The sequence below is a fragment of the Rheinheimera sp. 4Y26 genome (assembly GCF_025245835.1).
GTDB lineage: Bacteria > Pseudomonadota > Gammaproteobacteria > Enterobacterales > Alteromonadaceae > Pararheinheimera.
Window position 1 is genome coordinate 115,344 of sequence record NZ_JAOBWS010000001.1, and the last position, 55,230, is coordinate 170,573.

The following is a 55,230-nucleotide window of genomic DNA, read 5'->3' on the forward strand; positions in this document are numbered from 1 at the left end:
AAATATTTTCTGAATCTGTTTCTGAAGAAGAATGAATCTTTAATATTCGAAAGTTCATTGTATGAAAAAGGTATTATAACCTGGGTCTCCGGTTCGTTTTTTATTAAGTCGCTGATGGAGTTCTCAATGTTCTCATCGGCGCTAACTAAAACGTTACATATTTTTTCAATTCTCAAGGAGGAATGTTTTTTTGCTACATATTCGAATACATCTAGTGTTCGTGCTTGAATTGTTTCATATGGGCTGAAAACAACTATTATCTCTCTATCTAAGTTAAACATGTCTCCATATATTTCTGTGGGACTTATTATTATATACTTATACTCGCTGTTGTATCCTAGCTTTATTTTTTCGCCACCATTGGTTACATAAAACTCCTTGGATAGGCTTTCTATAGCTATTTTCTCTGATTCAGTAAAGTGAGCGTCTTTAAATAATATGTGTTTTCCAGGGTATACTTTTCCGTTAGTTGTCATGGAGTGATCCTTTAGTTTTTTTGAAAAAATGGAAGTGCCTTTCCTTTTCATAGATCAATTTGGAATTGAAAAAAGAGGAATATGTCACTTTGTATAATTTACTCAACAAATTACCGAATGTATTTAAAGCGTCATCTCCACAATTTTTTTATCAAAGTACTGCACTTTGGTGTCATGCAGCTGCAGTGCCTGTGCTTTGATAAGCCTTTGTAACACAGCTTCGGCATGGGCTTTGTGCTCACCAAGTTTACTTTTGATGCTATTAATCAGCGTTGTATCTTTGCTTGGTCTGTTGTTTTTGTAGGTGACGAGGTGCGCGCAATAGAGCTTAACCAGCGGCGCGACCATATCTTTTACCTGGTGAGGTACGGCGCTTTCAGTACTCGGCAGAGCGACGGGTTTATGCTCACAGCGCATACCCAAACGTTCCGCACTGCGTTGTTGGCTTTTTAATAAATTCACCACATGATCCAGGTCTTGATCGTCCGACATAATGACAAAATGCGCTTGTTCGGGCAGTTGTGACATCAACATACCGGCGTAAAAGCTGATGCCAAAATCGGCGGCGTTTTTGCCGTTATTGGTCATGCGGAAAATTTTCAACTGCGCTTTATTAATGGTGTCGTTCAGTGGCATCAGCCAATCAATAGGAATGCGGGCGTTGGACTGGGCGTAACAAATCACCACCAAATGGTATTCGTTGAGAATCTTTGGTAATTCATTGATTTGTTTTGGATAGTTTTCCAAATCAACCAGCAGTACTTTTGCATTGTTCTGCGGTAATGTTGCCAGGTTAAGTTCCATCTTTTCCTCTGTTACAGTTCAGGCTGTAGACTGCATATGCTTCCGGTAAAACAGTTAAATCAGGCATACCAGCCTGTAGTTACAGAGAAATAAAGAAGATATTAAGCGGGACAATTAATGGCGGTAGCGCCAAAAACCTAAACTGCCAAACTTCCTTTTCCGGCAACTTCGTTACAGTGGTAACTTGTGAATAAGCAACTTAAAACAGTGGTCTCTAAACGGCAAGCACTTTTTCGGGACTAACTCTAAAAGGAACAGCCAATTTAAGCCCAGGCGCTGTTAGCTCGTCGTTCTAAAAAACCTTTATGTTTGAGTGGCCTGTCTTTTTGTCATTGCCGTGACAACTTTTTTCTATTACGTAATGGTTGATTTTTTATTATTATCTGGTTAATTTGTGCCGGTTATTTTCCGCAAACAGCAACATTCGCTCGTTCAGTTACAGGTTTTTATGTCGTCGTTATTTATTTTGCTTTTTATTATCGCAGCTATTGTTTCGGCTCCTCTGCTTATTGTGATGCTTGTAGTTAAATTGACGGAATCGGAGAATAAAAAGAGAGCGTTAGAGAAAAAAGCAGAAGAAGCAAAACTAGCGGCAGTAAAAGTGGTTGAATCTGTTCAGTTAGCTGGTTCGGTAGCATATGACGATTTGTCTAATCGAAACAGTGAATTGTCTGATGCTGATGTCATGCCAAAGGATCAGCAACCAACAACCAGCAACGGTTACACTCCCAACCATATCCCGACCAAAGTTCGAATCGAAAGTATCGTTTTATCATTGTTTCTTATTGGTTATGGTGCCGTAAGCTGGTACCTGGATGAAATGTTTTTACCCGCCAAAAGTGGTGGTGGCATTGTTATCCATGGATTAGCTTTAAAATTAATGTTTTGCGCTATGATTTGCGCTGCATTGAATCTTGCCGCTGTTGTACTAGACCATTATGATCAAAGAAACAACGAAAGACATTATATTATTTTTTCGAAAGTAACTCGTTTTCTCGGTTGGACACTATTATTCTTGGCATTAGCAGCCGATCTTTTTAACGTTGGCAACTGAAATAATCCGTCACATATCCCGCAGGGTCATACTTTGTTTAACCCCCAGATACATCAGAAGTTAAAAAGAAAACAGAAGATATTAAGCGGGATAATTAATGGCCAGAACACCAAAAACCTAAACTGCCAAACTTCCTTTCCCGGCAACTGTGTTGCTGCTGCAACTTGTTTATCAGCAAACTAAAACACGGCCAGCAAAACGGCCAGCAAAACGGCAAGCTCTTTTTCGGGACACTGTGGTTTTATTCTTTGCTACTGCAACATCACAGAACAGCCGTCTTTTAGCCGGGTTGCGGTTTGTGTGGTTAAATCAGCTGAGTTGGTGTTTTTTCAATATCACTATTTGGCTATCTTTCATGGTGTGCGGTAGCTCTGGCGTATGTTATTGAGCAGTAGTAAACAGGCGAATAATACTGCGACTGAAATGATAAATGCAGTGTGTAAAGTGTATATGTCATTCTCGACATTGATGATGACTGCCGGCGCGGTAGTGGCCGGTTGTGGCGGTATGCGGGTCAGGAGGCACAGCGCTGCATTGGCCCGGATACTCCATGTTTGGTTCATTGCAGGTTCTGCGCGCAATGTACATTGTGCTGCTGGCGACATAGGGACCCATTGACTCAGCTGGTAGCCACAAAACTGCTGCCCGGTTGTCGACAAGCATTCTGGCTGTAAATCCAGTTGGTAGACAAAGGCCGGTGCAATAGGAAGTCCGCCGTAAATAAGAACATCGGTGTCTGCTGGGTAATGTTTTGGGTAGATTGAACTGACGATCAGCATCTGCAATAACGCGATGATTAACAAGCTCGTGTATGACCAGACCGCCAATTTAAACAAGCGCCGGTAATATAAAAACGCGACGATCGGAAGATATAACCAGGGTAATAATATTGTCCCAAAAAACATCGACAAAAGCAGAAACAGTAAGGCTGCAAATAGAGTTTTTACAACAAAGATGTTGAAATGAGGGAAAAGTCGCAAGTGTTTGGCTCCATGCCTGAATGCATTTTTATCTTGTGCAGAAGATGCATCATCAATGTAAAAAGTCAGGGGCAAGTAAAATCTGCTGTTTTAACAGCAAACACCAGCCCCTCAAATAAAATACCCGGGATCACAATCTGTCGGCAACAGCTTGTTAAGCAAGGGTTTTTTAAGCTAAAGCCTGATGAATTTGTGCCGACTCAATAATATGAGTGCCAGGCTTGGCACTGAGGCCGGCGCTGAGCATTGTATGCGCCACTTTCGTCACTGAGATAGCGCGCCATTTCAGTGGGATAAGCCTGCCGAGGCAGCGGTTTAGCCACAGGCCGAATTCTTCGCCTGTGCGGGAATCAGCTCTGATGGCGCCATCTAATAACGAAGGGCGCACTATGGTCAGAGCGTCAAAGCCCAGAGCCATCACATCCCGCTCTGTCGCCCCTTTTGTTTTGAGATAGAGACCAGGGCCATCTACATCTGCGCCAAGGGTCGAGTTTAATACAAAGGTTTTAGTGCCGGCGGCATGGCTAAGTTCGGCAAGCCGTAAAATATAGTCGTGATCCACCCGATAAAATGCGCTGGCTGAGCCCGCTTGCTTCAGTGTTGTGCCCAGAGCGCAAAAGGCGATATCTGCTTTCCACCAGCTGGCATCAACCGGCAGTGCTGCAAAATCAATCATTGGATTTGTTAACTTTGGATGTGCTGGTAATGGCCGTCTGGTGGGGGCTACCACCCTGGCCACATCCTTGTGTTGCAGTGCCTGCGCCAGTAACTGGCTGCCAACAGCACCTGTGGCGCCGAAGATCAGTAAGGTTTTCATGGTTTTGCCTTGTTGATACCAATTTAAATCAGTGTAACGAAAATCAGCATCTGAAGCTGCAGTTTGTGGCAGCACTGATTGTTTTGGGTGGTTGGCGCTGTTTTTATCTCTGCCTTTATTTTCCTTTGTGGTTGCTCAGTGGCTCAGTTCAGGTTTGGAGTTGGCGGCAAATTGTTCCGAACTGTGGTGGCCGCTGTTATGGCTGCGCTGCACAGAATGTCATATTTAGTAACAGTTAATCCCCGGCTTGTGCTTGCCAAAACCTTTGCCCGGCCATAAATAAAGCGCTGGAAAATCTTCATTGTTAAGGACTATCAGATGCTGAAACAACTGCTCGCTTCCGCCGGTATTGGCGCTTGTAAAATTGATACCCAACTGCACAGCAATCAGTGTGTGCCGGGCGGTAGCCTCAAAGGCCAAATCCTTATTCAGGGTGGCGCTGTGGCGCAAAAGATTGATGGTTTTGATTTGGCGCTGATGACGCGGGTGAAAGTCAAAACCGATAACGGCGAGTTTTATCAGAATTTTTGTTTGCAGCGTTTTCATCTGGCTGATGCCTTACAGCTGGAGCCTGGAGCACGCCGTGAGCTGCCGTTTGAGCTGCGTTTAACAGCAGAGCTGCCGGTGACCCATTTGCCAAAACACAATGTAGGCAAAGTCTGGCTGTCGACAGCGGCCGACATTGCCATGGCGATGGACCCAACAGACACAGATTTACTAAGGATTGATGCGACACCGCTGATGCTCAATTGTATCGACGCTATGCTGGCGCTCGGTTATCAGCTGCAAAAAGTCGATGTGGAAAAGGGTTATTTGCAGGTGCCGGGCAAACGCAGCACTGTGGGTTGTTATCAGGAATTTGAATTCAGGCCGCGGCAGTGGTTGTCGGGTATTAAAGAAGTGGAGTTGTCGTTTTTACCCGACGGTGCTTCGATGCTGCTGGTGGTGGAAGTGGACCGCAGTTTCCGCGGTGACAGTTACCGCACTGTGCGGTTGTCGCCACAAAGCTCAAGCGCTGAAGTGCAGCAGGCACTGCGTGCTGTGCTGGGTTAGTTCTGTCGCAAAGTCGGGGTTAAAACAGATCCTGCAAAATCACAAAGCCAGCAAAAAATGCTGGCTTTGTTTTTATGCCCGGCGGCTTTATCAAACCGCTGTGGGCTCAAAAAACTCTGTCGTAAGAAAGGCTGAGTGTGTTGGCGTCACCATAGGTTTGTTTAAACCAGCTGCCACTGAAGTCCTGCCAGTGGTCGAATTGTAACTTCACGGCGGCCGAGGCCGATACATCGTATTTCAGCACCACAGAGCTATTACGGTGTTTTTCGCGATCGTCTTCACCCACTTCAGCCGGATTATTGGCATACAGCTTTTGTTGGTACATGCCGTGGGTCAGATACACCAGCAGGGCGTCAAAACGGCGGCCAACACTGAGGGTATAAGCTAAGTCACGGCCATAAGATTCGGTGCGGTCGGAGAAAAACAGTTCGGCGCTCAGCAGATAATCCTGATAATCCACCAGCGCTGATGCGCCATAAATCTGTTGTTTGGCTTTTGCTGACCAGTCTTCGCCTTCTGACACCAGTCGCCCCTGGGTATCAGACTGCATCAGCATCAGCCGGCCTTCAAACCAGTTTTTGCTCATCACCAGCTCGGCACCCACTATGCCCGACCAGCGGGTGTCTGATTCGCTGTTCAGGCCACTGTAAATCTTGGAATATTCACCGTCTTTGCGGGTTTCACTGCCGGCAAAGGTGTTAATAATGCCGCTCCAGTCGCCAAGCTGCAGACTGTGTGCCCAGTTCACCCCGTTATAATTCACCACTTCCCAGCCATAGGTCTGGCCGGGCAAATGCACCCAGGGGTAGGTAAAACCCACATCCTGTTGTTCGGAATAATAAAATAGCGGCAGCCTTTTACGGCCCAGCTGCAGGGTGTTGTTGTCGTTGAGCTGATAACTCAGGTACACCCATTCCAGATTGACAGCAAAGTCGCGCGAGCCACGGGATACAATTTGCCCGGTCAGGCTCAGGTTGTCGTTAAACATGACCGAGCCCTGCAACCCCAGTTTCGAATCTGGCTTCAGGCTCCAGCTGTCTTCGTAAACACCGGCCTGGGAAAAATCAGCAATCATACAGGGGCAATCAAAACCAATTTCGTTTGGCCCTTGCACAGAGCCACTCAGGCTTTTACCAAGCCCAAGGGTCAGAAAACCAGACCAGCTAAAATCTACCGCCAGAGTGGCAGGGGAAGTCAGCAAAAAACCAGCGAGGCAAGCAGATGCGATAGGATGTAACTTTGTCATGGCAGAGCCCTCAGAATGATGCGGATTGTTCACCGTTGCGGTGACTGATGTTTTCAACATAAGCAACTGAATTTTTATTTTTGTTAATAAAATCAATTGCTTTTGTCTGCGCATTCCTTGCTGTTGGCAAAAAGGTTTGGCGATTAACCAGAACTGTTCCTGATGGTTTGTGTTTGACGACCGCTTTGTGGCCCAGCAACAGCAGCAAGCTGGCTTTATCGCGGCATCCAACCCAGTGTAGTTCAGAAAATATGCATTCAAAGCGCTGATTTTATTTTAAGTGCTTGGCTTACAATGGCAAAAAGCCGGTTCGCTGGTTAAACCAGGCAGAAAATTACTTTTTTTGTTCAGGCTGGGTAAAAAACTCCGGCTATTAAATGAGGCTACTTTATTGTGTTCTCCCACCACTTTTATCCTGAAAGGACTTTGTTATGAAAAGTACAATAAGCAAATTTGTGTTGTTGCTGCCGGTGTTGTTATTGGTTGCCTGCACCACCAAAGAGTCGTCCCGCACTATTGAAGCACCCAAAGTAAATGCCAGTTACCAGCCTTATCAGGGGCCAAAAAGTAAATTGGTGGTGGGTAAATTTCAAAACCGTTCGAACTTTCAAAACGGCATTTTTAACGCTGAAGTGGATCAGTTGGGCTCGCAGGCCAAAACCATTTTGCTGACGCACTTACAACAAACCAATCGTTTTATTGTGATGGACCGCGCCAATATGGCCGAACTGCAACAGGAAGCCCAGTTTGCCGGCGCCAAACAAAATGTGATTGGCGCTAAATATGTGGTAACCGGTGATGTCACTGAGTTTGGCCGTAAACAAACCGGCGACAAACAATTGTTTGGGTTGCTCGGCAAAGGCAAAGAGCAAGTGGCTTATGCCAAGGTAGCGTTAAATGTGGTGGATGTAGAAACCTCGGCTGTGGTGTTTTCGGTGATGGGCGCCGGTGAATTTAGCCTGGAAAACCGCGAAGTGCTGGGTTTTGGTGGCACTGCCAGCTACGACGCCACTTTAAACGGTAAAGTATTGGATTTAGCCATGCGCGAAGCGGTGAATAACCTGGTTGCCGGCATACAGAATAACCTGTGGCAACCGCAGTGAGGCAACGGCTGATGCAACTGAAACTCCTGGTTATGCTGCTGACTCTGGCAGCGCTTGCCGGCTGTCAGAGCACCCGACCTTTATATGATTACGGCCCTTATCAGGAAAGCCTCTACAGCCATTTTAAAAATGAAGATTCATCGCTGCAGCCTGACATTGACGCGCTGGAAAAAACGCTGGCAAAAAGTGCCGCCAAAAATATACCGGCAGGTCCGGGTCTGCACGCCCATTTAGGTTATTTGTATATTCAAAGTGGTCAGCGGGATACCGGCCTGGCTTATTTACAAAAAGAAAAAGCGCTGTATCCGGAATCGGCGCGCTTTATCGACTTTTTGCTGAAAAACGCTAAAGCAGGTCAATGATGAAACAGTTTCAGATTGTTGCAGCTTGTGTGCTGAGCCTTATTCTGGCCGGTTGCGCCGGTGGCCATAGTGCAATGGATTACAGCGCTTTTAAACAAAGCAAACCCAAATCCATTCTGGTATTGCCACCTGTCAACCACACCACAGAGGTGTTAGCGCCTTATGGCGTGCTGGCCAATGTGACAGTGCCGCTGGCGGAAGCCGGTTATTATGTATTTCCGGTGGCGCTGGTTGATGAAACCTTTAAAAACAACGGTTTAACTGTTGCTGAAGATATTCATGCAGTTTCATTAAAAAAGCTGAACGATATTTTTGGCGCTGACGCAGTGATGTATCTCGAAGTGCAGCAATATGGCACTTCTTATGTGGTGCTCGCCAGCGACACTGTGGTTGAAGTGCAGGCAAGGCTGGTCGACAGCCACAGCAACGCTGTTTTATGGCAAGGCAAAGCCCGCGCCGCCAGCAGTGAACAAAATGGCGGCAACAGGGGCGGTGTGATTGGCATGCTGGTTGAAGCTGCTGTGACGCAAATTCTGGAAACTGCGCTGGATGCCAGCTTTGAAGTGGCCTCTACTGCTTCAGTGCGGTTGTTTTCACCGGAATCACCCACCGGCTTGTTATACGGCCCACGTTCGCCTCACTATGGCAAAGACAAACCGCCAAAATAACAACTTGTGGTTCATGTTGAAGGTGACAAAACAACAGGCCGGAATTTTGCATCCGGCCTGTTTTTTTGGCTGCTTAAAAAGGCTCAAAACTAAAAATCTGTTCCACCGGTACCTGAAAATAACGCGCCAGTTGCAGGGCAATCACCACTGAAGGGGTAAAGCGGCTGGTTTCTACAGTGCTGATGGTTTTGCGTGACACCCCGATGGCATCGGCCAGTTGTTGCTGCGACAGCCCTTTGGCGGCGCGCAGCCCGGCAATTCTGTTATATAAAGTTTGTTCGTCCATCAGTTCGTTTCCGCTGTGTTGTCATCCTGCTCATCGAGCGTGGTGCGTAATTTCAGATAAAAAGTCAGGGTGCCGACAAACACTGTGAATAAAGGCACCAGCTGTGGCGGAAGCAGGGCTGTTTTGCCTTCGTTGATCAGCAGTTCGGTAAAGGCGTAACCGGTGAATGCTGTCAGCATGGCAAGTTGAAAGGCCATGGTGGTGGCGTGCTGAAAACGGCTACGCAGATATTCGTCCTGAAAATCACCATTTATTTCTCTTATTTTCCAGCCATAGGTCATCATTTTGGGCTGGTGCCTGATTTGGTATAAAAACCACAGCACCGACAAAATAATGCCGATGCCAAATACATCAGCCAGCAGTTTAAAGTCGAACCAGGCCAGGGTGATGTCTCTGAGCAATTCAAAACCGGTTAATGCAGCAACAAAAGCAGCACCTGTAATGCCTGACTTCACACAATTTTCCTGATCTTCGATAGTCCATGTTTTCATCTTACTTGTTCCTTATGATGGATTGTTGACACCTTCGGGTATCAATATGGAACCTTAAGGTATCAGTGTCAAGTGTTTTTGATACTCTAAGGTTACATTTTTTGCGGAAGCTTAAAACAGTGACTGCTCAAAGGCTGGCGAAAGGTTGGTAAAGGTCTGGTGACGGGTGGGTATGGCGGCGCCTTTTGGTTTTATCCTGGCAGTGTTTTAGCTGGCGCTTGTTGTCTGTTGTCTGGGGTACAGCACAAAAATGCCGGCATTACACCGGCGGTTTTTTTCAGCGGCACACTGCTCTGTTGGCGGATCAGCTTTGCGGTTTTAGCCTGGCTTTGGCGGCCATCGAGGCACTGAGTTTGCCGGTGACAGCCCAGACACATAAAGCGCCCCAGGCAATCCAGGACAGGCCGGCCGGAATATTCAGCATGGCAATTTTGCCGGCATGTTTGCGGTTAAACAGCAGTGCCAGCAGGCTGGGTAAAAACCAGACCAGCAGAAAAAATACGCCAAACAACATTAAAAACGGTGTGTCGGCCTGTTGCCAGATTTGCATCAGAGGGTCGATCAAGCTGTTGAGAGTTTCCATCATTGTATCCTTGTGTTGATTGGCTGATAGCCAGGATTTCTAAATTAAGTTGTTAATTTTTAACGTTTTTAATTGGGATGTTTAAAGTTTGGTCTGGCTTAATGCAGGGAGCAGCGCGCGCAGTTCTGCCACCTGATGGGCTTTACCGCCCTGAACCACAGTCTGAATGCTGTTTAGCGCTGTTAAGTCCTGGGTTGGATCCTGGCTTAACACAATAAAGTCCGCCACGAAGCCTGCTTTGAGTTCACCGAGGTTCTGCAGCCCCAGGTGTTTGGCGCCGCCCACTGTGGCCAGTTGCAACACTTGCCAGTTGCTAAGGCCGGCAGCTTTGCTGAGCTCAAGCTCGCGCAGGTAAAAAGGGCCGCTGGCGCTAAGGTCAGTGCCTATGGCAAGCGGAACGCCTGCGTCATACAACCGTTTAAACAGTTGCAGCACTTTGGGCATTTGTTGTTGCGCTTTTGCCACTTCTGCTTTGGTCCAGTCGTAACTTGGCGCTGCCATCAGGCCACGCCAGCTGTTGCGGCTTTGTGGGTGAAACACCCACATCTGATCTTCCGGGTACAGCCGTTCCAACTCGCGGGCAAAATAAAACAATTCATTAACCACCAGGGTTAAATCGAGCCGGGTTTGCTGGCGGGCCAGGGTGTTAAACAACTGCTGCATCGGTGCGCTGTTATAATCCACATGCTCAAACCACTGATAAATAAACCTTTGGTTCATCGGGTTTTTTCGGGATGCCAGATAAGCTTCGCGAGCTTCTCCTGTCAGTAGTTCGGCGCTGGTGGGCAAAGCGTGGGTTAACATATCGATGCCCTGATCGGCCGCAAATTGCCAGCTTACCTGGTCCAGATGGGCGATGGTTTTTAAGCCCGCTGCTTTAGCAAGGCGAATACCCATAGCCACTTCTGCCTGGCCCAGACCAAAATACAGTTTGATCACCTGCACCCCCAGCGCTTTTTGCCGCGCTATTTCAGCTTGCCAGCCCGCTTCGTCTTTGGGGTACACCGAGCCGCCCAAAATAGGCATAGGTTCAAAGATATAACCGGCATAAAACAACTGTGGCCCCAGCCACAGCCCTTGTTGCTGGGCCTTGGCATATTGAGCATTGGCTTCGGGTTCGCCGGCCGGACTAAAAGCCGTGGTGACGCCTGTGGCCAAGGTGCTGATGGCATGATAGCGGGTGATGTCCGGGTGGCCTTTCATGGTGATGGTTGGTGCGCCATCCACCATTTCCACTCGGTGTGGGCCCGCGGTCAGGTGCAAATGTACGTCAATTAAACCCGGCATCACATACTGGTCTTTTAAATTGATCTGTTGGCTGGCCTTTGGCAAAGGGTCAGTGGCATTGGCCTGGCCCTGGTCAATAATGCTGCCGTTTTGCACCAGCAACCAGCCGTTTTCAGTACGCTGCTGGTTGGCCGGATTGATTAAAGTGGCGTTGTGATAAAGCACTGTGTCCATCTTAGCCTGCTGCACTTCGGCTTTGCCGGTCAGGCTGCACATCAGGGCCGGGATCAGCGCTAAATGAAATAATTTGTGCATTTTATGCTCCTGTCTGAGGTGACAAATATTCTGTTGTTGCTGTGTAAGTCGTTGATATTGTTCTGGCTGTTACAGATTATTTTTTTATTTTTTTGTGTAACACTTGGACGCAACGCACAGACTCATCAGGTGCGCAGGATAAAAAGAAGCAACAGGAAGGCGACCCATTTTGACCGCAACCACGACAACAGCAGACCGGCAGGCGCAAAGTGCTGAACAATTTTTGCTGCAGCTGTGGCAGCAGCAACAGGGCGCTATCGGCCGCACCCTGCTGGCTTGTGAGGCTGATGCCGCAGCGCGGCAGGACTTAAAACAGGATATTTATCTGGCGTTGCATCAGTCGGCGGCCCGGCTGCAAGCAGCAGAAAACCCCAGAGCTTATTTGTTTCGTATTGTGCATAACGTGACAGTGGACCACATTGCCCGGGCGCAAAAACATAAATGGCAGCCGCTGGATGAAGAGATACAGGCACAGTTAGTGGACGACTGCCCGTCCGGACAGATAGGTGAGCAGCAGCAAAATAACAGACTGCTTCGCGCTGTGCGCCAGCTGTCGGCGGCCAACAGGCAGGTGATTTTGCTGGCGATGGAAGATATGGATGCAGTGGAAATTGCACAGGTGCTGCAAATCAGCCATGGCGCTGTACGGGTGCGGCTGAACCGGGCAAAAACTGAATTGATGGAGTTGATGCAAGATGAATAATGAATTTGATTTTGCCGCTTTAAGCAAAAGCTGGCAGCAACAGCCGCTAGCGGCCGCCACTGTGCCCACTGCTGCAGATTTAACCAAAGCGCGGCAACGGCAGCGGCAACAATGGTTGTTGCTGGCCGGTGAGTGGCTGGGGGCTACGGCTATGGCAGGCGCGGCCTGGTGGCTGCTGACGTCCATGCAGGACTGGCTTAGTTATATAGCCGCGGCTTTTTTGCTGCTCGGTGTGCTGATGAGCCTGTATGTCAGCTGGCAGGTGCACCGGCCTTTATTGGCTTATGACAACTGGAGCAGCAGCGGTGTGCTGGCGTTCCGGCTGCGCAGTTGTCAGCTGTCGTTGTTGTATTACCGATACAACCAGCTGGCCTGTGCTTTATTGCTGCTGTTTGTGCTGGTGCTGTGGGGCTTGTGGTTATGGCAAAGCGCGCTGGTGCCTGTGGCGATGTTAAAATTTTATAGTTTGATTGCGCTGCCATTATGTCTGTACGGCATCTATCTGTTGCAACAGCGTATTGGCACTAAACAGCAGGAAATAGCGCCGTTGCAGGCGCTGCTAAAGGATTTTCAGTCTGAGACGGTCTGAACGCAAATTCCTGATCAGCCGCCAGAATGCCAACTTTGGGTTCTGGCGGACAAGTTCCGTTATTCCGCTTTATTCACCTGAGGGTAACGGTACCAACGGTACACAATAGCCAGTATGGCCAGCACAAAAAGCACCGCAGAAATCATAATCAGCCCTTTGGTCAGCAGATGATGATATTGCTCCAGCTGCGGCATTTTCATCAGGCTGGAACTGAACAGGCTGAGCGCGAAAGTCCAGCAAAAAGCGCTGATAAAACTCACCAACGCCACTTTAGGTAACTTCATGCCGGTCATGCCCATCAGCATTGGCGTGAGTACCCGGACAAAAGGCACAAAACGTGACGAAAACATCGCCATAAAACCATGTTTTTCCAGAAGATCATGAGCGCGAGGCAGACTGCCTTGTGGCACCATACGTTCTATATGGTGCATAAAACGGGTGTGGGCCAGCGCATAACCCTGCCAGTAGGCCACCAGACTGCCAAGGCCGGCGGCCAGCGGTAAATACAACAAGGTCACTTCGTAACCTATCACACCGGAGGCGACCAAACCGCCACTGAGCAGCACCAGACTGTCGCCGGGTAAAGGCAAAAATACAAAAGCGGATTCAAGAAATAAAATCAGTACCAGACAAAATACCACCATGGCAATGGCGCCGTGGCTGACCAGCAGTTGGTAATCTTGTTGCCAGATAGCAATTAAGGCGTCGTACATGCAGCAGGCTCCGTGGAAAATGCGCCAAAGCCCGCACATGAAGGCGATAGCTTGGCAGAACGGCAGCGGGCTTTTTAGCCTGATCTGCGCTTGGGGTCAACCCAAAATACCGGTTTTGTGTTGTGCAATCAGATGCTATTTGGCAAAAGGGTTGTATTGCAAAGAAAAATAATCCGATGCCAGACCCAATAAATTGGGGGTATTGCTGTTGTAACACCCAGCTTTATGCAACAGGCCGGTCTGAAACCGGCCTGTGGTGATAGACCGGATTTAACCTTCGATGGCAAAAAGCTCAACATCAAAAATCAGTGTCGAGCCTGGTGGAATTTTGCCGGCATTACGGCTGCCATAAGCCAGGTTCGATGGAATAAAAAAGCGGAATTTGTCGCCTACTTTCATCAGTTGCACCCCTTCGGTCCAGCCCGGGATCACTCTGTTCAGCGGAAAACTAATAGTTTCGCCACGCTCAACTGAAGAATCAAACACTGTGCCGTTAATCAAAGTGCCGTGATAATGCACTGTGACAGTGCTGGCAGGGCCTGGATGTTTATCGCCATTGCCTTGCTGCAATACCAGATATTGCAGACCGCTGCTGGTGGTTTTCACCCCTTCTTTTTTGCCGTTTTCAGCCAGAAAGGCCGAGCCTTGCTCCACATTCAACGCTGCGGTTTTGCCGTTGTTGGCACTGCTGTAGAAATAATAAACAACACAAGCTAACACAAAGATTATTAATGCAATTTTCATCATAAGTCCGGTTGAGGGCAAAGAGCTCTATCTTAGGGGGAATGTGGGTTTTGGTCAAAAACAGTCTGATGCCACCAGAACAACTGCATCAGTCCTGCAGTGATGCTGCTGCCGTAACTTCAGGGCAACTGCGAGTTAAAAAATTGCCAAATCATAGTGTTGGCATCAATTGCTTTGGATGGTGTTTTGCCTCGTACCGCTTTGCCGCCCGGCCACGAATGACCGCCTGTGCTGGTCACCAGCAGTTTGAGCTGAGTACGGCCGTCTTTGTTTTGCCATAAATCGGCGTAAGCACCAGGTACATTCAGCACTCTTTGTGGTGCGCCTTGCAGTTGCAGCCTTTGTTGCCAGCCTTTTATTGTGTCAGGTACAGACTTGAATTCAGTGATTTTGTTTTTATCGCGAAAAGCGTCTTTGCCGGCGCCGCCTGCAAATAACACATGGCTATCGTCCAGCGCGTGGATATGCAGCACAGAAACAGGCCGCGCCGGTTGGCATAAAACTGTATTGTCGGTGCCGGCTACAGCGGCAATAGCCCGAAAAGTGCCGGCCATATCACAAGCCAGCCGGTGCGCCAACATGCCGCCGTTTGACATGCCAGTGGCAAAAATACGGTTTTGATCTATCGGCAATTGTTGCTGAATATCGGCAAGTACATCTTTTACAAAAGCTATGTCGTTGATTTGTTTATCGCGGGCATCACCACAGCAGTTTCCGGCGTTCCAGCTGGCAAAACGGCCGCCCGGAAAACGGCTATAACCATTGGGAAAGGCCACCACAAAACCTTCACGTTCCGCTGTTTGGCGCCAGCCATAGCTTCTTGCCGCATGCGTCATATGGCCGCCACCACCATGAAAAAACAACACTAAAGGCACAAACTCGCCCGCCGGCAAGGACTTGGGTATATACAGCAGGTACTGACGTTGATGAGCCACAACTCGTTGGTATTCACCGGCTTTTAGTCCGGCAGTTGTCTGTGGTTTGGTGGTGACAGCCGATAGCGGCATGGTCACCAGGGCTAACATAAAACAACACCACTTCATCGTCATCTGCATCTGGTGGGTGGCGCAAGGCATCTTATTGCGCAAATGAAGTGTTGTTTTGCCCATAACTTCTCCTGCCGGAATTTTTGTTGCTCAGAGCCCTGCCAGCTGTGGCTGAAATTTACGACGCAATTGCCAGCGCAGCAAATAATAACTGCACAGCCCCTGCAATAACACGCTGGCGGCCGAACAGTACCAGACCATGGCTGCGGAAAAATCGGCGCGTCCGGATAACAACAGCACCGGCAGCATAAAGAGCAAAATCCGTAAGGCCGAACTGGCCAGCGCCGGCCAGGTATTGCCAAGCCCCTGAAACATGCCGGAACAACTGAACACCAGCACGGCACTTAAGCAATTGAGGCTGATAATACGGATAAACAGCACGCCTTGCGCCTGTACTGCCGGGTCTGTGCTAAAGAGCACCATCAGCTCTGTTGCCAGCAGCTGACACAGCATAAACAGCAAAACCATCACCCAGCCCAGTTGTTGTAATGCAACACGAAAGCTTTGTTGAACCCTCACCGTAAAACCGGCGCCGTAGTTCTGACCAACAATAGCCGGCAAGGCAAATGAAAAGGCAATGGCCGGCATGGTGACTGCCTGCAAAATGCGGTTACCAATGCCAAAAGCGGCTTGGGTTGCGGTGCCAAAGTCCTGGATCACCCAATAAACAAAAGCGGTAAATACAAAGATTAGGGCAAATTCACCACCGGCCGGCAGGCCAATAGCAACAATCTGCCGCCAAACCTTGCCATTCAAACGCCACTGCTGCGGAACCTGCAGCACGCTATGGTCACTTTTTAAAAAGTAGCGCCACAACAACAGCACCGCCAGCGCGACAGAAATGCTACTGGCCAGGCCGGCGCCCAATACACCAAGCGGATAACCTGTGCCCCAGCCGGCGATGAGCACAGGTGCCAGCAGCATATTCAGCAGCACTGAGATGAGCTGCACCTGCATGGCCGGTTTCACAATGCCTACTGCGCGCAGTGCTGCGGCAATGGCGGTAGAGACAAACATCAGCGCCAGACCCGGCAAATAGGCCAGCAAAAATTGCCCGGCATGATGTTGCACTGCAGCATCGCTGCTGAGCAATTGCATATAAACACCGCTAAAGCCAAAACCAAGCACTAAGGTCAAAAGTGCCAGGGCAGCGCCCATCAACATGGCCTGCTGAAAAACCACATTAGCGCTTTGCGGATCTGCAGCGCCTGTGTAGCGGGCTATCAGCGCAACACAACCTACATTCAGCATTTGGGTGAATGCCATAATCAGCAGCATCAGGTTGCCGGCAGCACTGACCGCAGCAACAGCATCAGCCCCCAGCCCGGCAACAAAATACAGATCAACAAACAAATACAAGGATTGGACAAACATGCCGATCATCATCGGCACTGTCATAGTCCACAAATGGCGGCGCAGCGAACCCTGGGTTAAATCTGTCATGCGGATATTCTTTTTGTGATGGGCTGTGGCATCACAGCCGGGTTAATAAGTCGGTCAGGGTTTCTAGCTGTTTTGTGGTCAGTGGCGACATAAACTGGCTGGCAAAAAAGCCTAAGCTTTGCAGTGCATCCTGATAAATCTGCAGGCCGCCATCCGACAGCTTTACCAGGCTGATCCTGGCGTCGCGGGCGTTTTGTTCTTTTTCCACCAACTGAATTTTTTCCATCGGTTGCAATAAACGGGTGATGCCGGAAGCACTGAGCCCAACAGCCTTGGCCAGCTCAATGCGGCTGAGCCGTTGCTGTGGGGCGGTTGCTAACTGATGCAAAATACAAAATTCACTAAAACTAATGCCATGCACACTGAGCTGTACATCGGCTTGTTTCACCATGTCAGACCATAACAAGGCACTTTTTAATACCAGAGCTAACGCCGGGTTGGTTGAAGGGTTCATCTGCGTATACCTCGTGGTCAGTTGTGGTTAACTAAAAACTTTACGCGAGAAAAAGTTGATTGATGCTTGAGTTTGCAAGTATTTTGCGCTTTATTTTTGCCATTTGCAATTGGATTATGCGCTGCGCTGTTGTGATAGCCTCGTGACGTTGGATGGCGGTAAGCCAGCAGCGTCACGCTGTTGATATTTTCCGGAATGCGGGCAAGGCTGATGTCGGATTCATACTGGTTATGCAATACAAAAACGTCGGGGTAGCTGAGCATTGGCTGGTGGCGCTATAGCTGGTGCTCATAACCTGAGTGTCCTGGCTCACAGACTTCTACCGCCCCGGGCTGTTGTCGTCAGACACAATAGCGCTTCAGCAGGACCAATGGTGCTGGTCAGGCGGTTAGCACCGGCATGGTTCTGCTGCATGCTTTGTGGTAATTTTGGGCAGGTTTTGTTAAGGCGGAGTACTGTACTGTTGAAAAAATTTGTCCTTGCCGTGGTCTGTGCTCAATTGCTGCAGCCCTGGCTTGTCAGTGCGCAACAACAAACAACATCAGGCGTAAAGACAGATATATCAGTACAAACCAGTGTGGACCCCGACTTTACAGCGCGGCAGCTTCAGCTGCAGCAAGCCCGGCAACAGGGCGATCTTGCGCTGGCGGATGCTCTGGCGACGCAATATCTGACCGCAGCTGAGCAGCAGGCCGATCTGCTACAGATGGGGCAGGCTTATCACGAACTGGGCAATAATGCCATGGCCCGCAATGACTATCCGCTGGCCAAACAGCACCTCGAGCAAGCGGTCAGCCTGTTGACCCAAAACAACGAACAAAACGGTGACGCTAAACCGCTTGCCGCAGCACTGCGCCGGCTTGGTATGGTTTATCGTTATCAGTCCGATTACAGCACAGCGCTGGATTATGTTTACCGCGCCATGCAAATCTATCAGCTATTGCAGGATCAAGCTGAAATCGCGAACAGCTACGGCAGCGTTGGCACCATTTTGGAAAAAATGGGCCAATACGAAGCCGCGTTACAGGCACATCAGCAAGAGCTGGAATATTACGCCCGGCAAGGCAAGTCGTCGGATATGGCCAGTGTGTTGTTTAACCTTGCTAATCTGAACCATAAACTCGGCGATCCGGCCAAAGCGCTGCAATATTACCTGCAAGTGATGCAGCTAGACCTGGCCAGTGGTGACAAACGCAACATCGCTTACAGCCACAATAAACTGGCGTTTTTGTATACAGATCTGGGGCAACTGGATAAAGCCGGCGAGCATATCCGACAGGCGCTGCAGTTATTTGCTGAAATTGGCGCCAAACGTGATTTGGACTGGGCCCGTACAGTCGAGGCTAAACTGGCGCTAGCCAACGGCAAACCACAGCAGGCCCGACAGATCCTTGATGCTGTGATACAGCGGGCAACGGAACGACAGTATCTGTCATTGCTGGTTGATGCTTATGAATTGGCCGCAACAGTGGCGCTGCAACAGCAAGATGACGCGGCGGCCATGGTCTATATCAACGCCGGCATTGCACAGGCAAAACAAAATCACGAACAGGGGCGGGAAGCCAAACTGCAGCAAATGCGCGTTACATTATTGCTGAAAAAAGATGATGCACCGGCAGCGCTGGCGGCATTGTTGGCACAAAAACAACTGGATGATGAGATTTTTAACAGTAAAAGAGCCGCAGCTATTGCGGCGATCCAGGCGCAAACCGACTATACCAGTCAGCAATATCAGATTGAGCGGCTGCAGCATGAAAAAGATTTGCAGCAGGCGCGGCTTGAGCAACAAAAACTGACGCGTAACTTCTGGATTTATGGGCTGTTAGCCGGGTTTGTCTTACTGATTTCGTTATATCGCCGCTACTTACAGCATCGGCAGAACCTGGCGCTGGAACATCAGGTTAATGTCAGAACCGCCGAATTACAGCAAAAAAATACCGAATTGGCGCTCGCTTATCAGCAGCTGGAAACGATCAGCCTGACAGACAAATTGACGGGGCTGTCGAACCGGCATTTTCTGGAAAGTCATATCGATAAAGAACTCGAATTGTGCCGGCGGCAATGGCATGACTGGCAGCAGCATCACAACAGGCTGGAAGCCGCTGATAGGGTAAGCATGCCTGAACACAGTGAGCTGGCTGTGTTTCTGATTGATTTGGACCATTTTAAACAGCTGAATGACCAACATGGCCATCATGCCGGTGACGATGTGCTGCGGCAGGTTAAACAGCGCATGCAACAAGTGTTTCGCCAGACAGATTATCTGGTGCGCTGGGGGGGAGAGGAATTTGTCGTTGTCGCGCGGCAAATCAACAGGGCGGAAGCCAGTCAGTTGGCCAGCCGTTTTGTCACACAAGTTGCGGCGACGCCTTTTATGCTTGCTGCTCAGCAGCCGTTGGCGGTGACCTGCTCTGTCGGCTTTGCCTGTTATCCGTTACCGCTTGATAAGGATCCGGGCCGGCATTTTGAAACCTTGTTAAAAATCGCGGATTGTTGTTTGTACGCGGCAAAACATAGTGGTCGAAATGGCTGGGCTGGTTTAACCGATATCAGCCCCGATCTGCCACTGTTGCCGGCGCATTTGTGCGCTGAAAAATTGCAAAGCTGGCAGCAGCAGGGATTGCTGCAGCTGGTGCATTCATTTGCCAGGCTGCAATGGCCGCCGCTGGCCAGGCAGTAGCAGGCATAAAAAAGCCCTTTGTCAGACAAAGGGCTTTTAACAGTGCTATCAGCGTCAGTATTTTTTATTAGATCTTCGTTAACCAACCATGTTTATCTTCGGCTCTGCCCCACTGAATATCATTCAGTGCCTGACGCAGGCGGGTGGTGGTTGGGCCTGGTTCGCCTGAACCTACTTTAATTTCTTTACCCTGATAAATTAAGGTGCCAACCGGCGCCAGTACTGCTGCAGTGCCGGACAGTGCTGCTTCTGTGCCTGGTTTGGCGGCGCGCTCTAACAATTCAGCGACAGTCAGTTCACGCTCAGACACTGTCATGCCTAAGTCGCGCGCTAAGGTCAGGATGCTGTCGCGGGTGACACCATGCAGGAAAGAAGCGTCCAGCGCTTTGGTAATAATTTCGTTGCCGTCAATCAGCAGGAAGTTGGCAGCGCCTGTTTCCTGTACGTCACCGTTCGGGCAGAACAATACCTGGTCGGCCTGATATTTGGCTTTGGCCTGCATGGTAGGTTGCAGTGCGCTGGCGTAGTTACCACCACTTTTAATCATGCCCATATGTGGCGCACAACGGGCGTTGTCTTCCATCAGCAAACGCAAAGCGCGGCTGCCACCGGCAAAATAATCACCAACAGGCGACAGCAACACATACAACATTGAGGTTAAAGTTGGCGTGGCGGCTTTACCAATGGCAGGTTCAGTGCCGATATGGGTTGGGCGGATATACATAGAACCAGGTGGGGTAGGTACATCGGCGGCGTAATGGCGCACTATGTCCACAATCATCTGGCTCAGCAGTGCCGGGTCAAACTTTGGTAACGACAATAACTCTGTGCTTTGCAGCATACGGGCAATGTTTTTATCCATACGGAAAATGGCCACTGAACCATCGTCATGGCGAAAGGCTTTTAAGCCTTCAAAACAGGTGCTGGCGTAATGCAGCACATGAGCGCCCGGATGCAGGCTGATGCTGTTGGCGCTGACTATTGCGCTATTGCCCCAGGCGTTACCGTCAAATTGAGCCATTGCCATTTCAGGCATAAATACACTACCGAATGCTGCCATTTTTTTGTTCCTGCTGCTGATAAGTTTGCCGGTCTGGCCGGCGAAGGCAAAGACCAGCCACACCAGGCGGTTTAGCCTTTGGTGCTGATGGTCTGAGTAAAATTTGTTGCCTCATTGTACTGTCAGTTGCCGCTTTCGGCATCAACTATCTGAGCATCAAGCCGTCTGTCTGGCTATAAAAAACGGCCTGGTTTTGTTGCTGCTACTGCTGGCTTATCAAAATTTATGATTAAAACAATCGATTTTAATCACTGCAAACCCAGCATAACCGGCTTTAATTTATGGGCGTACCCCCGCTGGCCTTTGGTGGTGGTTGCCCTTGCCTGTGCTGTTGCTGGCAAAAGCAGCTGGTGATTGGCCTTGAGGGCGCAACAGGTTGCTGTGGGGAACACAGAACCGTTAACCCAAAACTCAGGCTGAACCACAGAGTACAGCCATAAAGGACAGGAAAAGCACAATGAAAAATAACGTTCCGCTATTGTCAGCCCTCACGCTGGCAATGATGTTAAGCAGCCAGCCGCTGCTGGCAAAAGACATGACAACCAACAATTACTGGTGGCCAGAGCAGCTGGATTTATCCCCGCTACGCGCCCACAGTGCTGAATCAAATCCTTATGGTCGTGACTTTGATTACGCCAAAGAATTCAACAGTTTAGATTTAGCTGCTGTCAAAGCCGATATCAAAACCATTTTAACCACACCACAAGACTGGTGGCCGCCGGATTATGGTCATTACGGGCCTTTTATGATCCGCATGGCTTGGCACTCCGCCGGGGTGTACCGCATTTTTGATGGCCGTGGCGGTGCCGGTGGTGGTCAGCAAAGATTTGAACCCTTAAACAGCTGGCCGGATAACGTCAACCTGGATAAAGCGCGGCGGTTACTGTGGCCGGTGAAACAAAAATACGGCAGTAAAATTTCCTGGGCCGATTTAATGGTGCTGGCCGGTAACGTGGCGCTGGAGTCGATGGGCTTTAAAACCTTTGGTTTTGCCGGTGGCAGGCTGGACGACTGGCAAGCCGAAAAGGTGAACTGGGGCAGCGAGAAAAAATGGCTGGATGAGCAGCGTTACGACAAAAACAGCAAAGAACGTAAACTCGCCAAACCGCTGGCAGCAGTGCAGATGGGCTTAATTTACGTCAATCCGGAAGGGCCAAACGGCGTGCCGGACCCACTGCTGGCAGCTAAAGACATCCGCGATACCTTTGGCCGCATGGCGATGAACGATGAAGAAACTGTCGCACTGATTGCCGGTGGTCATACTTTTGGTAAGGCCCATGGTGCGCACAAACCGGAAGACTGTGTGGGTAAAGAACCAGCCGCAGAAGCTCTGGAAGCGCAGGGTTTTGGCTGGAAAAACAAATGTGGCAAAGGCCATTCTGAAGACACTGTCACCAGTGGTCTGGAAGGCGCCTGGTCGGTCAATCCAACAGCCTGGACCACTCAGTATCTGGATAACCTGTTTGGCTTTGACTGGGTAAAAACCAAGAGCCCGGCCGGCGCTACCCAGTGGATCCCGGCCAATGGCCAGGCCGCTAATCTGGTGCCGGATGCCCATGATAAAACCAAACGTCATGCACCTATTATGTTCACCACCGACTTAGCGCTGAAAGAAGACCCGGCCTATCGTGAAATTTCGCTGCGTTTTAAAAACGATCCTAAAGAATTTGAGCTGGCCTTTGCCAAAGCCTGGTTTAAGTTAACGCACCGCGATATGGGGCCAAAAGCCCGTTATCTGGGTAAAGAAGTGCCAACAGAAATGTTGTTGTGGCAAGACCCGGTGCCAGCTGTGGATCACGCGCTGATTGATGCCGCCGACATTCAAAACTTAAAAGCCAAACTGCTGGCCAGCGGTTTAACTGTGCCGCAACTGGTGAAAACCGCCTGGGCATCAGCGTCCAGCTTCCGTGGCACTGATATGCGGGGTGGCGCCAACGGTGCCCGTTTAGCCTTGGCACCACAAAAAGACTGGGCGGCCAACGACCCGCAGGAACTGGCTAAAGTGCTGCCGGTATTACAAAAAGTACAGCAGGACTTTAATAAAACCCAAAGCGGTGGCAAAAAAGTCTCGCTGGCGGATGTGATAGTGCTGGCGGGTTCTGCTGCGGTGGAAAAAGCGGCAAAAGATGCGGGCCTGAGCATTGAAGTGCCGTTTAATCCGGGCAGAACAGATGCAACAGCTGCCCAAACCGATGCCGCTTCTTTTGCGGTGTTAGAGCCGCTGGCCGATGGTTTTAGAAACTATCACAGCAACAACAGCATGTTGTCGCCGGCTGAAGCGCTGATTGATAAAGCGGCCATGCTGAATTTGTCGGTGCCGGAAATGACAGTGCTGGTGGGTGGTTTAAGAGTGCTGAACGCCAATAGCGGTGGTGTGCGCCATGGTGTCCTGACCAATAAAGCCGGCACTTTAAGCAACGACTTTTTTGTTAACTTGCTCGATATGTCGACCAAATGGCAAAAATCGGCCAACACTCAGGGTTTGTATGAAGGGCTGGATCGCAAAACCAATCAGATCAAATGGACAGCAACGCCGGTGGATCTGATGTTTGGCTCTCACGCTGAACTCAGAGCTGTAGCAGAAGTGTATGCTGCGGCGGATGGCAAAGAACGTTTTGCAGCCGATTTTGCCAAAGCCTGGCAAAAAGTGATGGAGCTGGACCGTTTTGATTTATAACGGCCGCTAAGTCACAAGGCTTTCCCGATAAACAGCACTGCCCGGCAGTGCTGTTTTTTTGAGTATTGCTCAGGCAACACTGCGGTAACTGCTGACATTTGTCACTCGACTTTGCTGATTGCTGACACTAACTTAACCTCAGGCTCAGCGGCATCATTGTTTCGACAACGCCAGGGTGGCGTTTTGAAGGAGCAACAATGATGAACTTTCCACGCAATAACAGGATAAACCCGAATTTACTCAACCCGGCTGTACGCAAGGTGTTGCGTCCGCTATTGCTGGCTGCTGCGTTGACACAACCTGCGCTTGCTGCTGTTGATTTAGCAGCGATAGACCTTGCTTCGCAGCAACAGGATTTAGCAGCGCTGCAACAACAAACGGTAGTGGCGCAGGATGATTACCAGTTTGCTTATGCCCAATACCGGTTGGCTGTAGCCGCTTCGGTGCGTGGCGACGAAACGCTGTTAAAGCCTGCGCTGCAAGCAGCAGCTGAGCGTTTAGAACAACTGCTCAAAGCGGAGCCTGAAGAGGATTTAACCGTTGAAGCCTGGGCCTTACTGGCGTTAACCCGCGGTATGCAAGCGGGTTATTATCCGATTAAAGGCGCTTATTACGGTAAGTTGTCGGGTGATGCACTGGCAAAAAGTAAAGAACTGCAGGCTGACAACCCAAGAGTGTTATTGGCGGGCGCCATTCTGGCTTATCAAACCCCGACTTTATTTGGTGGGGATAAAAAACAGGCGTTAGTGCAGGCCGAAGCCGCAGTACAGGCTTTTGCCAAACCTTGCCAGCAGATTTGCTGGGGCCAGGCCGAAGCTTATGTCTGGCGGGGTTTAGCGAAAAAAGAAGCCGGTGACAGCGCCGGTGCCAAAGCCGACTGGACTGAAGCTTTGCGCCAACAGCCGGATTATGGCTGGGCGAAACATTTATTGCAGGGCTCTTAAGTTCAACATCAGGCTGGCGATAATAAGCCAAAAGTCACAGGCCAAAAGCAACAGGCAACGCCATAGTTGCCTGTTTTGCCGCATCAAGCTCATGCGGTATTGAATAAACAGCAGAGGACAAGATGCTGACAGGATCATTACGCTGGGGTTATCTGATTTACCTCGGTTTTTATTTTTTACCGCCATTACTTATTCAAGCCACTGGCCTGTGGCAATGGGGCGGTATTGTGCTGGCATTGCTGGCTTTTATCGCGGTATATCACCGGATTGCCGCCGGCAACAAACAGCAGCGCTGGCCCTTATTGCTGGCTATGTGGCTGATTGCCACAGCGGTCACGCCCATTAATTCCGGCAGCATGGCAATGTTTGCTTATGTTGGTTTTTTTATTGGTTTTTGGCTCAGCAATGGCCGCTATCTGCTGCTGATCAGTTTGCTGCTGTTGTGGCAGGCGGCCTGGTTCTGGTGGTGGTATCCGTCACTCTGGTTGCAGGGTTATGCGCTGGTGGTGGTGCTTGGTGTCAGTGTGTCCGGGCTGGTGGAACAAATGCGCCTGCATAATCATCTGCAACAAGAGCGCAGCAATGCCGAGTTACAACAAATGGCCAGGCAGCTGGAACGCGAACGTATTGCCCGTGATTTACATGACGTACTTGGCCATAGTCTGGCCACTATAGCGCTCAAAGCCGAGTTGACCCAGCTGTGGCTGGAGCGGCAACAACCTGAAGCTGCTCAGCAACAATTAGCCGAATTACAACAAGTAGCCAGACAAAGTTTGCAGCTGGTGCGGGAAACTATCAGCGGTTATCGCCAACAGGGGCTGGACGTGGTGCTGCCGGCTTTATTGGCACAATTGCGCAGCAGTGGCTGGATTTGTCATGTGGATGTTGATTTTACGGCTTTGGCTGCTGACAGCCCGCAAGAGCTGGAGCTTATTCTGACTGAACTGTGCACCAATGTGCTCAAACACAGCAATGGCAAAGAGTTATGGCTCAGCGCCAGTAAAGATCACAGCGGTTGGCAGCTGAGGTTACAGGATGATGGGGTTTGTACCGCCATTGATCCAGGCCATGGTTTAACCGGTATTGCCGAGCGTCTCAAAGTATTGGGTGGGGCTTTACAATGGCAACTGGCTCCCACCTGTTTTATTTTAAGCTGGCCGTCACCACAGCCAGACAAGGGGCAGGGTATCGCATGAATATTTTATTGGCCGAAGATCAGGCCATTTTGCGCAGCACCCTGGCCACTTTATTAAGTTTGCTGGGGCAACATCAGGTGGTGGAAGCGGAAAATGGCCAGCAAGCCAAACAACTGCTGCGCCAGCAAAAGTTTGATTTGTTATTAACCGATATTGAAATGCCGGGTCTGACCGGTCTGGAGCTGGTTGAGTTTTTACAGCAGGAGCAAGCAGGCCAAAAACAGCGTTGTAAACTGTTGATCCTGACCACCTTTTCCCGGGCAGGTTATGTCAAACGAGCCATGCAGGCTGGGGTGGATGGTTTTTTGCTGAAAGACACACCCGCCACTGAGCTGCTGGCAGCCATCAATAAAATTATGGCCGGTGGCAAAGTGATAGCCCCTGAGCTGGCGATGCTGGCGCTGGGGCAGGACAACCCGCTGCATGATAAAGAGCGGCGAGCCTTGCGCCTGAGTGCAGAAGGTAAAACCACAGCTGAAATTGCCCAGTTGTTGTTTTTGGCTGAAGGTACGGTGCGCAATTATTTGTCGGACGCTATTAATAAACTCAATGCGGCCAACCGCGTTGACGCAGCCCGCATTGCGCAGCAGCGTGGCTGGTTGTAAGGCGTTATTTGGTGTCGGTTTTTGCGGGTTCTGATAACGCCGCTTGCCAAATTTGTGCACCCTGCTGGCGTTGTGCCTCAGGCAGATGCTGCAATACCAAATCACGATAAGCATGTTGCTGACTAAGCTGCAGGATGATCTGATTGAGTGTATTGACCACCCTTTGGCCTTGTTCTCCTTTGGAGCAGGCAAAATACACCAGATTGACCGGTTCGGCTTCGGCAAGAGAGAAAAACCGCAGTGGCAAACCACTGCGGTTGGCAATTTCAGGATATTCAATCAAAGCATCAACAAAACGGCGTTGTAACATCGGCATCATACTGGACTGATCTTCACTGGAGCTGGTGCGCAAATACAAAGCCCTGTTGTGCTGATGCTGTTGCAGTAGTTTGTCCAGCGCTTCGCCGTAACTGCGGTTTTGTTCTATGCCAAGCAGCAAGTTGCCCGCACTCAGCAGTTGTTGCAGTGGTACCGGTTGCGGCAAGTTCTGTAGTTTTGGCAGCGCCTGCGAATTTTGCAATAACACCAGCTGAAGCGGTTCTTCCAGCATATAAGGCAAACTAAATAAAAAATCCTGCTGCCGTGCTTTGGTTTTTTTTAACCAGGGAATACAAGCGTTTTTGGCTGTTTTCACCCAGGCTCTTGCTCTGTTACGGCTGATATTTTCGGTGCTGTAAGCTGACGGATAAAGCGACAGTATGTGTGCCAGCACTTTGCCTTCAGTGGTGACAGGCACGGTATTTTTCGGCAGCAAAGCGACCGCATCCACCAGCACCATGGGTTCGGCTGTTAAAGAAGGTGGCCATTGCAGCAATAACAGGCCAAGCAAAACCCACTTCATACTTCACTCCGGTGGCTGCGTTTAATCTGAGTATAAAAACGGTTGTTTGTGCATCACTTATCCAGCGAAAAGAAAGTTGATTCACAGCCTGAAAGCAGTGTAGCAGCGCATCAGGCGGTTTTGCGATGATCTGCAATCTCTGACTTTTACCTATTGCCCTAGCTGTATTGGGCCAAAGTGCGGTTTGGCTCAGACAGAGCGCAGCGCCGGGGCGTTTTGCTTTTGCTATGCTTCTGGCAGATATGCGGGTAAGCCACAAGGACAAGGCTGATTCTAATCTGAGGTTGATGTGCGCAAATGCAGCATCGTTTTTATGCTCTGGCTCAGCCTGTTCAGTTTTGTGCTGAATGCCGCTGAACCGCCAGGCGCCGAACTTTATCAGCGTAGCAAAACTCTGATTGTGCAGAGCCCACAGCAGGTTGCTGAAAACTATCAACAAATTTCTAATCAATTGCCACAGGCCCCGGCATGGTATCAACGCGACTGGTATTTATTGGCCGCCCGCGCTTATGCCGCAACAGGGTTGTTTGACGAGGCGCGTCAGTTGTTGGTGTTGGCCGATGCACTGGTGCCACAAGGTTTAACCGCCGGTGATATTGCCATGACAGCTGGTTATGTGACTTATCTCCAGCAATACCGCCATTCAGCCCGCAGCTGGTTTTTGTGTGCCGATAAATTTTCCCACCCGCCAGAATCCAGAGCAAAATTGTTGTTAAATCTGGGCATTGTTGAAGTGTTTGCCGGTGACTTTAAAAGTGCCCTAACCCATTATCAGCAGGGGCTGGAGCTTGCAGAACAACATCGTTTTGACATGCTGACTGCCATGTATCAGAACAATCTGGGCACTTTGTATTGGCGGCTGGGGCAATATGAACCCGCCATTCAGGCTTTGCGCCAGGCCAGCTTTGGTTATGCCCGGCTAAACAACAAAATTTCGCAAAGCAGAGCAGGCATTAACCTGTTGAATGTACTGGCGACTATTGAAGACTGGGAGCGGTATCAAAGGTTTTACCCCAGTATTGCGGCGGCGGTAAAAGCTTCGGATCATCAGGAATTTGCCACTATGCTGCTGATTCTGGAAGCAGTGCGCCAGAGGTTTTCCGGCAAAAACAGTGAGTTATCAGACAGCGCTTTAAAGGCGCATATGGCGTCGTTAACCACAGTCAATTTGCAGCAGATGGCACAGCTGTTGGCAGAAAAAATTAAACTAGATTGGCAGGCGCCACCGGTGCCGGTGGAGCCTGCTGATATTGTTTTATCCTTGCCCAATACCGAACTATTGTGTCGCGACTAACATGGTGTCACCGGCTTTGTGATAGCGGCGTTGTGACAGCATTTTTTAACGGTATCGTTTATTAGGGCTGTGTTGTAGTTTTTTCCATCAAACCCAGGCTGTAATTCAGCAAAGTGGCATCGGCCACATCACCATGGCCCGGTACCACAATTTTGATGTCCGGATAAGCCTGTTGCATACGTTGTAAGCTGTGTGGCCACTCTTTCACATCGGCATCGGCAATATTGCCAAGACCCGGATAACGCGGTGCTTTGACTGCACAGCCGCCCAGCAGCAGTTGGTATTGTGGTAGCCACAACACTATATTGTCGCTGGTATGGCCGGCGCCAGGATAAAACCATTCCACCGGGCCGTCCTGATACTTTTCCCCTGTAGCCAGCGTCACCACCGACTGCACCGGCAATAACAAGTCTTCAGTTTTGGCGCGCTGTTGCACTATAGCGGCGGTTTGGGCTGTGACCTGCAACGGAATATTACGCTCAGCAAGTGCAGCAGCACCGCCCACGCGGTCGTCATGGCCGTGGGTTGCGATGGCTTTGACCACCGGCTGTTTGAGGACAGTGTCAATCCAGTGTAATAAATCCACTGTGGGGTAATAACCCCAGGCGGTGTCCAGCATCCAGATACCTTGTGGTGTTTCCAATAACAGGCCATTGGCGGTAAACACCATGCCGTTACTGAGTTTTTGTTCGGTGCGGTGCAACCATAAACCCGGCGCCAGTTTTTCCACCTGCACTTCGGGGGATATTTGCTGCACTTTGTCATAAGGGTGGTTGGATAAGGTCGTTTGCGCCAGCGCTGTCAGCGGCAGGCCAAGCAATAACACAAACAGAGGCAGGGTGAAGGTACGCATCATCATCTCCATATAAATCAGTAGTCAGGGCTGGTGAGCCGGTGTCAGTCTTTGCAGTAAAATGCAGATAACAGTTAAATGCAAATTGCTCTTGGCGCAGTGTTGTTTCAGGTCAAAAAAACAGCAAAGTCACAAAGTTTTTTACTCAAACCAAAAAGCGGTAGCCGTTAACCCGGGCGGAAGTTAGCGCGTAATTCGTCTTTATAACGGCGTGATAACGCCAGCTGCTGGCCGTTTTTCAGCTGAATTTCACCGTCGCCGCTGCTCTGATAACTGATATTGTCGATGGCATGGTGATTAACGGCAAAACTGCGGTGAATACGGCTAAAACCCTGAGTGGCCAGCTGTTCCATAGTGTGACTTAAGGTGGCGCGCAGCGGGTAAATGCGGCCTTTACTGTGTAAATTTACATAGTTGCCACTGGCTTCCAGCCATTCAATATCAGCAACGGCAATTAAGAACTCTTTATCCAGTTTTTTCACCAGAAAATGCCGGGGCGCTGTGGGCTGAGTGCGGTTATGTGGTGTGTTGTCTGCTGCCGGGGGTGCTGATGCCTCGGCATCATCGCCGGTCTGGATCAAACTGGCTTCACCTTTGAGCCTGCGATACACAAACTGCAGTAGCTGATACAGACCAAAAAAGAATAAATAACCCCAGACATCTTTGCGGTATTCGTAAAAAAACTCCCGAAGCACAGGGCCAAAGCCGTAATCCTGTTGCGCCAGGCTATAGGCAACACTGCGAAATCCCACCATCAAACTGACATGAGCCAGGCTAAAGCATAACGAACCCAGCAGATGGGTGATGAGCAGGGGCCTGATATTGCTCAGCCGCATCGGGTAACGGCTGAACATCCAGTGCAAAAAAGGACACAACAATAAAGTGCTGAGCGCACTGCTGTATTCCCATAAAAAGGGTTCCCACAACTGCACTGTATTCAGCGGGTTGCGGCTGTGCTCCATCCAGACCGAAGTGGCATTAATACTGTTATTGATCAGCAAATAACATCCCAGCAGCAGATAGCTATACCACAACGGATGTTGATCAAAGCGCGCCAGCAGGCTGGCTTGCGTATTTTTCGTCACACTATTCCACCTGTTATCCCTAAAAACCACCACCAACCCATCTGCGCCTTGGGGCGGGCGGCTTTGTTATGCACACTGCGGCTGTTACTTTAACCGGAGTTTTCAAATGACAGAAACAGTATTTCCAAAGCACAGCAGCGGAGCTATCGCGCGCCGTTACGATTTAGACTGGCTGCGTATTCTGGCGCTTGCTGTGCTGATTTTGTATCACATTGGTATGTATTACGTGGCCGATTGGGGCTGGCATGTCAAAAGTGCACAAACCTATGGCTGGTTGCAGGACTTGATGATTTTAACCAACCCATGGCGTATGAGTTTGTTGTTTTTGCTCAGTGCTATGGCGCTTAGTCTGGCGCAGCAGCACATCGGCAGCGCTCGTTTGTTGTGGCTTCGTAGCCGCCGTTTGTTAATGCCTTTGCTGTTTGGCATGTTTGTGGTGGTCACGCCTCAGGTGTATTTTGAAGCGCTGAGCCAGCAGCTGATAGAACCTGGTTATCTGCAATTCTGGTGGCAGTATATCAACCCACAAACCGGCTTATTGCCGGAGCATCATAGCCCTATAGGGCTGCTCACCTGGAACCATCTGTGGTTTTTACCTTATTTATGGTGTTACAGCCTGCTGCTGTTATTGCTGCGCCGGCCACTGAATGCGCTGGTGCAAAGTCGTTGGATGCAGCAGCTGCCCGGCTTTTATGCCTTGTTGCTGGTGCTGTTGTTGCTGGGGGCCAGCTGGTTGTGGTTGCGGCAAGTCTTTCCGACTACCCATGCCCTGCTGGATGATTGGTATAACCATGCCAAATATTTTGTGGTCTTTGTCGCTGGTTATCTGCTGGCACAACAACAGCAATGGTGGGCAAAGCTGGTGCTGCACAGAAGGTGGTTTTTAGCTTTGGCTTTAATGTGTTATGCGCTGATTATTCTGGATAAACATGATGTGTTTGCACCTTACGCCGCAAGGTTTGATGAGCTGCTGCTGGTTAGGCTCTGTTATGCCGCAGTGGTAGCGCTGAATCATTGGTGCTGGTTGCTGGCGGTGCTGGGTTACGCCGGTTGTTATTTAAACCGGCCGGTCAGCCCGATAGACCCCAAAGGCGCCATTTACCGTTACGCCAGTCCGGCCATTTTGCCCTGGTATCTGCTGCATCAAACCTTAATCGTAGTGTTTGCCAGCTGGTTAAAACCTTTGGCTATTCCGGCTGGGCTCGAAGTATGGCTGATACTGCTGCTCACTGTGGCTGGTTGTGCGCTGGGTTATTGGCTGATCCGCGCTGTGCCTTTTTTAAGCTGGTGTTGTGGGTTATCAAGAGCCAAAAATATCGCGCCAAAAACATTGTCAGAACAGATGTTTACGGGCAAAGACAGTGTCAAAACCGGCTAGTTAGCGCCTTTTGGCAAGCGTCTGACAGCGGACAGGCCGCAGCACAAGCTTAAGCAGTTGGCTGCGGCAATTTTTCACCCTGATATTTTTTCATACTTTGTACGGCATTGCCCCAGAACAACATAGCGCTGCTGTCTTTGCGCTTTATTGCACTTTGTAGCCCTTGTTGTGCTTTTTCGCTGAAATTGAATGCTTTATCGCTGTTGTTGGCATCTCCGGCCGTGGCGGAATAAATCAGGGTTTTAAACACAGCTTCCTGCTCCGGCGCAATTTTGCCGCTTTTCAGGCTTTGTTGCAGCCACTGGCCCAGTTGTCTGGCGCTCATCTGGCTAAAATCGGCATGGCTTAGCGGTTTGGCTGGTTCTGCCGGTGTTTTGCCCGGCGTTTTGTCCGGAGTAGCCACCGGATCTTTGGTTTTATCTTTTTGCTGATAACTGGCCAGCAGGCTTTGCTGACGATTGTGCTGCTGACTGCGGATTTGCTGCAGCGTATCAAATAAACTGATGTTGGTTTTCATCACCCTCTGTCCCTGGCCGGCGCTGTCTCAAGTGAATTTTTTGTTAGCAATTGCTGTGCCAAAAATAGTGCCAAAGCTTTGGCACTATCCGGATCTGGAGTTGTTGATTCCGGGTCAGATGCCGCAGTATTGAGCGGCATCTTTTTGTGTTGTGCAGATCTGAGGGCTGTTGGTTTTAGTTGGGTGGGCTTTGTTGTGGCATGTCGTAATAATACCGCACCTCGGTGCCGGCAATATAATCGTGCAGGCAACGTCTTTGTTTGCCAAAAATAAACAATACATTAAAAATGCCGGACAAAAACTGGCCAATTACCGGCACAAATGTCATCAGCACTATGGGTAAATAACGCCATAACATCACATGCTGCAGGCTGGCTTTTTCACCGTTCAGCAGTTGAATACGCATGCCAAATTCAGACTTGCCAATCGTCTGGCCGTAGTGATACAGCAGGTAACCATGGATCAACAGATAAGTGGTCATGCTATAAAGTGACACTAACAGGGTTTGCAACGGGCTCAGGTTTTTAAAGGTTTCCAGTCCAACAAACCAGATCAGCGGTATAAACACCAACAAATGGATAAAACTGTCAATTAATGACGCCAGCAAGCGATGCGTGCGGCTGGCGAGCTGGCCTTTTTTACTGCTGCCATCTGCATGTATTGGCTCGTCGCTGGCCGCCACCTCAGTCGTTGTGGCAGGCAACTCAGACTGAGGTTGCTGATTTGTTTGTGCTGCAGGCAGCTCCTGATGCGCCAGCTGTTCGTTTTGGCTCAGGCTGGCTGTTTCAGCCGCTAAAGTGGCGTTTTGTGCATCCGATTCTGCTTTAGTCGGTTCCATACAAAAGTCCTTTTAAAATATCCAGAAAAACCAAAAGGTTGAATGCAAAGTTATATCATATAGGCCGTGGTTTAAACCAGCCAACGATGAGTGTTGTTTATAAGCTGCCGGTTAAAGCCAAAGTGGTTAGCTGTTTGGCCAAAGGGTCCAGCAGCTCCTTGTCTTCCCAATATTCCCCATGGGCCATTGGGTTCCAGCTTTTACTGATCCAGCCTAAGATACCGCCGCCGGCATTAATGCGGATATCAGTCACCAGCTCGCCATAAGCAGGTGATAACTCTGCCAGTGGCCAGCCTAAAACATCATCTTTGTCGTAATAGTTATGCCAGACAAAATCTTTGTTGGGTTTGGCAAAAGGCACAATATCGGATTGTTTATGGGCGGCGACAAAAATTGGAATATTACAGCCTGTGGTGACCAGCAAAGCCAGACGTTTGCCTTGCAAAAATTGGATGTCATCCGCTGTGAGTTGCGTTTTGCCAGCAATAGCCTGCGCGTGCTGCTGAATATCTCGCCAGATGCCGGCGGCAACTTTGGGGTTGGCCGGGTTGGCTGCGGCCTGAGCTGAGTCCCACAAATAACAGGACATCACCTGGCAGCCGAGCGAATGGGCCAGCACCACCACTTTATCTGTGCTGCCCAGCTGCTGACTGACCTGATACAAAGAACGTGCTATTTCCAGCTGCGCCTGTTGATAAGCACTGTTTGGTAACTCTTTGCGATGCTCAAGGCCGGCGGCGTCGGCAAAACCAAACAGAATAAACTGGCGTAATGCGTCCCAGCGCAGTTTGCCAGCCAGTTTGTGCCAGACTTCAGTTTCGTTGTTCTGCAAAATATGCTGGTAATACACTTCTTTAAACACCACTAATTCAGCAAAGTAGTTGTTCATTTTGCGTGTTAAATCCTGCACCAGCTCGTGACTGAATCCCCTTTGGGTTGAGCCCATACCGTGAATCGCCAATAAAGCAACTTTGTTCATCACAACCTCCGTCCATAGTAGTTTGGGGGCGCTGTATTCTGCTGCAGCAATCAGGTTCATCAGCAGCACATTCCGGCAACAGCGCCTGAAAAAAGTAGCGACTTTTTCTGAGGGTGGCAACAACGTTGCCGTAGCGCTCTGGGCTGAGGGTGCTGACTAGCAGCGCAAACAGTGGCGCGGCTTAAAAGGCTATGGTCCTGGCTAGCCCGTTAAAGTTGCGCTCTGTGCTGTTCAGCCGGTGCTGCCGGCGGGTTATAATCGGCTTTTTCTAACCGGATCAAGGAGCCCTGGATGGATGAGTTAAAAATTGAAGATCTGGTGGTGGGGGATGGCAAAGCGGCAGTGCGCGGCGCTTTAATCACCAGCCATTACCGCGGTTTTTTAGCCGATGGTACTGAGTTTGACTCCTCATATCGCCGTGGTGAGGCTTTTCAGTGTGTGCTAAGTAACGGCCGGGTGATCCAGGGTTGGGTGCTGGGTTTGCAGGGCATGAAAGTGGGCGGTAAACGCCGGCTGTGGGTGCCGGCCCATCTGGCTTATGGCGAGCGGCAAATTGGCACTATGATCCCGCCCAATTCAGACCTTTGTTTTGACATTGAGTTGCTGGAAGTGCTGACCCGCGACGATTAAGGTCAGAGCCAGCACTGGCTTTAAACTGCAGCTGCTGCGGCGTTATGCCGCAGCCTCAGTCTGAACCCAAAGCCGGGCTAAAACAGCGGGCTTAACCACCACCCAGTTTTTCCAGCAATTTGTTTTTCAGTTTGTCTTTTTGTGCGTCCACTTTTTGTTTTAAATGTTGTTCAAACAGCGCTTTGGTGTCGAGCTGATATTTAGGTTTGCTAAAACTGCCGCTGATTTTGAGCGGAATTTCAATATTGGCCAGTTCATCTTTGCTTTTACCGCCCTGACCTTTGAGTGTATTGACCAGCGCCGTTTTTAACTGGTAATCCAGTTGCTCAGTGCTCAAATTGGCATTGCCAGTGCCGGATAAACGCAACAGCGGTGCCGCCAGTTGTAAGTCGTGATTTTCCAGCACGGCTTTATTCAGGGTAAAACTGCCGGTCAGGCTGGAAAAGTCGGTTTTTTTCGCCTCACCGGCATCCGGGGCTGCTTCATTGTTAAAGGCGGCACGGGCAGTGCGGATCTGCGCCGGAATATTAATGCCGTTAATGGCACCGTCGGTAATGTTAAAGTCGCCCTTTGCACTGAGTGCTGTTTTAAAGTCTTGTGGCAGTAAACCCTGGCCCTGAGCTTTAAGCTGCAAAGCGGCGGTGCCACTTAATAACTCCATGTCGGCAGCGGCTTTAAGCAGCGCCAGCATATCAAGCCCGGCGAGTTTGGCATCAAGCTGATAAGCGGCCAGTGTCTTACGGGCATCCAAAAAGCCGCTGGCATTGATGTTGCCCTGATATAACTCAGCGCTGGCTTGTTTCAGGCTGACCAGCCCCTGCTGGTTTTGCAGTTGCAGCTGGCTATTGTGAAGTTCAAGTCTGGCAAGTTGCAGCTGCTTAATGTTTAACTTCAGCTGCATGGCAAACTTGCTTAAAAAACTCAAATCCGGTTGTTGTGTTGCGCTGTTGTTTGATTTGGCATCTGCTGCTTGCTCGGCGCTTTGCAGCTGCCATTGATCCAGGCTGAGCTCTGCCTGCACTGCCGCTACTTTACCGGCATAATTGAGGCTGACTGAGCCGCTGCCTTTACTGTCGGCAATTTTGAGTTCATTGAGTTGCCACTTCAGCTGTTGTGCTTGGTTATCCAGCTGCAGTGTGCTTTGCAGTTGCAGCGGCGTTGCAGCCACATCGCCTTTTAATTGAAACTTATCCAGTTGCAGTGTTTTGCTGTTTTGTTGCCACAGCAGCATGGCTTCAGCTTCGAGGTCCAACTGATCCGGTACCGTCAGATGAAAACTGACGGGCGCGGCTTTACCCGGCTGAAACTGCTGCAGGCTGAATTGTTGCAGGTTAAATTGTTGTGCTTTGTTGCCGTCCTGCTGCAGGCTGAGTGTCACCTGGCTTAACTCCAGCGCATCCAGTTGCAGCTGCTGCAGCATCGGGTTTTCTGCGCTTTTTTCTTTATTTTTTTCCGTACTGGCGGCTGTGGTGTGGTCAGTGTTTTGCGTCAGGCCGCTCCAGCTGTTGAGTTTGCCCTGTTCGGTAATAAAGATGTCCACCTGGTGCAACTTGAGTTTTTTCAGCTGAATTTGTTTATCCAGCAAAGGCCAGAGCGCAACAGCGGCCTGGGCTTCAGCCACCTTTAACATGGCAGGGCCAGGCAGTCCTTCGGGCTGCGACAAACTGACCTCTTTGAGTTCCAACGCCAGATCCGGATACAGACTCCAGCCAATGTCCTGCTGGATCTGCAGGGTTCGACCGGTTTGTGCTGCAACCTTGTTGATCAGCTGCTGTTTAATATCGTTTAAATCGAACCAAAAGGTCAGATACAGCGTCAGCAGCAGGACAACACTAAAGAGCCCCAGCAGCAACCATTTGATTATTTTCATCTTTACCTCCGAAGCAGAATGCGATCAGGCTTTGTTATAACAAGCCAGACTGAACCTGCCCTGATCTATGCAATAGAATCTGATACCGCAGCATAGTTCAATCCGGCCAAACCAAAGGTTTGGGTTGGGGCTCTTTCCGGGTTCTTTTGAGGGGGATTTACCACACTAAAGGCAGAGGCCGGCTGCTAACCGGCCTCTGCAATGCCTGTTACAGGCATTGTGGCAAAAGCGGGTTTAGGCTCTGTTTAATACAAAATCCAGTGCGGCACAGATGGTGGTGACCTGCGCCAGATTACACTGTGCCGGGCTGGCTTTGGGGCTATCCGGGTAGACTTCAGTGGTGGTGACATAGAGCGCATTTGTCATGCCGCCACACAGGCCGAGCGCTTTTTTCGGATAATTCACTACACCAAATTGCTGTAACTTTTCGCCAATCAGACAGCCGTTTTCATCGGCTTGCGCAATATGCGTCACTTTGGCCACCGCCTGAATAATAGCCTGCTGAAATTCCGGCTGCGGATTGTCGCTGTCGCCGACCAGATAAAAACCATCCGGAATATTCCAGTTGGTGTTCACCACGCCATCGCGGGCGGCTTTGGCCGGGCGAAACTCGCTGTTATCTGAATCTGTGGTTTCATGTAAATCCACATGCACCAGCACCTGCGGTGCTTTGCTTACCACTAAAGCCATAGCGGCAGCAGCTTCCTGCGACGGGCTATTGGCAATAAAAGAACGGTTTGGGTCAACTGCCAGTGGGTTCCAGCGGTTGATGGTTTCATAACCCCAGGGGCTGATACAAGGCAAAATCAGCAGATTAAAATGCGGCTGATACTGCGCAAATTGGTCGCGGATAAAAGCTAAAGCACCATGCACCCCACTGGTTTCATAACCATGCACACCACCTGTGACCAGCACTGTGGTTTTATCGGCCTGCCAGTTTTTGCTGGCAACGGCATAAAGCGGATAACTGCCAAGGCCAAGCCCTTGATAATCCAGGCTGCCGTACTGAAACAGCTCAGCTTGTTCTGCCAGTGCAGTTTTTTCGGCAAACAGCTGTGTTAAAGGCGTCACTACATCCTGCTGGTAGCTGCGTTTTTGCTGTTGCTGGCTTAACCATAACGCTTTTTCGGCATCACCCCAGGGCTGGCCCGGGGTACCAATGGCATAAAGTGGGTGTTCTGTTGTCATAAAACCTTCTGAAATATAACTGTTTTATCTAAGTTATGAATTCGGCGCTTGTTGCTCATTGGCAATTTGTTGCAGCGCCTGCGCCAGCACAGCGCTCTCTTGTGCACCGGAAATTAAATACCGCTGATTAATAATAAAAGCCGGCACCGATTGGATGCCATTGTGCCGTGCTTGCTCGAGCTCGGCGCGAACTTCAGCGGCATATTGCTCCGATGCCAGCAGTGTTTTAGCTGTATTGCTGTCCAGCCCGGCTTTGGTAACACAACTTAATAACACCGCAGGTTCCGCCATATTCTGCGCTTCGCCAAAATAAGCTTCAAACAAGGCCAGCGCCAGTTCGTTCTGGCGGTTAAATTGCGCAGCCCAATACATCAGGCGGTGGGCGTCAAAAGTGTTGCTGGTGTAGCGCTGCTGCATCTTTTGAAAATTCAGCCCCAGATCTGCGGCAATCGCCATTAAGTTCTGTTGTGACTGGCGCATCGCTTCTTCACTCTGGCCATATTTTTTACTCAATGCCGGCAGAATTGGCTCCGGTACCAGATTTGGATCCGGATTCAGCTCAAAAGCGCGCCAGTGCAGCTGTAGCTGAAGTTCGGGCAGTGTTTTCAGCGCCTGTTGTAACCGGGCAAAGCCGATGGCACACCAGGGGCAGGCAATATCTGACACAAGATCAATCCGGATGGTTTTCATCGCTGCTCCAACAATGGGGGGTTGTGGCTGTGGGCGCTGATCATAACTGTGCTCCGTCGCTACTGCTATGACCTTGCGCCAGAGCGCAGGAATTTTAGCGTTGACGCCACCATTGGCTGAAAATAGCCAGTGGCAACAGCAGTAAGGTCCAGCCCAAAGACAAAATAAACAGCTGGCTGAACATCGACAACAAACCAGACTCCAGCTCGATATTAAGCGCAAAAATCACCAGCAGCGATAACACCAGGCAAAGCGCCGTGGGTTTGGCCCAGTGCCAGGGGCAGAGTTTTGGTAAAAACTGCCGCGCCGTTAACCACAAAATAATGCAGGGGCTGAGCGCCAGCGCCAGGCCAAGACCCAGCATGAGCAGCATAAAAATGGCGGCAACAGCCTGTTGTAATAAATCTGCCATTAGAAGAGGCGCCCGTAGTTGTGTTTAAAATCAAGCTTCAGCATTAACAACAACGTTTAACACCCTGCCATTTTTGCTGTTGCTCCCGCTTAAAAAAAGCGTGGCGGCACAAAGGTGTTTCATCAGGATGATGCAGCGCCTGATGCTGTAAATAACGCTCGTAAGCATCATCACCGCTCAGCTCCCGCAACAAAGCCCAGCCTTGTTTGAGCTTTAAGCGCAGCGCCAGGCCCAGCTGGCGGCAATATTGGAAACTTGTGGACATAGGCATCAGGCCGTTGCTCCCTGTGGCGTTTCCAGAGTGGTTTGCTGATAAGGTGTTTCTTTGGATGCAGGCACCGGCAAACCGCGCAGATGGCGGCTGGCCATTCTGAGCATATCTAAAATAATGATCCACAACAGTGCAGCAAATAACATGGCCAGCCAGGCGTCGAGCTGTTGGTTAAAAATCAGCTGTGGCGCTACTGCGGCTTTTTCCGGCGGCAGTACACCACTGGCCAGTTTCTGGCTGAGATCTTCAGCGGCGGCAAAAAAACCAAGCCTCGGATTGTCGCTGGCCACTTTTTCGTACACTGCCGTGCTGGTCAGAATGGTGAGCCACAGCAGCGGCAGCGCTGTCACCCAAACATATTTGAGTTTGCCGGATTTAATAATGATGCCGGTGCAGACACAAAGGGCAATGGCGGCCAGCATCTGGTTGGCAATGCCAAATAGCGGCCACAGGATATTGACGCCGCCATTGGGGTCAATCACACCTATATATAAAAAATAACCCCAGCCTGACACCACCAAAGCACTGCTGAAAATCACCGATGGATACCAGCTGGTACGGCCAAGTTTGGGCCAAAGGTTACCCAGCATATCCTGCAGCATAAAACGGCCGACTCTGGTGCCGGCGTCCAGTGTGGTGAGAATAAACACAGCTTCAAACATAATGGCAAAGTGATACCAGATGGCTAATAAGTGCTCGCCAAATGCCGAGGCAAAAATACTGGCCATGCCCACCGCCAGTGAAGGTGCGCCGCCGGTGCGTGCAAATAAGGTGGCTTCGCCCATGGCTTTGGCTAAAGCGTCCATTTGTTCTACCGTGACCGGGAAACCCCAGCTGCTGATAGTGGCAACAGCGTCCGCCGGCAAGGCACCGACAATGCCTGCCGGGCTATTAATGGCAAAATAAATCCCTGGCTCAAGCACTGTAGCGGCAATTAACGCCATCACAGCAACAAAAGATTCCAGCGCCATGCCACCATAACCAATCATCGGGATATCCCGTTCATTACTCAGCAGTTTTGGTGTGGTGCCGGATGCTATCAGCGCGTGGAAACCGGAAATAGCACCACAGGCGATGGTAATAAATACAAAAGGAAAAATGGACCCGGCAAAAATAGGCCCGCTGCCGTCAACAAACTGAGTCAAAGCCGGCATTTTAATGTCGGGCTGCAACACAATAATGGCGGCAGCCAAAAGCAGCACTGTGCCGAGTTTCATAAAGGTGGATAAATAATCCCGTGGTGCCAGCAGCAGCCACACCGGCAATACAGCAGCTAAAAAACCATAACCAATGACACCAAAAGCCAAAGGCAAACCGGGATGATTAAATAACTCACGCAGCACAGGTTGTTGGTCGACCCAGCCGCCGCCGCCCACCGAAAGCAGCAGCAAAATCACCCCCAATAAAGAGCCTTCCAGTACACGGCCCGGGCGGATATAACGCATATAAATGCCAACAATAATAGCGATAGGAATAGTGGCAATCACAGTGGAGGTGGCCCAGGGCGAGTGTTTCATTGCATTCACCACCACCAGGCCCAGCACTGCAATCAGGATGATCATTATTAGTAAAGTTGCAAAAAGGGCAGCGGCGCCGCCAATGGGCCCCAGCTCATCGCGCGCCATTTGACCAAGGCTTCGGCCATTACGGCGGGTGGAGAAAAACAGCACACACATATCCTGCACACAACCACCGAGCACACTGCCGGCTAAAATCCACAGGGTGCCGGGTAAATAGCCAAACTGGGCCGCCAGAGTAGGGCCAATCAGTGGGCCAGGACCTGCAATAGCAGCAAAGTGGTGACCAAACACCACCCAGCGGTTGGTCGGCAGATAGTCGCGGCCGTCATTGAGCCGTTCGGCTGGTGTGGCGCGGCTGTCGTCCAGCATTAAAATACGCGCTGCCACCCAGGCGCTGTAAAAGCGGTAACCAATGGCATAAACACAAACTGCGGCGACAATAAACCACAGGGCGTTAATAGATTCACCCCGGTGCAGCGCTATACCGCCCACAGCGGACGCGCCCAACACCGAAATACCCAGCCACAATAAAATATGGCCAATACGCTGCTGCATAAAAACTCCCTGTTTACCCTTATTGTTTTTTTATTCGTTTTTTATTCTTTGTGGCCAATCTTGTATCGGGCTGTGCTTTATTGTCAATCAAGTCAGGCCTTTAGATGGACGTTGTGCTGCTGAGGCTTGTTGCACTGCTGGTGTTGACGTTGGCGGCCTTCTGAGGTTCAGGCATACTGCCGGTTTTCGATAAGTTGAGGTGCCCAATGCAAAAGGCTATTGGTATTTTTAGTGTGTTGTTTTTGCTTAGTTATTTAGTCGCATTGGGTTATCAATGGTTTGCACTTGGAAGCTGGTATTCAGGTGAGTTGCATTTGCAGCTGGTGCTACTCAGCCTCGGCCTTTGGTATTTTGTCCGTTTTGTGCAAAGTGGCTCAGTGCTGGCAGTAATCTTCGCCAGTATTTTATTACCGCAAGTGAAGATGTATTTTTTGTGGCAACAAGGGCAAGTGTTGCAAGCGGATATGATGCCGGTTTATTACCTGTTGTTTTTACTCAGTTATTCTCTGGTGATTTATCAAATTGCCAAACTGAAAAAACAATTGCGCCAACAACAAAGCCAGCAACAAACAAAACACGGAGACAACCAAAATGGACCTGAAAGCGGACAATAATTCCGGCACTCATTCCGGCCAGCGAGACTTTAACGCTGCAGCAATCAGCCAGGTGTCAGTGTCCCCTTCAGCACGGCTTTGTTACCGGCTAATGGACAATAACGACGCTGAGCTGTTGTTTGAACTGGATCAGGATGAAGCTGTGATGCGTTATATCAATGGCGGCAAAATCAGCAGCATGCAGGATATCCGGCAGCGGATGCTGCCAAGAATGAACAGTTACCGCGATCCAAAAACCGGTTTTGGCCTGTGGCAGGTGAAGACCCGTGCCGATTATGCACCACTGCCCGACCGTTATATTGGTTGGGTGCTGATAAGGCCAATGGATTTTTTTGTGGGCACCGCCAAAAAAGATGATGTTGAGCTGGGCTGGCGTTTTTTCCAATCGAGCTGGGGTTATGGTTTTGCCACTGAAGCTGCCAGGGCTGTGGCAGAAGCAGTGACAGCGGCTAATCCGGCCATTTTGTATTGGTCAGCTATTGCCATGCCCGACAATAAAGCTTCCACCCGGGTGATGGAGAAACTCGGCCTTTGTTATGTCAAACAGGGGCTGCATAAAGACCCGCTGGGTGATGTCGAAGTGGTGTATTACCAGAAAAAGCTGGCGCCTTAATACGCCAGCCTGGCCGGTGTTTCACCCTTTGTTACTGGCACAACACCAGAGCGCGGTATTCATCAAAGGCAAAATGGTCGGTCATGCCGCTGATCCAATCCTGCAATAAACGGCAGCGGTAATAATATTCTTCCAGCATCCGCGCCGGCGTTGTTATTGGTTGCTGCGCCAGCGCCTGCTGGTAACTCACCAGATGTTTATGCGGCAGTTTACGCGCCAGCCGGCTCTCGAGTGGCAAGGCTTTGGCGCCTTCCGGGCTGATGACGGCGGCAAATTCTGCTGCGCTGAGTTTGAGTAAAGGCAACATCGCGTCCAGCAAACCAGAAATAATCTTAAAACCCTGAATTTCCAGCATTTCTACTTCACGGTCATTAAATACATGTTGCTGCGCCACCTTTTTAAAACTCTGGGTGATGGCGTGGTATTGACTGTCATCTTCCAGCAAAGCACGGTTCAGGTTGCCCTGATATACAGCTTCAATCTGCTGAATAAACTGCTCAGCGGCATGATTGACCAGCGGATGGATCATACTGACGCGCAGCCGGATAAAAAACTCATAAGTTGGGTTGATCCGGTCTTGTTGCGCCTGTTGCAGCGCTGTGTCTATCAGTTGATCAAAAGGGGCAGAGCCTTTTAAACCTTTAATGTTTTTGTGGGCGCCAGGCTGGCGGGCAAATTCGGCCTTTAACAAGGCGGCCAGTTTTTCCAGCGATAAAATGCCTTTTTCCACCGCGTCTTCAATGTCGGCCAGACAATAAGATATATCATCGGCCGCTTCCATAATGTAAGTCAGCGGATGACGGCAATGGGCGTTGATGCCAAGCAGTTCATTTTGTTCAGCCACAAAAGCGGCTTCACTCTGATAAAACCCCGGTTTTTTCATCAGATAACTGAAGTTTGCCGGTGCGTCCTGGCGCGGCAGCCAGGCCGGTCTGGTGTATTTGACAATGCAGGCCGACTGGCTGTACGTCAGGTTCATTTGTTGTAAGGTGACGATCAGCCGCAGCCCCTGGGCATTACCTTCAAAATTGCACAGCTCCTGTTGATACTGTTGCCACTGCAAGGCCAGATCGTTGTTTTTACTGAGATCCAGCGGGCATAAGGCGCTCAGATGCTGGCTAAACCAGCGGTTAATGGCACTTTCACCACTGTGGCCAAAAGGTGGATTGCCGATGTCGTGCATCAGGCAGGCCATTTCCACCAGGGTTTCGCAGGCGCGCTCCAGCCCGGTCAGCTGATACTGCTGCAATTGGCTGTCGCTGAGCTGGCGGAAAATGGTTTGCACAATAAAACGGCCCACCTGTTGCACTTCCAGCGAATGGGTCAGCCGGCTGCGCACTGCCGCATTACGTTCTAATGGAAATACCTGGGTTTTTTGCTGTAAACGCCGCACCACAGCTGAGTTGATAATACGGCCTCTGTCGCTTTCCAGCTGCATTTGCAGGTGTGCTGGCTGATAGTCCTGCTGTTGCCACTGGGTTTTACTCTGACTTTGTTTGGGCCGGACCGGCAAAATTTTGCTGCGAAAATTCATGCTCATCAGCTGTGTTGTCCTTAGTGCTTGGCAAAAATGTTTTTATTGCTGTTTATTCAGCGAAATAGCTGCAGATTTACATATTCAGCGCTGCTTTGCCAGCACAGCAGGCCGCGCTGAGTCGCGTTACACCGGGCGCTGCGTTAAACAGGGGCTGGAACCGGGGTTTTTAGCAGAAGAGACCCTAAAACAGGGTTTTTAGTTACTTTATTGAAAATATAATTGTGTATTTGTGTTTATTTCTATAGCTTAAGCGGCTGCGCACAATAGTCAGAACAAGGACGCCCCATGAAACAAGCAATGCTCATCTTAAGTTTTTCATTATTCACTCTGGCCGGCTGTGGTTCTACAGCAGCAAATCAGCCAGCAGAGGCCGGTAGTAATCAGGCTCAGGCGGTGCAGACAGAAAAACAAGGAGCAACCACAGTAAAAACCTGCCATGAACAACAGCGTACCGGTAGTCGTATGGCAAAAAGAACCTGTAAATCATAGTTTTGCCATTATGGTGCTTGTATAAGCCCCTTGATTGAATCCATAACGCTGCAGTTTTGCAGCGTTTTTTTTACCAACAGCATAACAAGAATATTGGCCGTAAAGCTTTGCATTGCCGGGCTTTCACAGCGGCATTTGCTCCGATATAGTAATAGCAACTGCTTGTGACGGACGACCCCTTTATGACTGAGCAAATTCAGCAGGTTGAAAATCGTTTAAGAGAAATTAACCGGCTCAAACGCAAAATTACCTTTGGCAATATTCCGGCATTTTATCATTCAGTGTCGACTTCGCTTGGCATGGCAGAAGGCATGCTGAAATACGGTTTTGAAAACTCGCTTGATGTACTGACCGACAAAAAAAACTGGAATATCAAGTTACTGGGTGGTACCGAAGATAAGCTGGGCGACATCGTCTGTGCACAAAAACCGCGGATCTCGATTTATAAGGTGTTTACCAAAAACGGTTTTGAAGTGCATTGTGTGGCCTGGAAAGGCGATCATGAACTGCATACCGACCTGGTGAATCATCCGCAGATGGATTTTAAGTTCTGGCATCCGGGTTCAATGAAAGTGGTGTTTCGTATTGCGCAGCTGCACACCTTTATCAAAATGTATTTTGAACACGGCGATGAAGCGGATTTACAGCTGATCCGTTGTGCTCACAATATTGCCGAAGACTTTGTCGACCAGCTCATGCCCAAGTTTAATGTGCAAAAAGTCTATGGCGTCAGCGTGCGTAACTTCTTTGATTTTGCTGAGCAAAAGTTTAAAGAAAAAGGCGAACTTTACCTGCCGAATGTGTATCCATTCCAGAATGAATAAAAGCGTTGGCCTGTTGTGTTTGTTGTGGCACAACAGGTCAGTTGACGCCGTCCTCCCAAGGGTCAGAACAAATAACTGACCCCAAGCGCCAGTACCGGCCAGGCTTTCAGATCTTTGCTGTCTTTCTCAAAATTAGCGGTTTCTTTGTCGATATTTTGTTGTAACAACGCCTGTGCTGCCGGGTTACTCAGTTGTTTACTGGTGCTCAGCTGCAAGCTGAAAACATCAAGCCCGCTGAAGCGGACACAGATCCATGTTATCTTGCTGTCCGTTTTTGCTTAGGTTGATGAAATAAGAGTGATTTGACATGGATTCTTTATCACAAATTGCGCTGGGCGCCGCCGTCAGTATTGCGGTATTTCGCCGCAGGCAGCCGCTCTGGCAGTCGGCAGCCCTAGGGGCAGTGCTTGGCACTTTGCCGGATCTGGATGTGCTGATCCAGCATGGTGACCCTATTTCAGACATGACACTGCACCGCACTGAAAGCCATTCGTTGTTTTATCTGACCTTGTTATCCCCTTTGCTGGCCTGGTTCTGGCTGAAAATCAGCCGCAGTGGTGGCAGCTTCCGGCGGGCGCTGCTTGGCGTCTGGCTGGTACTGATTACCCATCCGCTGTTGGACACGCTGACCATTTATGGCACTCAGCTGTTGTTGCCCTTTACCGATTATCCCTTTGGGATAGGGTCGGTGTTTGTAATAGATCCGCTTTATACCTTGCTGCTGCTATTCGGGCTGATGTTCACTTTGCTGAAGAAAAATCTACTCTGGAATCAGCTTGGCCTGGTATTCAGCTGTGGTTATCTGTTGTTTGGGATGGGTGCGCAGCAATGGGTACAGCAACGGGTTGAACAACAGTTGCCAGCGCAGCAGGGGAAGGTGCTGGTTAGTGCCGCGCCTTTTAATACTTTATTGTGGCGGGTGTTGTGGGTACAGCCTGAGCAATACAGCGAGGCTTATGTGTCGTTATTGGACCCGAAACAGCAGATCCAGTGGCAACATTATCCGCGTCAGCCAGAGCTTATCCGTCAGTGGCAGCTGCAAACTCAGGTGGCCAGAATTGCCTGGTTCAGCCATGGGTTTTTCCAGTTAACACAGCAGCCAGGGCAGCTGGTATTAACCGACTTACGGCTTGGGCTGGAGCCTGGTTACAGCTTCCGTTTTGTGTTAACACACAATGACCAGGGCGAAGTGACCAACGTCACACAGCTGGACAGGCCGCCGGCTGATAGCCACAGTCTGCGCTGGTTATGGCAAAGAGTACAGGGAGAAACACAGCAGACACTGGCGCAGTATCTGGCGGCAACTGAAGCTACAGCTGCCGCCGCAGGCGACAAGGCAAAAGTATCGCAGGGCAAAGCAGCAGACTAACAAAAACAGCCTGGCGCAGCTTTATTTCACCCAGCGAAAAGCTCTTAACAGCTCGGCCATCACATGCCCGGTATACCAGCGGCCATGGGACAGGATCAGCCTTTTTGGTTGCCAGGCCAGCATTTGCAACACGGCGCTGCGTAACGAGCCTTTGTGATGGCGGAAACGCCAGCGCAAATCCAGCGGCGCTTTACCGTCTGGGTCCACATTGCCAGCCAGCCAGAACAAAGGCCGACTCCAGAGTGGACATTTATCCAGTTCAAAATTTTCAATCAGACAGGCCAGGATCAGGGTTTTACTGGATGGATGAAAAAATACGGTTTCCTGATGGCCTGAACTCTGATGGGCGGCGCCAGCCTTGACCAGTAAAAAGCGCACTTCAGCGGGCCAGGCAGCAGCGGCAAGACTATCCGGGGCAAAACCCAGCTGATAGTCCGCCTGTAGCGTCAGATGGCGCGACAATGCCCTTTGTTGCACTGCAGGTGGTAACCAAACCAGTGCATCAGGGCAAGCCTGTTGCCATTCTTGCAGATAGGCATAATGCAGCCAGTTGGGCGTAACCAAATGTTGTATCGGCCCCAGTTGTTGCACCTGAGCCAATAATTGTGGCCGGAAGGCAACGGGCGCATGCAGCCAGATGCCACCGTTCTCCAGCCGGATAATGGTCATCCGGGTAGGAAAAGGCAGGCCAAAATAGGAAACCGCCGGGCCATCAGCCAGCCAGATATTGTCGGCAACAGGTTTTAATACAAAAAGCGGCGGATACATAACACAGTCCTTGTGCGGCGAGGCTACGCCGTTATTCAAGCGGAACTTCGGGCCGGCCGCAACAAAACAATGTAATCAATGTAAATAAAATGATTTAATTTGTTGAAATGCATTGTGTTTCTAAAGCAGGGTGCGCTGGACAGTCTGTGCTGACAACCTATGCTTAAGGTTAAGCTGTGGCCGGAGACACAACAATGCGCAGTTTGGTTTTGGTAATACTACTTTACTGTTCCAGCGTGCAGGCAGCGTCTTTGCAGCTGGTGACAGAAATCTTTCCTCCTTATCAACAACTTGACCAAAACGGCCGCTTAACAGGTTGGTCGGCGGCTTTGGTTGAACAGTTATTTGCCCAGGCCGGGTTGCCTTACCAGCCCCAGGTACTGCCCTGGCCACGTGCGCTGAAAATGGCGCAGACCCAGCCCAATACGGTCATTTTTTCGTTGTTACAAACCGATGCCAGACTGGCGGAGTTCAGGTGGTTGGTGCCGCTGTGCCCGATGCGGGTGTCGTTTTATACCAGTGCCAACCGCTCTGATGTAAACCCGGTCAATCTGGTGCAGGCGCGCCGCTTTATTGTTGGCGTGGAACAAGGTCATGCTAATTATAAGTTTCTGCGGGACAATGGTTTTCGTGAGTCAAAAAATCTGGTGGTGGTCGGGCAAAATCATCAGCTTAACAATATGCTGGCATTAAAAAGAGTGGATCTGATCCTGGCTTCGGAGAACTATGTGGCACAGCTTAAGGTTGCCCCCGGTGCTGTGCCGCTGCGAAAAGTGTTTACCGTGGAGGCCTTGCAGCGCACTTTGTTTCTGGCTGCTCATAAAAAAACTGCGGTGGAACTGACACAGGTTTTACTGCAGGCCTATCAACAGCTGAAACAACAAGGGCGCTTTCAGTGTCCGCCGCAGGACAGTGCGACAGCTCAGTGATTAGGTGCGGTTCCACAGGTTCTGATTTTTGAGCAGGGTAAAAAACTCATCCGGTCCCCAGCATTTTGGGATCAGGTCCATCTTGCTGCGTTCTTCAAAGTTTGACACCAGTTTGCTGAGGATTTCCTTCAGCCTTTCTTCGCTCATCCGTTCCAGTTTTTTCTGCGCTTGCGGAAAATACAGATTGTTGTCGCGTTTCACCACCAGGTTGCTGCCGGCATGGGTGTAATTCAGATTGCGGGTCACCACCCGGCAGCCCGGTTGATCGCTTTCGGCCGGATACAGGCTGTTGACGATGGCATATTCGTATCTGTCCAAATCTTTTTGATCAGAGTCTTTTGGAATATAGGTAATACCATAACCCTGCGGGAAATCACCGGTGATCTGCAGCAGACTGTCCACTATGGCAGCAGGGTACCAGCCTTTGGCCACACCGGCTCTGAGTACTGCTGCCACTTTCGGCAGCTGGTCATAACGGTAGTTTTGTTTGCTCGGCAGTACCACTGAAACATAAACCTGGGGTATTTTTAACAGATTGCCAATACCATCTTCAGGTTGAATGGCTTCTTTAAGTAAGTGGCTGATAAACAGCTGTTTATCTTGTTCCTGCAGATTAAAACGGTCGCGCTCGGTTTTGGAATTACCAATATAGGTATCCAGTCCCAGGCCGTTTTTCAGATAGTCCTGGCTTTGTTCATAGCTGATGCGCAGTAACTCTTGCCGCTCTTCACTGGTCAGGGTGCGGAACTCGTCCAGGTCGCCGTTTTCACCCAATAAAATTTGCCGGGCTGCCGGGTGTTGCAGACCAATATCCTGCAGCAATACGGCCATCACCAGCGGAATTTGAATTTCTTCCAGATAAGGCGAATACAGCAGGTCGGTTTGTTCGGATTTTTGTTGTTCCGTGTCCAAAACTTTATTCAGCACATATCGGTTTTTAATTTGCTGATCGGCCAGCAGCTGGTCCAGCAACAGTACCGCCAATATGGCTTTGTAGGCATGTTTGTGCCGCTGGTTAATTTGCGGCACCTGCCGGCCTTTGGTCGGCGAAATCAACTGGATGGTGCCGAGGGCGCGGGCGGCCTGTACACGGATTTCCTGTGGGCTATCACCTTCGAGCAGATGCAGCAGCTGGCGGGCCACCTGTTTTAAATTACGGATGCGATCGAGCCGGTAATCCTGTTGCAACCGGCGTTTTTCTTTCAGCTGGGCCCGAACTTCGCTGAGCAGCTGTGCTGCTTTGCCGCTGCTTTTGCCAGAGCCTTCCTGTTTTTCTGCCAGTTCCTGCTCGCGTTGTTCGAGCTTGGCAATTTCCTGCACTTCAGGCGATGAAAAATACTGGTTGGCCTGCTCATAAATAGAGTCTCTGCGAGCAGTGACATCATAAATTTTGCTCAGCAGATCTTTAATGTTTTTGGTGGCGGCGGTATTACCAAACTGAGATTGATTCATCCACTGAGGTCCTTGCACTCAAAGCCTACAACAAAGTCCGTGCTTTGCGACTGCTGCGGTGTTGTGCCACAGAGTTCACTAACTCTAGTCTTGTTTTTGTTTGATGCCAGTTATCACAAGAAACAAAATATACCGCAATACGTCAGCTGCAAAAAAGGGAATTCGACAAATTCTGTAAAAGTTGCTTTGCTGTAACAAGGAGTTAGCAACACTGAGGTAAAGATGCGGATAGCAGTGATAGGCGGCGGCATTAACGGGCTGGCCAGTGCATGGCAGCTGGCGTTGGCCGGGCATCAGGTGGAGCTGTTTGAGCGGGATGCGCTGATGCAGGCCACCAGCGCCGCTTCCAGCAAATTGTTGCATGGTGGTTTGCGTTATCTGGAGCAGGGCCATGTACGGCTGGTGCAGGAAGCGCTTCGCGAGCGGCGCTGGTGGATCAAAAAAGCTCCCAGATTAACCCGGCGTTTACCTATTCTGTATCCAATTTATCAGGATGGCCGCAGACCACGCTGGCAACTGAAAATTGGCCTCTGGTTATACGACTTTTTATCCGGACGCAAAGGCATAGGCCGCCATCGCTGGTTAACCCAAACGCAGCTGTTACGCTGCAGTCCGGAGTTAAATCCTGAGGGGCTCACCGGCGGTTATTTATTTTTTGATGGCCAGATGCAGGATCAGCAATTAGGGCTCTGGGTGGCGGCGCAGGCCGAAAAAAAAGGTGTAAAAATTCATCAGCATAGTCCTGTTGCTGCAGTCAGGGCCAATGGTGCGCTGCAACTGCAAGGCAGTAGCGACTGGCTGCAGTTTGACCGTGTGATTAATGTGGCCGGCCCCTGGAGTAATCAGTTGCTGGAGCAATCCGGCCTTGTGGTCCAGCAGCAACTGGATTTGGTGCGTGGCAGCCATTTATTACTGCCGCCTGTCAGCAAATACGGCCATATGCTGGAAGTGCCTGGTGAAAACCGTATTGTGTTTGTGTTGCCTTATCAGGGCCAAACCTTGCTGGGCACCACAGAAGTGCGGCAAAGCCTGGCCGAACCTATTGCCTGCAGTCACGACGAAAGAGCTTATCTGCTGGATGTTTATAACCATTATTTTGTCACCAGTCGCAATGCCGCCGATATTATCCGCGAATTTGCCGGGGTGCGGCCTTTGCTGGGTGGCAGTGCCGATGCCAGCAGCGCCAGCCGGGAATACAGCATGCACTGGCAACAGCAGCTACTCACTGTCACTGGCGGTAAATGGACAACAGCCCGGGCTTTGGCGCAGCAAGTGGTGCAACAGGTGTTATTGTCGGGTAAAAATTAACCTGAAGTTGCAGCTGCTGCCGGGCGCCTACAGCTGCAACAAATTTTTTTACCGGGCGTGAACCTCAGGCTTTGCTGCCTCGTCTTGAGTACAGGTTCACATCAGCGCGACAAAAAAAGGACAGCATGACCAAAGCACAACTGGATTTATTGGTGCTGGCCTGGCAGGACGGCCGCTCTGAAGCTTTTGTATTGTTGTATCAGTTTTATCAGCCAAAACTTTGTCATTTTGCGGCTTATTTACTGGGAAACACTGCAGTTGCTGAAGATTTAGTGCAAAACGTCTGGTTAAAACTCAGCCGTCGTTTGCAGCGGCTGGAAGATCCAAGGCTGTTTGCCAGTTGGTTATACAAAGCGGTGCGCTGGGAAGTGCTGGACTGGCAAAAAAGCGCCAGTCAGCGCCGGCAAGTGCCGCTGGATGAAACAACTGAGGCTTTGTTGTGGTATACGCCGGCCGAACAGGATCCTGGTTTATATCAGGCCATTGCTAGCCTGGCGCCTGCGGAACAACTGGTGCTGTTGCTGCATTATTTTCATCAGTGTGAGCTGACAGAAATTGCGCTGATCCTGAACCTTCCAACCGGCACGGTAAAATCGCGGTTATTCCGTGCCCGCCAGCAACTGAAACAACAGCTCGACGGAGATTTTGATGAATCATAAACAACAAGCGGAAGAATTGGCTACGCAGGCTTATCAGCTGGACAAGCTGATGCGGGAAGAACAGGGTTTAATGCCGTTGATCCAATCCGGCTTTCGCGGTGGTTTAAAACCTTTAATGATCCTGGCTTATCTGTTGGCGTTGTTGCTGACGGTCGCCATCGTTTTTTGTGCTTATCAGTTTTTCACTGTGGAAGCGGCACAACAGAACTTCTGGGGTTTTTGTCTGCTATTGGCCTTTCAGGCGCAGGTAGGCACCAAAATCTGGATCTGGCTGGAAATGAACAGGGCATCCACAGTGCGGGAACTGAAAAGAGTGGAACTGGCGTTGGCACAGCTGCAGGCGCAAGGTCTGGCAAAGGCGCCAGCAGCTGAGCGCTAAGCATACCGGCAACAAAAAAGGCAGCTTTTAAGCTGCCTTTTGTTGTTAAGTTAAATCCAATGCCAGAATTTTGGAGCGGCGCTGATAGTTATACAGCTGCTGTTTTTTCGCCGGTAAATCTTCGACGTTTTTCAGCTCAAAACCGTGTTCTAAAAACCAGTGAATACTGCGGGTGGTCAGTGCAAACAGGGTTTTGTATTTACGCTGGCGCGCCAGCTGAATAATGTTTTTTAACAACAAGGTGCCGCGGTCGGCGTCACGGTAATTTGGATGCACCGCCAGGCAGGCAAATTCACCGACGTTTTCTTCCGGAAACGGATATAACGCCGCGCAGCCAATCACTAAACCGTCGCGCTCTATCAGCACAAACTGGTCAATTTCCATTTCCAGCTGTTCGCGCGAACGGCGCACCAGTAAGCCCTGTTGTTCCAGCGGCCGGATCAAATCCAGAATACCGCCGATGTCGTTAATAGTGGCGCCACGCAGCCGTTCCGCCGCCTCGGTAACAATCTGGGTACCAATACCGTCGCGCGAGAACAGCTCCTGCAACAAAGCACCATTGACGCTGTTACTAACCAGGTGGCAACGTGGAATACCAGCGCGGCTGGCGCTGATGGCTGCATGTAAAAAGGCCAGAGTGGCAGTGCAGGCGCCCGGTTGTTGTTCCATTTGCTGCATAATCACTTCAGCGTCATTGGGCATCAGTTCGGCAATAATTTCGCCTTCTGCATCAACAATACCGCCAATGTCGGTAAAACCAATCATTTTGTCGGCACGCAGTTTAATCGCCACCTGAGTGGCAATTTCTTCGGCGGTCAGGTTAAAACTTTCGCCCGTGACAGATGCCGCCACCGGCCCCATCAGCACAATACAGTTTTGGTCGAGCTGACGGCGGATACCGGCCACGTCAATACGGCGCACCCGGCCACTGTGGTGATAATCCACCCCTTCATCCACACCCAAAGGCTGGGCAATGACAAAGTTGCCGCTGACCACGTTGATCTGGGCGTTATGCATAGGGGTGTTAGACAAACTCATTGACAAACGGGCGGTGATATCCAGCTGCAAAGCGCCGGCCACTTGTTTAATCAGTTTAAAAGAGTCGTCGTCTGTGACTCTGATCCTGTTGTGGTATTGTGCCAATAAACCATGTTGCTCCAGCGCCTGGTTAATTTGTGGCCTGGCGCCATACACCAGCACTATCTTAATGCCAAGGCTGTTCAGCAAAGCAATGTCATTGATAATACTGCGAAAACCGGGTTGGATCATGGCCTCACCGCCCAGCATCACCACAAAGGTTTTGCCACGGTGTGCATTAACATAAGGGGCCGACTGGCGAAATCCATCAACAATTTCAGTGGTACGCACGCTCTGTTTGGTTCCTTCTGGATAAGTGGTTCATGTCATACAGTTTTTGCATGACAGCAGCATGAACTTGAGTGTAGTGGAAAATCACCACAACAGCGCTGAGCGAAAGCTCCGCAGGCGGAAGCTGCTGTGGACTGGGTAAACGGCGCGTACTTTAAAACAAAAGTGGATAAATATCCAACAGAAATTTACGACAAAAAACGTGACTGCAACTGCCGTCTGCTTTGGTGGACGCCTTGGTTGTTGCTATGGATTAACCTGCCATTGTTTTTGTTGATTTATCCAGTTTAATTGCATGACTATTCGTTTTGTTGTGCTGTTGCTGTTTATTAAGCACCGGATGCTGCTTTATGATCGCTTGTACTGCAAGACTGTGTTCCAATGAGTTTTAGCATAAGCGCAGCGCCTTGTGCCGTTGTCGACGGTGGGATTGCGCGCAGCGCCGCTAAAGAGGGAAAGTCATGGATGCTAAAAAGTTAATTGCAATACTGTTATTGGTCGGTGGCGCGCTGGCGCTGGTGTATGGCGGTTTTAGTTACACCAAAGACAGCACTGCCTTGCAACTTGGCAGTATTGAAGTGTCAGTGGAAGAAACTAAAAGAGTGAACGTGCCGGTGTGGGCTGGTGTTGCGGCCATGTTGGTTGGTGGTTTGTTGTTAGTGGCCGGCCGCGGCAAGTTCTAGAAAATCCCAGACGCCGGTGCTAAACCGGCGCTGGTTAACCCTGTGGCGCAGCTAAAAACACTGCTGCGCATGACCTTGTGTTTTTACTGCAGTTGAACTGCAGGGCGAGCCATGTTAAAGCGTGAAACGACAAACAAAACTCCAACTGCCATCTGTGCCGGGTTTGCTTTGTGTCCACCACTGCGCCCGATACAGACTGCCGTTATCCGACATATAATCGCCGCCAGTTGCATAACTGGGCTGGCCGGCATGATCGGATCTTGGCCAGTTGGGGTAAGCAAAAATCAGCTTGGCATCCACACCACCACAAGTCTGGCCCTGGCTTGCCGCTTTTAAATCCAGATTGACGTGATAAGCACCCTGTTGCAGATAAATTCTGTTGGCAGCTGGCTGAGGTTGCAGTTGCACCACACCATTTTGCAACAAACCAATTTGCACCACAGCGCTATGCAAGGCATTGATTTGACTCGCAAGCTCCAGCGCCCATGCCTGGTTTGGCTGGTTATCTGTGGTGATTTCCAGGCTATGCTGAATTTTCTCCAGGCCGGTTTCATCAAACACCCGCAGCAAAGCTTTTTCTCCGACCAGACCCAGTTGTGCCTGTGTTAAAAAAGGACCTTTATCCAGCCACTGGCCACTGTTGTTGTCGCCATTTTGCAGCTGCAGATCTGAACAGTTGTAAAAACCTTCGCCCACCACATCTTGCCGTTGCCAGCGGGTATAAAGCACAGCTTTACCGGAGCGGTTTTGTGGCAACTGTACGTCCAATTCGTAATAACCGGCTTGTGCCGGTACGTCGTCCTGCTGGTGGATCAGCGTAAGCTTTTGCCAGCTTAAAGCTTCTGTTGCCACGTCAAAATTACTGTTGGACAAATACACCTGCCAGAAACTTGGGTTATGTGGTGTGGTGGCGCGAAAGCGCAGTTTAATGCTGTTGCTGTTTTGCAAGTTCACCACAGTTGGCTGCCAGTGCGGCGAAGGTAAATCCATCCCAGCTT

At 50.1% G+C, this 55,230-nt stretch carries 59 protein-coding genes (2 of these 59 running past the window's edge); 25 read left to right on the plus strand and 34 right to left on the minus strand.

What is annotated here, in order from left to right; translation table 11 throughout:
• Window positions 1–476, minus strand: the 5' portion of a protein-coding gene (locus N3Z11_RS00385; protein WP_260655153.1) for an AAA-like domain-containing protein. The gene continues 1,525 nt to the left of window position 1, outside the view; 476 of the gene's 2,001 nt are visible here — the first part of the coding sequence; the start codon lies at window positions 474–476; the stop codon falls past the left edge of the window.
• A gap of 123 nt (window positions 477–599) precedes the next feature.
• Window positions 600–1,280: a PIN domain-containing protein gene (locus N3Z11_RS00390; protein WP_260655154.1), complete on the minus strand. Its 681-nt coding sequence runs from the start codon at window positions 1,278–1,280 to the stop codon at window positions 600–602.
• Window positions 1,281–1,728: 448 nt separating this feature from the next.
• On the opposite strand from N3Z11_RS00390, the gene N3Z11_RS00395 reads away from it, so the two are divergent.
• Entirely contained in the window at window positions 1,729–2,334 is a 606-nt protein-coding gene (locus N3Z11_RS00395) for a hypothetical protein (RefSeq protein WP_260655155.1), read from the plus strand.
• 353 nt (window positions 2,335–2,687) lie between these two features.
• On the opposite strand, the gene N3Z11_RS00400 is transcribed toward N3Z11_RS00395, so the two are convergent.
• Window positions 2,688–3,389, minus strand: a complete 702-nt coding sequence (locus N3Z11_RS00400; RefSeq protein WP_260655156.1) for a hypothetical protein — start codon at window positions 3,387–3,389, stop codon at window positions 2,688–2,690.
• 94 nt (window positions 3,390–3,483) lie between these two features.
• Window positions 3,484–4,131, minus strand: coding sequence for an NAD(P)H-binding protein (locus N3Z11_RS00405; protein ID WP_260655157.1), 648 nt, complete (start codon window positions 4,129–4,131; stop codon window positions 3,484–3,486).
• Between the two features lie 318 nt (window positions 4,132–4,449).
• On the opposite strand from N3Z11_RS00405, the gene N3Z11_RS00410 reads away from it, so the two are divergent.
• The gene (locus tag N3Z11_RS00410) at window positions 4,450–5,184 is read left to right on the plus strand and encodes a sporulation protein (RefSeq protein ID WP_260655158.1); all 735 of its coding nucleotides are present in this window, start codon (window positions 4,450–4,452) and stop codon (window positions 5,182–5,184) included.
• A gap of 106 nt (window positions 5,185–5,290) precedes the next feature.
• On the opposite strand, the gene N3Z11_RS00415 is transcribed toward N3Z11_RS00410, so the two are convergent.
• Window positions 5,291–6,430, minus strand: coding sequence for a hypothetical protein (locus N3Z11_RS00415; RefSeq protein WP_260655159.1), 1,140 nt, complete (start codon window positions 6,428–6,430; stop codon window positions 5,291–5,293).
• Window positions 6,431–6,861: 431 nt separating this feature from the next.
• Between N3Z11_RS00415 and N3Z11_RS00420 the strand changes: the two genes are divergently transcribed.
• From N3Z11_RS00420 to N3Z11_RS00430, 3 genes are read left to right on the plus strand one after another with little or no spacing between them, the layout of a single operon-like run.
• Window positions 6,862–7,533 carry a CsgG/HfaB family protein gene (locus N3Z11_RS00420; protein ID WP_260655160.1) on the plus strand — a complete coding sequence of 224 codons (672 nt, stop codon included), beginning with the start codon at window positions 6,862–6,864 and terminating at the stop codon, window positions 7,531–7,533.
• A gap of 11 nt (window positions 7,534–7,544) precedes the next feature.
• Entirely contained in the window at window positions 7,545–7,895 is a 351-nt protein-coding gene (locus tag N3Z11_RS00425; protein ID WP_260655161.1) for a DUF4810 domain-containing protein, read from the plus strand.
• The gene (locus N3Z11_RS00430) at window positions 7,895–8,563 is read left to right on the plus strand and encodes a DUF799 domain-containing protein (protein ID WP_260655162.1); all 669 of its coding nucleotides are present in this window, start codon (window positions 7,895–7,897) and stop codon (window positions 8,561–8,563) included. The genes N3Z11_RS00425 and N3Z11_RS00430 overlap by 1 nt, the downstream gene beginning before the upstream one ends.
• A gap of 73 nt (window positions 8,564–8,636) precedes the next feature.
• On the opposite strand, the gene N3Z11_RS00435 is transcribed toward N3Z11_RS00430, so the two are convergent.
• The 4 genes from N3Z11_RS00435 to N3Z11_RS00450 form a co-directional block, all read right to left on the minus strand.
• Entirely contained in the window at window positions 8,637–8,849 is a 213-nt protein-coding gene (locus N3Z11_RS00435; protein ID WP_260655163.1) for a helix-turn-helix transcriptional regulator, read from the minus strand.
• Entirely contained in the window at window positions 8,849–9,340 is a 492-nt protein-coding gene (locus N3Z11_RS00440; protein ID WP_260655164.1) for a hypothetical protein, read from the minus strand. The genes N3Z11_RS00435 and N3Z11_RS00440 overlap by 1 nt, the downstream gene beginning before the upstream one ends.
• A gap of 304 nt (window positions 9,341–9,644) precedes the next feature.
• On the minus strand, window positions 9,645–9,923 hold the full coding sequence (locus N3Z11_RS00445; protein WP_260655165.1) for a superinfection immunity protein: 279 nt from the start codon (window positions 9,921–9,923) through the stop codon (window positions 9,645–9,647).
• A gap of 81 nt (window positions 9,924–10,004) precedes the next feature.
• Window positions 10,005–11,465, minus strand: a complete 1,461-nt coding sequence (locus N3Z11_RS00450; RefSeq protein ID WP_260655166.1) for an amidohydrolase family protein — start codon at window positions 11,463–11,465, stop codon at window positions 10,005–10,007.
• 169 nt (window positions 11,466–11,634) lie between these two features.
• Between N3Z11_RS00450 and N3Z11_RS00455 the strand changes: the two genes are divergently transcribed.
• The gene (locus N3Z11_RS00455) at window positions 11,635–12,168 is read left to right on the plus strand and encodes an RNA polymerase sigma factor (protein WP_260655167.1); all 534 of its coding nucleotides are present in this window, start codon (window positions 11,635–11,637) and stop codon (window positions 12,166–12,168) included.
• Window positions 12,161–12,757 (plus strand): hypothetical protein, encoded by a 597-nt coding sequence (locus tag N3Z11_RS00460; RefSeq protein WP_260655168.1) that lies wholly within the window; start codon window positions 12,161–12,163, stop codon window positions 12,755–12,757. Before N3Z11_RS00455 ends, N3Z11_RS00460 begins: the two co-directional genes overlap by 8 nt.
• 59 nt (window positions 12,758–12,816) lie before the next feature.
• On the opposite strand, the gene N3Z11_RS00465 is transcribed toward N3Z11_RS00460, so the two are convergent.
• The 6 genes from N3Z11_RS00465 to N3Z11_RS00490 form a co-directional block, all read right to left on the minus strand.
• Entirely contained in the window at window positions 12,817–13,470 is a 654-nt protein-coding gene (locus tag N3Z11_RS00465; RefSeq protein WP_260655169.1) for a DedA family protein, read from the minus strand.
• Window positions 13,471–13,740: 270 nt separating this feature from the next.
• Window positions 13,741–14,214, minus strand: coding sequence for an FKBP-type peptidyl-prolyl cis-trans isomerase (locus N3Z11_RS00470; RefSeq protein ID WP_260655170.1), 474 nt, complete (start codon window positions 14,212–14,214; stop codon window positions 13,741–13,743).
• A gap of 119 nt (window positions 14,215–14,333) precedes the next feature.
• Window positions 14,334–15,323 (minus strand): alpha/beta hydrolase family esterase, encoded by a 990-nt coding sequence (locus N3Z11_RS00475; RefSeq protein WP_260655171.1) that lies wholly within the window; start codon window positions 15,321–15,323, stop codon window positions 14,334–14,336.
• A gap of 27 nt (window positions 15,324–15,350) precedes the next feature.
• Window positions 15,351–16,703: an MATE family efflux transporter gene (locus N3Z11_RS00480; RefSeq protein WP_260655172.1), complete on the minus strand. Its 1,353-nt coding sequence runs from the start codon at window positions 16,701–16,703 to the stop codon at window positions 15,351–15,353.
• 31 nt (window positions 16,704–16,734) lie between these two features.
• A complete protein-coding gene (locus N3Z11_RS00485) occupies window positions 16,735–17,157 on the minus strand; it encodes a MarR family winged helix-turn-helix transcriptional regulator (RefSeq protein ID WP_260655173.1) in 423 nt (140 codons plus the stop codon).
• A gap of 17 nt (window positions 17,158–17,174) precedes the next feature.
• Window positions 17,175–17,420, minus strand: coding sequence for a hypothetical protein (locus N3Z11_RS00490; protein ID WP_260655174.1), 246 nt, complete (start codon window positions 17,418–17,420; stop codon window positions 17,175–17,177).
• A 200-nt stretch (window positions 17,421–17,620) separates the two neighbouring features.
• On the opposite strand from N3Z11_RS00490, the gene N3Z11_RS00495 reads away from it, so the two are divergent.
• Complete coding sequence (locus N3Z11_RS00495) at window positions 17,621–19,837, plus strand: diguanylate cyclase (RefSeq protein WP_260655175.1); 2,217 nt, start codon at window positions 17,621–17,623, stop codon at window positions 19,835–19,837.
• A 67-nt stretch (window positions 19,838–19,904) separates the two neighbouring features.
• On the opposite strand, the gene N3Z11_RS00500 is transcribed toward N3Z11_RS00495, so the two are convergent.
• Window positions 19,905–20,897: a branched-chain amino acid aminotransferase gene (locus tag N3Z11_RS00500; RefSeq protein WP_260655176.1), complete on the minus strand. Its 993-nt coding sequence runs from the start codon at window positions 20,895–20,897 to the stop codon at window positions 19,905–19,907.
• Window positions 20,898–21,399: 502 nt separating this feature from the next.
• Here N3Z11_RS00500 and katG point away from each other — a divergent pair.
• The 4 genes from katG (at window position 21,400) to N3Z11_RS00520 (ending at window position 26,319) form a co-directional block, all read left to right on the plus strand.
• Window positions 21,400–23,574: a catalase/peroxidase HPI gene (gene katG, locus N3Z11_RS00505; protein ID WP_313771328.1), complete on the plus strand. Its 2,175-nt coding sequence runs from the start codon at window positions 21,400–21,402 to the stop codon at window positions 23,572–23,574.
• Window positions 23,575–23,771: 197 nt separating this feature from the next.
• Complete coding sequence (locus tag N3Z11_RS00510) at window positions 23,772–24,518, plus strand: hypothetical protein (RefSeq protein WP_260655178.1); 747 nt, start codon at window positions 23,772–23,774, stop codon at window positions 24,516–24,518.
• Between the two features lie 122 nt (window positions 24,519–24,640).
• Window positions 24,641–25,714, plus strand: a complete 1,074-nt coding sequence (locus N3Z11_RS00515; RefSeq protein WP_260655179.1) for a sensor histidine kinase — start codon at window positions 24,641–24,643, stop codon at window positions 25,712–25,714.
• Entirely contained in the window at window positions 25,711–26,319 is a 609-nt protein-coding gene (locus tag N3Z11_RS00520) for a response regulator transcription factor (protein WP_260655180.1), read from the plus strand. The genes N3Z11_RS00515 and N3Z11_RS00520 overlap by 4 nt, the downstream gene beginning before the upstream one ends.
• Before the next feature lie 4 nt (window positions 26,320–26,323).
• Here N3Z11_RS00520 and N3Z11_RS00525 read toward each other — a convergent pair whose 3' ends face one another.
• Window positions 26,324–27,160 (minus strand): hypothetical protein, encoded by an 837-nt coding sequence (locus tag N3Z11_RS00525; RefSeq protein WP_260655181.1) that lies wholly within the window; start codon window positions 27,158–27,160, stop codon window positions 26,324–26,326.
• Window positions 27,161–27,473: 313 nt separating this feature from the next.
• Between N3Z11_RS00525 and N3Z11_RS00530 the strand changes: the two genes are divergently transcribed.
• Entirely contained in the window at window positions 27,474–28,454 is a 981-nt protein-coding gene (locus N3Z11_RS00530) for a tetratricopeptide repeat protein (protein WP_260655182.1), read from the plus strand.
• 61 nt (window positions 28,455–28,515) lie between these two features.
• Here the strand turns inward: N3Z11_RS00530 and bla are convergent, their stop codons facing one another.
• Window positions 28,516–29,307 carry a subclass B1 metallo-beta-lactamase gene (gene bla, locus N3Z11_RS00535; RefSeq protein WP_260655183.1) on the minus strand — a complete coding sequence of 264 codons (792 nt, stop codon included), beginning with the start codon at window positions 29,305–29,307 and terminating at the stop codon, window positions 28,516–28,518.
• Window positions 29,308–29,474: 167 nt separating this feature from the next.
• On the minus strand, window positions 29,475–30,392 hold the full coding sequence (locus N3Z11_RS00540; protein WP_260655184.1) for a LytR/AlgR family response regulator transcription factor: 918 nt from the start codon (window positions 30,390–30,392) through the stop codon (window positions 29,475–29,477).
• A gap of 106 nt (window positions 30,393–30,498) precedes the next feature.
• On the opposite strand from N3Z11_RS00540, the gene N3Z11_RS00545 reads away from it, so the two are divergent.
• Window positions 30,499–31,770, plus strand: a complete 1,272-nt coding sequence (locus N3Z11_RS00545; RefSeq protein ID WP_260655185.1) for an acyltransferase family protein — start codon at window positions 30,499–30,501, stop codon at window positions 31,768–31,770.
• A gap of 49 nt (window positions 31,771–31,819) precedes the next feature.
• Here N3Z11_RS00545 and N3Z11_RS00550 read toward each other — a convergent pair whose 3' ends face one another.
• The 3 genes from N3Z11_RS00550 to N3Z11_RS00560 all read right to left on the minus strand — a co-directional run bounded on the left by N3Z11_RS00550 (window position 31,820) and on the right by N3Z11_RS00560 (window position 34,104).
• Window positions 31,820–32,287, minus strand: a complete 468-nt coding sequence (locus N3Z11_RS00550) for a hypothetical protein (protein WP_260655186.1) — start codon at window positions 32,285–32,287, stop codon at window positions 31,820–31,822.
• 175 nt (window positions 32,288–32,462) lie between these two features.
• Window positions 32,463–33,125 (minus strand): RDD family protein, encoded by a 663-nt coding sequence (locus N3Z11_RS00555; RefSeq protein ID WP_260655187.1) that lies wholly within the window; start codon window positions 33,123–33,125, stop codon window positions 32,463–32,465.
• A 97-nt stretch (window positions 33,126–33,222) separates the two neighbouring features.
• On the minus strand, window positions 33,223–34,104 hold the full coding sequence (locus N3Z11_RS00560; RefSeq protein WP_260655188.1) for a hypothetical protein: 882 nt from the start codon (window positions 34,102–34,104) through the stop codon (window positions 33,223–33,225).
• 291 nt (window positions 34,105–34,395) lie between these two features.
• Between N3Z11_RS00560 and N3Z11_RS00565 the strand changes: the two genes are divergently transcribed.
• Window positions 34,396–34,734, plus strand: coding sequence for an FKBP-type peptidyl-prolyl cis-trans isomerase (locus N3Z11_RS00565; RefSeq protein WP_260655189.1), 339 nt, complete (start codon window positions 34,396–34,398; stop codon window positions 34,732–34,734).
• Between the two features lie 91 nt (window positions 34,735–34,825).
• On the opposite strand, the gene N3Z11_RS00570 is transcribed toward N3Z11_RS00565, so the two are convergent.
• The 6 genes from N3Z11_RS00570 to N3Z11_RS00595 form a co-directional block, all read right to left on the minus strand.
• Window positions 34,826–36,604 carry an AsmA family protein gene (locus N3Z11_RS00570; RefSeq protein ID WP_260655190.1) on the minus strand — a complete coding sequence of 593 codons (1,779 nt, stop codon included), beginning with the start codon at window positions 36,602–36,604 and terminating at the stop codon, window positions 34,826–34,828.
• Between the two features lie 234 nt (window positions 36,605–36,838).
• Entirely contained in the window at window positions 36,839–37,792 is a 954-nt protein-coding gene (locus N3Z11_RS00575; RefSeq protein ID WP_260655191.1) for a M14 family metallocarboxypeptidase, read from the minus strand.
• Window positions 37,793–37,825: 33 nt separating this feature from the next.
• Window positions 37,826–38,482 (minus strand): DsbA family oxidoreductase, encoded by a 657-nt coding sequence (locus tag N3Z11_RS00580; RefSeq protein ID WP_409566845.1) that lies wholly within the window; start codon window positions 38,480–38,482, stop codon window positions 37,826–37,828.
• Between the two features lie 94 nt (window positions 38,483–38,576).
• Window positions 38,577–38,894 carry a hypothetical protein gene (locus N3Z11_RS00585; protein WP_260655192.1) on the minus strand — a complete coding sequence of 106 codons (318 nt, stop codon included), beginning with the start codon at window positions 38,892–38,894 and terminating at the stop codon, window positions 38,577–38,579.
• A gap of 43 nt (window positions 38,895–38,937) precedes the next feature.
• Window positions 38,938–39,165, minus strand: a complete 228-nt coding sequence (locus N3Z11_RS00590; protein WP_260655193.1) for a YbdD/YjiX family protein — start codon at window positions 39,163–39,165, stop codon at window positions 38,938–38,940.
• Window positions 39,165–41,240, minus strand: coding sequence for a carbon starvation CstA family protein (locus N3Z11_RS00595; protein WP_260655194.1), 2,076 nt, complete (start codon window positions 41,238–41,240; stop codon window positions 39,165–39,167). The genes N3Z11_RS00590 and N3Z11_RS00595 overlap by 1 nt, the downstream gene beginning before the upstream one ends.
• A gap of 206 nt (window positions 41,241–41,446) precedes the next feature.
• Between N3Z11_RS00595 and N3Z11_RS00600 the strand changes: the two genes are divergently transcribed.
• The gene (locus N3Z11_RS00600; protein ID WP_260655195.1) at window positions 41,447–41,854 is read left to right on the plus strand and encodes a hypothetical protein; all 408 of its coding nucleotides are present in this window, start codon (window positions 41,447–41,449) and stop codon (window positions 41,852–41,854) included.
• Window positions 41,832–42,467 carry a GNAT family N-acetyltransferase gene (locus tag N3Z11_RS00605; RefSeq protein WP_260655196.1) on the plus strand — a complete coding sequence of 212 codons (636 nt, stop codon included), beginning with the start codon at window positions 41,832–41,834 and terminating at the stop codon, window positions 42,465–42,467. Before N3Z11_RS00600 ends, N3Z11_RS00605 begins: the two co-directional genes overlap by 23 nt.
• 31 nt (window positions 42,468–42,498) lie before the next feature.
• Here the strand turns inward: N3Z11_RS00605 and dgt are convergent, their stop codons facing one another.
• Window positions 42,499–44,007 carry a dGTPase gene (dgt, locus tag N3Z11_RS00610; RefSeq protein WP_260655197.1) on the minus strand — a complete coding sequence of 503 codons (1,509 nt, stop codon included), beginning with the start codon at window positions 44,005–44,007 and terminating at the stop codon, window positions 42,499–42,501.
• 282 nt (window positions 44,008–44,289) lie between these two features.
• Between dgt and N3Z11_RS00615 the strand changes: the two genes are divergently transcribed.
• Window positions 44,290–44,493, plus strand: coding sequence for a hypothetical protein (locus tag N3Z11_RS00615; RefSeq protein ID WP_260655198.1), 204 nt, complete (start codon window positions 44,290–44,292; stop codon window positions 44,491–44,493).
• 182 nt (window positions 44,494–44,675) lie between these two features.
• Complete coding sequence (locus N3Z11_RS00620; RefSeq protein ID WP_260655199.1) at window positions 44,676–45,317, plus strand: hypothetical protein; 642 nt, start codon at window positions 44,676–44,678, stop codon at window positions 45,315–45,317.
• A 62-nt stretch (window positions 45,318–45,379) separates the two neighbouring features.
• On the opposite strand, the gene N3Z11_RS00625 is transcribed toward N3Z11_RS00620, so the two are convergent.
• Window positions 45,380–45,532, minus strand: coding sequence for a hypothetical protein (locus N3Z11_RS00625; protein ID WP_260655200.1), 153 nt, complete (start codon window positions 45,530–45,532; stop codon window positions 45,380–45,382).
• Between the two features lie 92 nt (window positions 45,533–45,624).
• Between N3Z11_RS00625 and N3Z11_RS00630 the strand changes: the two genes are divergently transcribed.
• Window positions 45,625–46,686 carry a metal-dependent hydrolase gene (locus N3Z11_RS00630; RefSeq protein ID WP_260655201.1) on the plus strand — a complete coding sequence of 354 codons (1,062 nt, stop codon included), beginning with the start codon at window positions 45,625–45,627 and terminating at the stop codon, window positions 46,684–46,686.
• 21 nt (window positions 46,687–46,707) lie between these two features.
• Here the strand turns inward: N3Z11_RS00630 and N3Z11_RS00635 are convergent, their stop codons facing one another.
• On the minus strand, window positions 46,708–47,454 hold the full coding sequence (locus N3Z11_RS00635; RefSeq protein ID WP_260655202.1) for a DUF4336 domain-containing protein: 747 nt from the start codon (window positions 47,452–47,454) through the stop codon (window positions 46,708–46,710).
• Between the two features lie 194 nt (window positions 47,455–47,648).
• Here N3Z11_RS00635 and N3Z11_RS00640 point away from each other — a divergent pair, with 194 nt between their 5' ends.
• Entirely contained in the window at window positions 47,649–48,383 is a 735-nt protein-coding gene (locus tag N3Z11_RS00640; RefSeq protein WP_260655203.1) for an ABC transporter substrate-binding protein, read from the plus strand.
• Here N3Z11_RS00640 and N3Z11_RS00645 read toward each other — a convergent pair whose 3' ends face one another.
• The gene (locus N3Z11_RS00645; protein WP_260655204.1) at window positions 48,384–49,835 is read right to left on the minus strand and encodes a hypothetical protein; all 1,452 of its coding nucleotides are present in this window, start codon (window positions 49,833–49,835) and stop codon (window positions 48,384–48,386) included.
• A gap of 222 nt (window positions 49,836–50,057) precedes the next feature.
• On the opposite strand from N3Z11_RS00645, the gene N3Z11_RS00650 reads away from it, so the two are divergent.
• The 3 genes from N3Z11_RS00650 (at window position 50,058) to N3Z11_RS00660 (ending at window position 52,181) form a co-directional block, all read left to right on the plus strand.
• Window positions 50,058–51,143 (plus strand): glycerol-3-phosphate dehydrogenase/oxidase, encoded by a 1,086-nt coding sequence (locus N3Z11_RS00650; RefSeq protein ID WP_260655205.1) that lies wholly within the window; start codon window positions 50,058–50,060, stop codon window positions 51,141–51,143.
• Window positions 51,144–51,268: 125 nt separating this feature from the next.
• Complete coding sequence (locus N3Z11_RS00655; RefSeq protein ID WP_260655206.1) at window positions 51,269–51,802, plus strand: RNA polymerase sigma factor; 534 nt, start codon at window positions 51,269–51,271, stop codon at window positions 51,800–51,802.
• Window positions 51,792–52,181 carry a DUF6768 family protein gene (locus tag N3Z11_RS00660; RefSeq protein WP_260655207.1) on the plus strand — a complete coding sequence of 130 codons (390 nt, stop codon included), beginning with the start codon at window positions 51,792–51,794 and terminating at the stop codon, window positions 52,179–52,181. The genes N3Z11_RS00655 and N3Z11_RS00660 overlap by 11 nt, the downstream gene beginning before the upstream one ends.
• A 45-nt stretch (window positions 52,182–52,226) precedes the next feature.
• Here the strand turns inward: N3Z11_RS00660 and argA are convergent, their stop codons facing one another.
• Window positions 52,227–53,549, minus strand: a complete 1,323-nt coding sequence (gene argA / locus N3Z11_RS00665) for an amino-acid N-acetyltransferase (protein WP_260655208.1) — start codon at window positions 53,547–53,549, stop codon at window positions 52,227–52,229.
• Window positions 53,550–54,010: 461 nt separating this feature from the next.
• Between argA and N3Z11_RS00670 the strand changes: the two genes are divergently transcribed.
• Window positions 54,011–54,232, plus strand: coding sequence for a hypothetical protein (locus tag N3Z11_RS00670; RefSeq protein ID WP_260655209.1), 222 nt, complete (start codon window positions 54,011–54,013; stop codon window positions 54,230–54,232).
• Window positions 54,233–54,346: 114 nt separating this feature from the next.
• On the opposite strand, the gene N3Z11_RS00675 is transcribed toward N3Z11_RS00670, so the two are convergent.
• On the minus strand, window positions 54,347–55,230 hold the 3' portion of the coding sequence (locus N3Z11_RS00675) for a lytic polysaccharide monooxygenase (protein WP_260655210.1). Its footprint extends 316 nt past the window's final position; the window shows 884 of its 1,200 coding nt (coding positions 317–1,200); its start codon lies beyond the right edge, outside the window; it ends in the stop codon at window positions 54,347–54,349.

Excerpts from the sequence above, each read along its gene's own strand:
- N3Z11_RS00390 (WP_260655154.1), bottom strand. The coding sequence starts at position 1,280 with ATGGAACTTAACCTGGCAACATTACCGCAGAACAATGCAAAAGTACTG.
- N3Z11_RS00395 (WP_260655155.1), top strand. The coding sequence starts at position 1,729 with ATGTCGTCGTTATTTATTTTGCTTTTTATTATCGCAGCTATTGTTTCG.
- N3Z11_RS00405 (WP_260655157.1), bottom strand. The coding sequence starts at position 4,131 with ATGAAAACCTTACTGATCTTCGGCGCCACAGGTGCTGTTGGCAGCCAG.
- N3Z11_RS00410 (WP_260655158.1), top strand. The coding sequence starts at position 4,450 with ATGCTGAAACAACTGCTCGCTTCCGCCGGTATTGGCGCTTGTAAAATT.
- N3Z11_RS00415 (WP_260655159.1), bottom strand. The coding sequence starts at position 6,430 with ATGACAAAGTTACATCCTATCGCATCTGCTTGCCTCGCTGGTTTTTTG.
- N3Z11_RS00420 (WP_260655160.1), top strand. The coding sequence starts at position 6,862 with ATGAAAAGTACAATAAGCAAATTTGTGTTGTTGCTGCCGGTGTTGTTA.
- N3Z11_RS00425 (WP_260655161.1), top strand. The coding sequence starts at position 7,545 with ATGCAACTGAAACTCCTGGTTATGCTGCTGACTCTGGCAGCGCTTGCC.
- N3Z11_RS00430 (WP_260655162.1), top strand. The coding sequence starts at position 7,895 with ATGAAACAGTTTCAGATTGTTGCAGCTTGTGTGCTGAGCCTTATTCTG.
- N3Z11_RS00435 (WP_260655163.1), bottom strand. The coding sequence starts at position 8,849 with ATGGACGAACAAACTTTATATAACAGAATTGCCGGGCTGCGCGCCGCC.
- N3Z11_RS00440 (WP_260655164.1), bottom strand. The coding sequence starts at position 9,340 with ATGAAAACATGGACTATCGAAGATCAGGAAAATTGTGTGAAGTCAGGC.
- N3Z11_RS00445 (WP_260655165.1), bottom strand. The coding sequence starts at position 9,923 with ATGGAAACTCTCAACAGCTTGATCGACCCTCTGATGCAAATCTGGCAA.
- N3Z11_RS00450 (WP_260655166.1), bottom strand. The coding sequence starts at position 11,465 with ATGCACAAATTATTTCATTTAGCGCTGATCCCGGCCCTGATGTGCAGC.
- N3Z11_RS00460 (WP_260655168.1), top strand. The coding sequence starts at position 12,161 with ATGAATAATGAATTTGATTTTGCCGCTTTAAGCAAAAGCTGGCAGCAA.
- N3Z11_RS00465 (WP_260655169.1), bottom strand. The coding sequence starts at position 13,470 with ATGTACGACGCCTTAATTGCTATCTGGCAACAAGATTACCAACTGCTG.
- N3Z11_RS00470 (WP_260655170.1), bottom strand. The coding sequence starts at position 14,214 with ATGAAAATTGCATTAATAATCTTTGTGTTAGCTTGTGTTGTTTATTAT.
- N3Z11_RS00475 (WP_260655171.1), bottom strand. The coding sequence starts at position 15,323 with ATGGGCAAAACAACACTTCATTTGCGCAATAAGATGCCTTGCGCCACC.
- N3Z11_RS00480 (WP_260655172.1), bottom strand. The coding sequence starts at position 16,703 with ATGACAGATTTAACCCAGGGTTCGCTGCGCCGCCATTTGTGGACTATG.
- N3Z11_RS00485 (WP_260655173.1), bottom strand. The coding sequence starts at position 17,157 with ATGAACCCTTCAACCAACCCGGCGTTAGCTCTGGTATTAAAAAGTGCC.
- N3Z11_RS00490 (WP_260655174.1), bottom strand. The coding sequence starts at position 17,420 with ATGCTCAGCTACCCCGACGTTTTTGTATTGCATAACCAGTATGAATCC.
- N3Z11_RS00500 (WP_260655176.1), bottom strand. The coding sequence starts at position 20,897 with ATGGCAGCATTCGGTAGTGTATTTATGCCTGAAATGGCAATGGCTCAA.
- katG (WP_313771328.1), top strand. The coding sequence starts at position 21,400 with ATGTTAAGCAGCCAGCCGCTGCTGGCAAAAGACATGACAACCAACAAT.
- N3Z11_RS00510 (WP_260655178.1), top strand. The coding sequence starts at position 23,772 with ATGATGAACTTTCCACGCAATAACAGGATAAACCCGAATTTACTCAAC.
- N3Z11_RS00515 (WP_260655179.1), top strand. The coding sequence starts at position 24,641 with ATGCTGACAGGATCATTACGCTGGGGTTATCTGATTTACCTCGGTTTT.
- N3Z11_RS00520 (WP_260655180.1), top strand. The coding sequence starts at position 25,711 with ATGAATATTTTATTGGCCGAAGATCAGGCCATTTTGCGCAGCACCCTG.
- N3Z11_RS00525 (WP_260655181.1), bottom strand. The coding sequence starts at position 27,160 with ATGAAGTGGGTTTTGCTTGGCCTGTTATTGCTGCAATGGCCACCTTCT.
- N3Z11_RS00530 (WP_260655182.1), top strand. The coding sequence starts at position 27,474 with ATGCTCTGGCTCAGCCTGTTCAGTTTTGTGCTGAATGCCGCTGAACCG.
- bla (WP_260655183.1), bottom strand. The coding sequence starts at position 29,307 with ATGCGTACCTTCACCCTGCCTCTGTTTGTGTTATTGCTTGGCCTGCCG.
- N3Z11_RS00545 (WP_260655185.1), top strand. The coding sequence starts at position 30,499 with ATGACAGAAACAGTATTTCCAAAGCACAGCAGCGGAGCTATCGCGCGC.
- N3Z11_RS00550 (WP_260655186.1), bottom strand. The coding sequence starts at position 32,287 with ATGAAAACCAACATCAGTTTATTTGATACGCTGCAGCAAATCCGCAGT.
- N3Z11_RS00555 (WP_260655187.1), bottom strand. The coding sequence starts at position 33,125 with ATGGAACCGACTAAAGCAGAATCGGATGCACAAAACGCCACTTTAGCG.
- N3Z11_RS00560 (WP_260655188.1), bottom strand. The coding sequence starts at position 34,104 with ATGAACAAAGTTGCTTTATTGGCGATTCACGGTATGGGCTCAACCCAA.
- N3Z11_RS00565 (WP_260655189.1), top strand. The coding sequence starts at position 34,396 with ATGGATGAGTTAAAAATTGAAGATCTGGTGGTGGGGGATGGCAAAGCG.
- N3Z11_RS00570 (WP_260655190.1), bottom strand. The coding sequence starts at position 36,604 with ATGAAAATAATCAAATGGTTGCTGCTGGGGCTCTTTAGTGTTGTCCTG.
- N3Z11_RS00575 (WP_260655191.1), bottom strand. The coding sequence starts at position 37,792 with ATGACAACAGAACACCCACTTTATGCCATTGGTACCCCGGGCCAGCCC.
- N3Z11_RS00580 (WP_409566845.1), bottom strand. The coding sequence starts at position 38,482 with ATGAAAACCATCCGGATTGATCTTGTGTCAGATATTGCCTGCCCCTGG.
- N3Z11_RS00585 (WP_260655192.1), bottom strand. The coding sequence starts at position 38,894 with ATGGCAGATTTATTACAACAGGCTGTTGCCGCCATTTTTATGCTGCTC.
- N3Z11_RS00590 (WP_260655193.1), bottom strand. The coding sequence starts at position 39,165 with ATGCCTATGTCCACAAGTTTCCAATATTGCCGCCAGCTGGGCCTGGCG.
- N3Z11_RS00595 (WP_260655194.1), bottom strand. The coding sequence starts at position 41,240 with ATGCAGCAGCGTATTGGCCATATTTTATTGTGGCTGGGTATTTCGGTG.
- N3Z11_RS00600 (WP_260655195.1), top strand. The coding sequence starts at position 41,447 with ATGCAAAAGGCTATTGGTATTTTTAGTGTGTTGTTTTTGCTTAGTTAT.
- N3Z11_RS00605 (WP_260655196.1), top strand. The coding sequence starts at position 41,832 with ATGGACCTGAAAGCGGACAATAATTCCGGCACTCATTCCGGCCAGCGA.
- dgt (WP_260655197.1), bottom strand. The coding sequence starts at position 44,007 with ATGAGCATGAATTTTCGCAGCAAAATTTTGCCGGTCCGGCCCAAACAA.
- N3Z11_RS00615 (WP_260655198.1), top strand. The coding sequence starts at position 44,290 with ATGAAACAAGCAATGCTCATCTTAAGTTTTTCATTATTCACTCTGGCC.
- N3Z11_RS00620 (WP_260655199.1), top strand. The coding sequence starts at position 44,676 with ATGACTGAGCAAATTCAGCAGGTTGAAAATCGTTTAAGAGAAATTAAC.
- N3Z11_RS00630 (WP_260655201.1), top strand. The coding sequence starts at position 45,625 with ATGGATTCTTTATCACAAATTGCGCTGGGCGCCGCCGTCAGTATTGCG.
- N3Z11_RS00635 (WP_260655202.1), bottom strand. The coding sequence starts at position 47,454 with ATGTATCCGCCGCTTTTTGTATTAAAACCTGTTGCCGACAATATCTGG.
- N3Z11_RS00640 (WP_260655203.1), top strand. The coding sequence starts at position 47,649 with ATGCGCAGTTTGGTTTTGGTAATACTACTTTACTGTTCCAGCGTGCAG.
- N3Z11_RS00645 (WP_260655204.1), bottom strand. The coding sequence starts at position 49,835 with ATGAATCAATCTCAGTTTGGTAATACCGCCGCCACCAAAAACATTAAA.
- N3Z11_RS00650 (WP_260655205.1), top strand. The coding sequence starts at position 50,058 with ATGCGGATAGCAGTGATAGGCGGCGGCATTAACGGGCTGGCCAGTGCA.
- N3Z11_RS00655 (WP_260655206.1), top strand. The coding sequence starts at position 51,269 with ATGACCAAAGCACAACTGGATTTATTGGTGCTGGCCTGGCAGGACGGC.
- N3Z11_RS00660 (WP_260655207.1), top strand. The coding sequence starts at position 51,792 with ATGAATCATAAACAACAAGCGGAAGAATTGGCTACGCAGGCTTATCAG.
- N3Z11_RS00670 (WP_260655209.1), top strand. The coding sequence starts at position 54,011 with ATGGATGCTAAAAAGTTAATTGCAATACTGTTATTGGTCGGTGGCGCG.